The organism is Flavobacterium sp. NRK F7 (genome assembly GCF_024054195.1).
GTDB lineage: Bacteria > Bacteroidota > Bacteroidia > Flavobacteriales > Flavobacteriaceae > Flavobacterium.
The window spans coordinates 2,787,845-2,845,515 of record NZ_JAMXLB010000001.1 but is presented as its reverse complement, the minus strand read 5'-3'; the positions used below and the strand labels follow the sequence as shown (position 1 = coordinate 2,845,515).

Below are 57,671 nucleotides of genomic sequence, written 5' to 3'. Positions count from 1 at the left end.
ACTATCTGTAATGGGAAGAAGAAATGAAACCAATCGGAAAGCACATAAAAAGAAAGCCGACGATAAAAAAAACAGAGAAAAAGAAGCCAAAAATGCTTTAAAAGAAAAAAAGAAAGCTATTTTAATGAAATTCAATCAAGATAAAAATGAGTCAGGATCAACTCCAATTTCTTCATAAAGAAGTACAAAATATTATCGATGCTATGGCTGTAAAAGAATACAAAACAGCCAATAATAAATTAGTTGTCATCACAGAAATAATAGAAGAGTTAATAGATACTACTACCGATGATAGACTATTAATCGAATTTAGTAAATACCAAATCGTGCTACAACATTTGCAAAAGAAACTCAATCAATCGGAATAAGGTTTATAGTTGCAACAGAGTATCAACTTTTAATTACAGCTTCTTTAACTAAAAATTAATAAACGTTATTTCACGAAGTATATCAGATTAAGTATCTTTATACTATGAAAAGTAACGTACATGCTAGTGGGTTTCAGTTTACCAAATATGAAGCTCCTTTCCAATCCCCATTCGATAAACTGTTTCCTATTTTTAAGGAATTGATTACGCATACTTCAGGTGATTTTGACGAAGCCATCGATTGGATGCGTCAACTCGATGCCGAATACCAATTAACTACTCCTGAATATACAATCGACGATTTTATTGAAGATTTAAAGAAGAAAGGCTACATCCGAGAAGAAGTGAAACCAGATGGTTCTGGTGGTATGACTATTACTGCAAAAACGGAAAGAGCCATACGCCAACATGCCTTGGAACAAATCTTCGGAAATTTGAATAAAGCAGGTTCAGGAAATCATAAAACCAAACAATCGGGTAAAGGGGATGAGCATACAGGTGACTTAAGAGCCTTTCAATTTGGTGATGCTGTGGAACAAATTTCTCTAACCGAAAGTCTTAAAAATGCTCAAGTTAATAATGGTATAGGGGAATTTAAATTAACCGAACAAGACTTGGTTGTCGAAGATACGCACCATAAATCACAAATGAGTACGGTGTTAATGATTGATATTTCACATAGTATGATACTTTATGGTGAAGATCGGATTACGCCTGCTAAAAAAGTAGCAATGGCTTTGGCCGAACTTATCACCACGCGTTATCCAAAAGATACCTTAGATATTTTAGTCTTTGGTAATGATGCTTGGACCATACAAATTAAAGATTTGCCTTATTTGCAAGTAGGTCCTTATCATACGAATACAGTAGCGGGCCTGCAATTGGCTATGGATATTTTGCGAAGAAAAAGGAATACCAACAAGCAAATTTTCATGATTACAGATGGTAAACCCAGTTGTGTAAGAGAAAAAAATGGCGAATACTACATGAATAGTAACGGTTTGGATCAATATATAGTGGAGAAGTGTTACAATCAAGCAGCACAGGCTCGAAAATTACACATTCCAATTACTACTTTTATGATTGCGAGAGATCCTTACTTGCAAAAATTTGTCAATTATTTTACAGAAGCCAATCAAGGAAAAGCATTTTACACAGGTTTAAAAGGATTAGGCGAAATGATTTTTGAAGATTATGAAACCAATAGAAAGAAGCGAATTCGTTAGTTAAGTGATTCGTAACTAGTAATTAGCCCATGGTAGTAATTACCAAGTTGTCAGTTCGAGCGGAGTCGAGAACATTTTAATTTGAAACAATTTTAAATGAAACAATCTCTTTTTTTTATTTTATTTCTAATTTCAAACATAACTTTTAGTCAAAAGGATTCTCTTTCTTTTGAAATGGAAATTTACAATCGGCGTTTTGATTTGCCAAAGCCTACACTGCCCAATTATAGAATGTTCGAAGGTGTAGAATTAAATGCCATTTGGGAATGTTTAATAATGTTAGAAATCATGCATCATACAAAAGAAGATATTGATTTTACTGATGTGAGAAGTCAAGTGTTTGATAGGTTGAAACAAATGAGCACAATTTTGGCTTACGAAGGAATTTTTCTGTATTTAACAAGTGGATTTGATTGCTCCTATCATGCTGCTGAAAATAATAAAAATTTTAAAGAAACTAAAGAGTTACAAATATGCGTTGGAGATTGTATTACACCATATGGATATAGTGAAGGAAAAGAGGTGTTTAATAAAATGACCAAAAGTATTCAAAATACTTTACAAAAATAATAGCGATTCAAAACAGTAATATATATGAAAGAAATAAAAACAGTAGGCGCATTAAAAAAAACGGGGTACCAACCCATTACTATAAAAGACGAGTTACGTAAAAACCTTCGTGCTAAAATTAAAGCAGGTGAAACAACTTTCGAAGGGGTTCATGGCTATGAAAATACAGTAATTCCAGAATTGGAACGCGCCATCTTGTCGAAGCATAACATCAACTTATTAGGGCTACGTGGTCAAGCCAAAACCAGATTGGCACGTAAAATGGTAGAATTATTAGACGAATACATTCCTGTAGTCGCGGGTTCTGAGATTAACGATGATCCGTTACAACCTATTTCTCGTTTTGCCAAAGAGTTACTAGCTGAAAAAGGAGATGATACTCCGATTACGTGGCTGCATCGTAGTGAACGTTTCTATGAAAAATTAGCGACACCCGATGTAACGGTAGCCGATTTAATAGGTGATGTAGATCCCATAAAAGCGGCCAATTTAAAATTGAATTATGCAGATGAACGAGTAATCCATTTTGGAATGATTCCAAGAGCACATCGTTGTATTTTTGTGATTAATGAATTGCCTGATTTACAAGCACGCATTCAAGTGGCTTTATTTAATATTTTACAAGAAGGAGATATTCAAATAAGAGGTTTTAAATTGCGATTGCCTGTAGACGTTCAATTTATTTTTACAGCCAATCCAGAAGATTATACGAATAGAGGTAGTATTGTAACGCCTTTAAAAGATAGAATTGGTTCTCAAATTTTAACACATTATCCAGAAACCATTGAAATTGCAAAAAGTATCACTGCGCAAGAAGCAAAATTTGATGCTGAACAAACAAAATTGGTTCATGTACCTGAATTGGCTAAAGAACTTTTAGAACAAATTGTTTTTGAAGCCAGAGATAGTGAATTTGTAGACAGTAAAAGTGGTGTTTCGGCTCGTTTAAGTATTACGGCTTATGAAAATTTAATGGCAACTGCAGAGCGTAGAGCGTTACTTGTAGGAGAAGAAAAAACTAGCGTTCGTCTATCTGATTTTATGGGAATCATTCCTGCGATAACTGGAAAAGTGGAACTTGTTTATGAAGGGGAACAAGAAGGTGCCGCTACAGTGGCACAATATCTTATTGGAGATGCGGTTAAGACGCTGTTTCCAAATTATTTTCCTAAGATTGAAAAACTAGAAAAGCCAAATGAGAAAAATGCGTATTCGGATATTTTAGAATGGTTTTTCAATGAAAGTGGTTTTGAATTATTTGATAATGTAACCAATGCAGCTTACAAAAAAACATTAGATAGTATAACTCCTTTACAAGAATTTATTGTACAATACCAACCCGATTTCCCTAAAGAAGAACTATACTTTTTAAAAGAATTTTTACTTTGGGGATTAGTTGAGCATGAAAAATTAACTAAAAACCGTTTCAGTAAAGGCTATCAGTATAAAGATTTGTACAGCAATTACATTCAAAAGTTTAAAAACTAATTCAAGTTTTAAAACTCAATAGGAAGACGCTATTTCTCTACAAGTTATTTAAGAAATAGCGTCTTCTCTTTATCAATTGTTGGAAGACGTAGTGAAGAATGATTTCATTTTTGTAATAATTCCTTGTAGTATTGTAAAAATACCATCAGAAGAAAATCCACCTATCAATGCGAGTACACTTTTATTAATAAGGTTTATTTTATCTGGATTATCTGTATATAATGACAATACTTCAGACGACATTAATCCTGAAATCAAACCTAAAATGATAAGTGCAATATAATAAATGGTGTCTTCGGGAACGAGTGTACCTTCTTTAACTGAGGTACTCACACTCTTTAAGAGATAAAAAACAACACCTAAACCCGATACGGAAGCTAAAAAGCCCAAATTCACTAATAAAGAGGTGCCGTGATTGCTCAATAGGCCTTCGTCAAGAGAGTCATTATTTACTAAGGGTGATAAACCACTTATAATAAAGGTTAGTAAAAAAAAGAGTGCTAAAAAAATTAAGTTTCTAACTAAGGGTAATTTGTTTAGAAACGATTTGTCTTTTTCTTTTTCATACAATTTTTTAGAATAGGCTATCGATTTTGGAGTAGCAGGAGCAATATTTTTGGCTAATAGATTATGTGCGTTAATTAAATCATCAACACTGCTATTTTGGATTAAACTATTGATGTCGGTATTAATGATGATGCCATTATAACTAGCAAATGAAAGCATGTTATTAATTTCCGTACTTAATTCGTCAATTACTTTTTTAGAAATTCCTGGTTTAGGAGTTGCACTCTCGGGAGTAGGAGCTATAACTGTTGGAGTTGTTGGATTTTCAACAGGTGTTGGAGTTATAACTGGATTGATAGTTTCAGAAGGAGTAGGAGTTATGGGGTTTGTTGTCGTGTCCATAGATGTATTTTTAACCGTTTGATAGTAAAAATACTTTTTTCATTTGTAATAAAAACGAGTAGAAATACCTGTTTTAGTAAATTAAGTTTAAAAATTTATTCTTAAAAGTAATTATTATATATATTTTTCTAAATTTGAGAAACAACAAAAACAAATCATGATTGAAAAAAAAGAGTACCGTCAGAAGATCTTCCAACATCTTGACGGTTTAGTTACTGCACCAGTAGCTATTGCCTTGTATAAAAAAAACATTACTGCCTATATTTTAGAACAGAAAAGAATTGGTCTTACCGAACTTTCTCAAACCTTTCAAGCTAATGAAGGCTATTTAAATATTGCTTTACGCACCTTAGCATCTCAAGGGTTTCTAGAATATGAAGTAAATAATATAGAAAACTCAGTTATTATTCAAACGAATGAAAACTCAGCCTATGCCTTTTCATTATTTCCGTTGTATCAAGATGTGGTCAGTTTACTCAATGAAACCCAACTTTTTACTTCGGTACGAATTGCCACTAATTTTATCACGCAGTTAGAAGTCATCTTTTCCAAATATCGAGAAAATTTTACGATTCAGTTTTCTAATGACTCTCAAGAAAAAGCACTTCAAGAACAAGTTTTAGCACATATTGAAGGCTATTTGGTAGGTCCAATTGTAGTTAGTTTAGGAATGACAGGAATGTTTCATAAGTATTTTATGGAAACTTCGTTTCGAGCGGAAGAGTTTCATAGAGAACCTGAAGTTTTTAAGGTAATTCTCGACTTTTTTGCGCATTTGAATTGGTTTACCGAAAAAAATGGGAATTATCAATTTACGGAAACGGGGTTGTTTTTTGCTAAAAGAGCTACCGCTTATGGAGTAACCGTTTCGTATTTGCCCATGTTTAAAAATATGGAAACCTTATTATTTGGTAATCCAAATGTACTCCGTGATATTGGCGCTCATGAAGATGAAATTCATGTAAATCGAGAAATGAATGTGTGGGGAAGTGGTGGTGCACATGCTACTTATTTTAAAGTGATTGATGATATTATCATTGAAATCTTTAATAAACCGATTAACGAACAACCGAAAGGGATTTTAGATATGGGTTGCGGTAATGGTGCTTTTTTGCAACATATTTTTGAAGTGATTGAAAGACAAACGCTTCGTGGCAAACTTTTGGAAGAACATCCTTTATTTTTAGTAGGTGCTGATTACAATCAAGCGGCTTTAAAAGTCACGAGAGCAAATTTAATCAAAGCCGATATTTGGGCAAAAGTGATTTGGGGTGATATTGGTAGACCCGATTTGTTAGCAAAAGATTTAGAAGAAAATTATGCAATAGACTTAAAAGACTTACTTAATGTGCGTACGTTTTTAGATCATAACCGAATTTGGGAAGAACCAGAAACCATTAAAGAAGGTAGAAACAGTATTTCTACTGGAGCTTTTGCACATCGTGGCAAACGCATTCCAAACAATAGGGTAGAAGATAATTTATTGCAACATTTGAAAAAATGGGCACCATATGTACATAAATACGGTTTATTAATTATCGAGTTGCATACCATTGCTCCTCAATTAACCGCTCAAAATCTAGGAAAAACGGCTGCAACAGCTTACGATGCTACTCACGGTTTTTCAGACCAATTTATTGTAGAAATAGATGTGTTGCACAATGTAGCTGCTGAAGCCAATTTATTCCCTGATTCTGCTTATTTTAAAAAGTTTCCAGATACGGCTTATGCAACGGTAAGCATCAATTTATTAAAAGGAAATTAAAATGAAATCCTGTTATTGCTGTTCGGGGAAAGCTTATGAAACCTGTTGTGAACCTTTTATTAATGGAACCAATATCCCTGCTTTTCCTGAACAGCTCATGCGTTCGAGATATACCGCTTATGTATTGCATCTAGCGGACTATTTAATGGAAACAACAGCAGTTTCTGAAAGAAAGTATTATTCAAAAAATGAAATTTTGGCTTGGGCCAAAATGAATACATGGATAAAATTGGAAATACTAGAAGCTTATGAAACTATCGTAGAGTTCAAAGCCTATTATTTAGATGAAAAATTGCAAGCGCAAATACATCACGAAAAATCGACTTTCAAACAAGTGAATGGGAAATGGTATTACGTGGATGGTAAATTTTATTAAAATTTTAAAATAACATCATAATATTCATGATGTTTTTTAAACTCTTTTACCCCTTCTTTGAACGTTAAATACGGATTGTTGAAGTGTTCGTTGTTTATTTTACTAATTTCATACATATAATGAAAATGACGCGTCAATTCTTTCCATCCATAAAACAAAGAATGTTTGGGGTCATAAATATGTGTGGGTTCACTTAACGCACCATTAATTTCAACAATTTCAAAGTTTTCACCCTTTTCTAATTGGGCGTAACTTTCAAACATAATGTCCATTCGTCCAAAATAAAAACCATCAATTTCAGAACAAATTTGATTAAAAGTTTCTATCAGTTGTGGTGTAATGTAATGACTCGCATCAATAAATTTCGAACCTCTACAATGATTGCCATAAGGAACTAAATTCAACTGTTCTCCAGGAGCCAAAACTTGATTCATTTTTTCTTTCAATTCTTGTTTCAATACTGGAATTTGAAAAGCATATCGCGGATTTTGAAGTAATAATTCTTCAATGGTATGTTGGCCATTTCCTGTTACAATTAAAAACTCTTTTTCAACTATACCAGTAATAGTCCCTTTTTCTTGATTAGGATAACGCACATAAAACAAACCAATTTCCTTTTTATAAGGGATTAGATTTTGGATTAAATAATTGAAATTAGCTCTCTTATGATATGCCTCTAGCGCTTCTGGAGTATCTATTTTTTTTACGGCTGTACCACGCAAACCTACATCAGGTTTGGCAATCATTGGGAAAACAATTGCTGCTTGATGGCATTTATCAGTAACAGAAACAAGTGGTTCTTGTGCGGTTATGAGAACTGTTTTTGGATAGTATTTTTGAGGAATAAGATCATAAATTTCTTTTTTAGATTCCATTAAAAAACCACCATTGCGTATGGTTGGATTGGAAGCATTAAAATAAAAAAACGAACGTGTTCTGGCTACATAATACAAATACTGAAAATAGATAGGTAAATACACCACTTGATACGGCCAGTATTCCCAATGCGTAATTTTATGTAAGGCTAGCTGTATGCGTTTCATGGTGGATTAAATCAATGTAGTTCATTTCTAAATTTTGTCCGTAGGTGTGTACCTGCGTAATACTTACTGTTTTTAATACCTCATTACGGTTAATCTGTAAGCCAAATTCGGTATTTTCAGATTGCGTAAACTGATGAAAAGCCAATAATTTTTCGGCATCTAATGGTTTATTATGAGCTGAAAATTGGGCGAACCAATGTGCTCTTTCGGCTCTAATCTCTTTAGAATACAAAGTAGAAGAGGACCAAATATAGGGTTGATGCACATCTAAAACTTGTGTTTTTTTAGTCATTTCATCCCATTGCAATTCATATAGATTTCCTAGTTCGTATAACACTATGGTAAAAGGTTCGATACCTTCTAAAGAAATCGTTTTCCAGGCTGAAATTACTTTTTCAGTAGCGATTAAATCTAAAACAATTAAGCCTCTACTTTTTCGATAATGGGTTTTCGGGATGTGTTTTTCGGCTGCACCATTGAGTAAGACCAAAGTAGCGGTTGCAGATTGGGCAAACCAAGTTCCACCCGCTTTTTGATCCTTAGGAAAGGTAAGGGGTTTATTATTTATAAAATATTCTTGAGGTGGTAAGGCTTTAGCTCTTGTTGTCTGCTCGTCTCTATTCGATGTAATACAAAAACCAGAAGCTAAAGGAACGTAGGTTACTGTGCACATTGTGATTTATATTCAATAGTCGATTTAGCAATTCCAAAGTTTTCAGGTAAAGAGACTTCTTTGTATTTCAAGACGGCTACTTTAATTAGGGCTTGATGATGAATACTATGTTCTAAATTATACAATAATTCTCTAAAATAATTCGTTTGTACTCTAAAATTAGCTTCTTGTAAACCATCTTCTAAAAACAACTCTTTGTTAGGAAGCGTAATGGTTTCTAATATGATATTAATAGCTAATTTAGCTTCTTCAATAGAATTTTGGATGGCCAAATTGCGTTTCCTTTTATCATAATTTATAGTCCCAAATTCATAATCTGAAATCAAGCATTGGTACATTTCAATAATATGACGAATGTGTTCTCCAATCGTTGCTTCACTTAATTCGGGATTACAAAAGGTATATTTTTGATTGTCTAATTGATCCAGTAAGATACTAATTTCTAAAAAATTTCTCTGAATAGCAGGTACAAGCATATGGTATTAGAATAAATTATTTATTAGGAATAAATTTAATGGAAACAGAATTGGTACAATAACGTTGACCAGTAGTTTCTCTTGGACCATCATCAAATACATGACCTAAATGCCCTCCACATTTGGCACACATAACTTCTGTGCGAATCATTCCAAAGCTGGTGTCTTTTTCATAAATAACAGAACCAGGTACTGCTTGATCAAAAGAAGGCCAACCACAATGTGATTCGTATTTAGTATCGGAAGTAAATAATACATTTTCACAGGCTGCACAAACATAGGTGCCTTTTTCAAAATGATCCCAGTATTCACCAGTGTAAGGACGTTCGGTCCCTTTTTTTCTTAAAACTTCATATTCTTGATCGGAAAGTTGGGCTTTCCATTCGGCATCTGTTTTTTTAATTTGGGGTTCCATAACTTTTTTAGTTTGAGTGAATGAGTACTGCAACGAAAACAAAAATAATAAAATAAAAATCTTTTTCATATTCGTGTAAAATTTGGTGAATACTGCCTAAATTTTGTTAAATATACATTTTAATCCTAAAAAATAAAAATGCGAATCGTTCTATTTTTTGCTTAGGGTTTGCCAATTTTTATCTGCATTAGGTAATAAAGTAGCTTCCTCTTTATTCCATAATTTTAAAGTATTGGTCAAATACTTATTGTAGAAAAGATAAAGTTTATTATTGATAATCTTAAAAGTCTTCGGATCCACTTCCACATATTCACCACTTTTACCAATAGCATAGGCACACCAGCCACCATACTGCGGTTTATATTGCGAACTGTTTTTTTCAAAAGTCTCTTTGTTTTTTTGTGAACTAAAGTAATAGATAGCACCATGATCTGTTGCTTGGTACATTGAGCTACCTTTAACTGCTTTATTTTCTGTAAAATAAGCCACTACATCATAGCCTTCTACGGCTACCTGATCTTTGTTTAGATTTGTCTTTTGTTGTTGGGCTACTAGTTGTAAGCTAGTAAGCAACAAACAAATGAATACGATTCCTTTTTTCATATGAGTTCTCTTTAAATTCTAGACAAATGTAGGCTAGATAAGCAAATAGGAATGTCAGCTAGTTAACACTTTTGAATTTAGGTGTTAATTTCTAAATCTTTTAAATAATCTTCATATTCATAAAAGAAACGTTCAAAGGCATCCATTTTTTCATTGAAGAAATCAAAAGTTTCGTCCCAAGTAGCTTTATTATTGATGCTAACACCCGTTTTTTCAACCCAAATACGACTCACTTCTTTTCCATTTTCTAAATAATAGTGTTGTTCAAAAATGGCATCTTCTAAAAAATCTTCTAGAAGAATGGTTTGTAAAGAATATACCTTTTCATAATAAATCGTTCTTTTGTCATCATCTTTGGGCTCTATTTCTAATAAAACCTGTGCTTTTTTATTATCAATATAAAATTTAAAGCTAAAGTCTTTAATTTTAGTATTATACAAAAGCCATTTTCTAGGATAGGCTTCTGCAAAAGCAGTCCAAAACATTTTTTTTAAGTGTAAGGCTTCTTCTTTACTATACATTCTTTGTGAATTTTGTATTTAAATTAAAAAAAATAAAGTAACTTTATAAGTCGTAATAAAAACAAATATGTTATTTCAGGACTTTATAAAATACATTCCAAAAATAGAAAAAGAAAAGTTGTTAGCCGCAGATGCGCATGCAAAAATGGCTCCATTAGAGCGGATTTCTTTTTTAAAGGAATTGAATTATGAAACTAGAAATCCTAGGGAAGCAGCAGTTTTAATGTTGTTTTATCCTAAAAATGGCATTACGCATTTAGCGTTAATTGTTAGAAATACGTATCCAGGCGTGCATTCTTCACAAATTGGTTTTCCAGGTGGGAAAGTGGAAATAGAAGACAAAGACTTAGCCGATACTGCTTTGAGAGAAACCCATGAGGAAGTAGGGATACCACCTCATAAAATTCAAATAATTAAACCTTTTAGCAAGGTATATATACCTCCAAGTAATTTTTTAGTGTCTCCTTTCATGGGTATTTCACATGAAGAATTAACCTTTATTCCCGATCATGATGAGGTTAAGAATGTATTAGAATTTCCCTTATTTTCCTTTTTAGACGAGAAGTCAATTACCAATGTAAAAATGACAACTTCTTACGCAACAGATATTGAAGTACCTGCTTTTATGGTAGAAAAATATGTAGTTTGGGGAGCTACTGCTATGATGATGAGTGAGTTAAAAGAAGCCGTAAAAAATGCCATCAACAAGGAGTAGCGTTTTTTTAAGTTTTCTTAATTTTTTAATATAAAAAAGATAGGTTTTATTACATTTGTAGCCCTATTTTTATTTTAAATCTACTAACTTATGGGATTATTTAAAAGAAATCCTTTTGGACATATTTTATTTTTAAAAAAATGGTTGATCCGAATTGCGGGTACTTTTACACATAAACGCTACAGGGGATTTAACAGCCTTCAAATTGATGGTTCTGAAATTATCAGAGCTTTACCCGATACCAATGTGCTATTCATATCCAATCACCAAACGTATTTTGCAGATGTGGTTGCCATGTTTCATGTATTTAATGCGGCCTTAAAAGGTAGAGAAGACAACATCAAAAATGTAGGATATTTATGGAATCCAAAACTAAACATGTATTATGTAGCAGCTAAAGAAACCATGCAAGCGGGTTTATTACCTAAAATTTTAGCTTACGCAGGAGCAATTACGGTAGAAAGAACGTGGCGTGCAGAAGGAAAAGACGTAAAAAGAGACGTCAATCCAAACGATACTGAAAATATAAAAATAGCTTTGGCTGATGGTTGGGTAGTAACCTTTCCGCAAGGTACCACTAGATCTTTCAAACCTGTTCGTAAAGGAACCGCACATATTATCTTGCAACACAAACCTATCGTAGTTCCAATTGTAATTGATGGTTTCCGTAGATCATTTGATCGTAAAGGATTGCGTATTAAGAAAAAAGGAATCTTACAGTCTTTTGTAATTAAACCACCGTTAGATATTGATTATGAAAATGATACGGTAGAAAGTGTAGTGGAAAAAATCGAATATGCTATTGAGCAACATCCTTCTTTCCTAAAAGTTATTCCTGCCGAAGAATTAGAAGAACAAGCCAGATTAGATAAAGAAAGAATGTGGCGTTACTAATTTCTAGTTTTTAGAAATCCAACTAAATTGTACGCAAATCAAAAGCTTATCAACTCTCTTTTCAAAGGCTATAAAAAAAGATATGCTAAAAAGAAGAGAGTAATCGGCTCGACTTTCTAGCATATACAAACAAAAAACAAACAAAACTATAAAACAACTAGCGTTACTTATAGTTGTTTTATAACGTAGGTTTTTTCAAATTATTATTTCTTTTTGGAAGTTATTGTTCCACTTTGTTTTTTCCAAGCCAAAATATCACTGTAAACATGACTTATGGAGTTTGGATTATTAGTTGGTGTACTACCTGAGTGACAAGCAAAACAAGAACCATACTGATTATAAGCTGTACCGTTTTGTGCATAGGTTTCCATAGTAGAATTCGCTAATTGACTCGTTCCAATAGCAACACCACTTCCTGTATTAGTCGCAGCATAACTAGTGCCTGTTGGCGGTAAACCACTGTCAGTCCAAGTAGAACCAATTAAATAATAGTTTTTACGAACATCATTTCCTGGTAATTGATTGAATACCGAATTGTTTATCGAAATAACTTGACTATTCGACGCAGCAGCAGTAGCATTCTCTGGATTAGGAACCCCTACATTGGCAACACCCCAAGGTTTTGTTTTCGTTGAATTACTTGGGCTAATAGTATTGTTCGCAGGAGCACCTTTAAAGTTTGAATAGATACTGTCTCCTTTAAATTTCATATGCGAAATATTAATGTTCACCGTATCTTTAGGATTTGAATTTAAAACCCAATTCCCTGAAGTGTCTGCCGCAACTTTTTGTACTTGATTGTTTTTATCTAAATAACTGTAACTTAAAGAAGGAGCATTGTTTTGGTGTTCAAAAGTTGACCAAATCATTTCTGGATGTCCAGCTGCACTACCTACAATGTGTACGCCTAATAATGCTAATTTTGTTTTTACTGATTTATTTAAAATCGTCCATTTAGTTGGTGTCTTATCATATGTTGGGATATACGCATCAATCACTACATAATTTGCTAATTCCGTTTCAGAAATCGTACTGGCTTCTACCCAAGACGTTTTAATTTCCATAGCTAAAGCATTTGCATCGGGTAATTTAATACCTTTTGTAGTCGCATAATTTACAATGCTGTCTAATTCCGCTTGTGTAGTTGGAAATTGCTTTCCACCCATTTTTCCTTCGCTTACAGCCGATAAAAATTCAGCATATACATCGTTAACCATCGTAATATAATACACCATAGCACTATCTTTAGACATTAAAGCATCACCAGTTGCCTGACCTTCTTCACTGTCATTGTGGTTGTTCACACTTTTTTCAATAGTAGGCATAGCACTTAATATCATTCCTGGCGTATGTGGAATTAATTTTCTTTCATTTCTATCAAATGCTGTAGAAACAGTATAAAATACGGGAGATTCAAATACTCTTTTACCAGATGCTTTTGTAGGAGAAGTAATCCATAAAAACATTTGTTGCGACCATTTGTAAAAATCACAATTGTTTTGGTGGGTAAAAGTCACACTGTTTGCAGCATTTACCATGCCGTTTTCAGTGGCTTTACCAGATTCAAACCACGAATTAAAGCTAGTAGAATCAACAACGCAAGAAGGTAACACATCTTGTGGTAATGGAGAAGTCATTACAACTAATTCTTCTTCTCCTTCAATAGGTGTTTCTTGTTCCTCTTTTGGTTTACAAGAAACGCACAGGCTAATCCCTAGTAGGATTATCCAACTCAATTGGGTAACTGTTTTTTTCATTCTGTTTATTTGTTAGATTAGATGGATGGTCAAAAATACGGTTTTTATGTTCCACCCATATAGGTAAAAATACCTGTTTTTTTTCAATTTTTGTAAGATTAAGACGAAAAAAAAGCAAGGTTAACAAAATGGTAACAAACGAAAAAAATAAAAAGTGTTTCTTTCTTTTTGTAAGAAAAGTTAAACACTTCTACCTAATACAAACATCGTATCTTGATTGCTATCAATAATAATTTTACTGATGCCATTTTCTATAGCAATGTCTAACACATCACGCGCAGGAATAGACACAAAAGGCTTCATGTCTTTGGCCCAAACCATTAAGGTTTGCTGCGAAGTAAAAGCACCTAAAACCATTTGGTTCTCCACTTCAAAAACAGAAGTAAACGTCATTTGAGTGCCTTTTTCAACAGTACTCCAACCGTTTTCATCTTTATTCTCACCACGTACTGGTTCTGTGGTAGGAATTACTAAAAAAGCGTTTTCGCCTTGTAGTTCATTAAAAACAGCCATAAAGGTTTCTTCATTTTGGTTTCCTTGAAAGGTTTTAATCTTTTTCAGTAATTGGGTATTATTGGGTGTAAATGTATCCGACATGATGTTGTATTGAATTGAAAGTACAAAAATAGGAATTTAAAAAATAATCTACTCCTGTTTTAATTAAATTCAAGGATTTAGAATAAAGAGGTTTGAATAACTTCTGGTGTAGTTTCACCTAAAAAAGGAAAAGTGGCAATAATTTCAAATTGTTTTTTTACTGGGTCCAACTTTCGTAAAGCAATACTTTCACACTTAAACGTTAAGGTTTCTAGTTCCCAAAGGGAATTCGCAATTGCTATTTGGTTTGCATCCAATTTTCTTCCTATCGATAAATGCGGGTCACTGCTTTTATACATAGCAGGTACTTGCAAACGCTTTTGAAAAGTCTTCATAATCGGTTGTAATGACGCTTTTGATATAGCTGTAGGTGATAGGAAAAAAGCACCATTCGGATAAGTACCAAAGGCATCTAAAGTAACTTCCACTGGTTGAATGGTGGTTGCAATTTGTGTGAGTTGTGTGGTGATGGAATCCATAGCACTTGTAGCTATTTCAAATTCACCAACCGTAATATGTGCCAAAGCATTTTTACTAGGAAACCACCCAATGACTGCTGCCAATTGCATTTTCATCTCTTTTACTTTTTCAACTACAAGAGTATCAGGAATAAAGGCTAGCGAATACTTATCAATCATAACAAACGAATCATTTGAAAACACAAATTTAAAGAAAGTGGAGCGAGTAGCCCATAAAGTTTTTTTATATTTATAGTGGTGAATTTGTATGAAAGAATAATATGAGTGATAAAATAGGTTTAAAAGAAGCTATTTCTATTGGAATAGGAGGAATGGTAGGTGGAGGCATCTTTGCGGTTTTGGGTTTAGCGGTATCTTTAAGTAAAGGAGGTACTCCTTTTTCTTTTTTAATTGCAGGTATCTTGGCGTTACTCACTTCTTACAGTTATGCCAAACTTTCCTTAGTGTATCCCGATCGTGGTGGTACGGTAAAGTTTATCAATCAAGGTTTTGGTCGCACGATTTTTAGTGGCGGTATCAATAACTTATTGTGGGTGAGTTATATTATCATGTTGGCTTTATATGCGTCTGCATTTGGGTCGTATGCTCCCAACTTATTTAAAATCACAAGTACAACTGCTATAGATTTTCATATCGATGCTTCTGCCGTTATTATTTTGGCAACCCTAATTAATTATTATAGCGTAAAAGTGGTCAGTAAAATTGAATCTTTTGCGGTAGTCATAAAGTTGATTATTCTTCTCGGATTTGTGGGAATAGGAGTGTATGGTCTTTGGGGTAACCCCAATGTTAGTCAATTAGCGATATCTCAATGGGAAACACCGCTCCAACTCCTAACAGGCGGTATGGTTATTTTTGTTGCGTATGAAGGTTTTGAATTGATTGCCAATGCCGCACCAGATATTGAAAATCCTGAAAAGAATGTGGCCAAAGCCTATTACTATGCGGTAATCTTTGTCATACTGCTGTATATTGTTATTGCCTTGGTAACGGTGGGTTCGCTCCCTTTTAAGCAAATTGCTGACGCAGAGGATTATGTGTTAGCAGAAGCAGCCAAACCTATGATTGGACAATTAGGCTTTACCATTATTACTATTGCAGCATTAATTTCTACCTTTTCTGCTATTAATGCTTCCTTGTATGGAGGCACACGTGTGAGTTATGAAATTGCGGAAGACGATGAATTACCACATCACTTAACCAGTACCTTATGGAACCAACCCATAGGATTGCTAATAACAGCTATAATTACATTGGTACTAACCAATATGCTCAATTTAGAAAGTATTTCTACCGCAGGTAGTGTAGGTTTTTTAGCTATTTTTGCTATTGTAAATGCGGTTGCCTATCGCAAAGCAACCGACATTAATGCGAATAAATACATTGCTTTAACAGGTTGTATCTTGTGTGCCGTGGCGACAGTAGTACTGTTGGTCCAACAATTTACAAGTAATAAATTGGGCGTCTTAGTGGCTCTTGGATTAATTGCCATTTGCTTCATCGCCGAATACATTTACAAAAAACAAGAAAAACAAAACTAAACTTCTCATTAGAAACAGCTACATGGCCTCAGAAAAATACATCTATTGTTTAGAAGGGGTTCCCGATGTGGACCAATTGCATCCAACGGCAATTTTACCAGCTTTGGAAAACATCGCTTACCAATATGGAATTACCAATATCTACAAAACCTGCGATACCTTAGAAGGTTTAGAAGAAAGTTTGAGTTTATTATTATATGAAGATCGTAATTTTAAAAATTATGGTATCTTATATTTAGTTTTTGAGGGTAATGGCAATCAAATTGTAGTAGACGGTTACTATTATACTTTAGAAGAAATAGCCGAATTCTTCGAAGGCAAACTCACCGGTAAAATCATTCATTTTGCCAACCTCATGCGACTCGATTTAGACGAAGAAGGCGCACAATACTTTCTCGATGTTACAGGAGCCAAAGCCATTTCTGGATACAGTAAGCAAGTCCCTATTTTAAGTACAGTTTTAGACGCTCCGTATTTTGCTTTATGTCAAGAGCATGAGGATGTTGTTGACTTAGTGGAAACACTGTATGAAAAACAATATGCTCTATGTACTACCATGGGCTTTCTATTGTACTACTAATACTAAAAAGGGGAAGAAAAATATTTCTTTCCGTAGAATTCCAAAATACAATAGTTTTTTTATCCTTTAAAAATCAGGGGTTTAGTTCGTTAAAAAGGGCTAATCTCCTCTGTTTTCTTGATACTTCAGCCACTACTTTTGTCTCACAAACAAATAAGGAGTAAGCCCAAAATCCATACTAAAGAGTAGGCATGAAAAAAAAAGAAAATTATGAGTTATCAATTTAAGGGAACACTTCACGGACAAATTTGTGAAGATTGTATCGAATCACTTTCAGGCATTGAAGTACTACTATACTTGCCATGGAAAAGAAACAACGAAATCGAAGTGGAAACCAATGGGAAAGACCATTTCCGAATTGTAAGTAATGAAGAAGCTAGACTAAGAGAAAAACTATTCATCGCTAAAACGACTACCGATGCCAATGGGAATTTTTCTTTTGAAATTGATGAAGAGTACCAGCGTGGGGCTTTTGACATCGATATTATTTGTCATACCGTTCCTTTTGCGGTAAAAAAACCAACAGCAGGACAAACGTTACAACTACATCTTACCACGATCATTCCAATGCAAATTGAATATTGGAATTTTACTATTCCTTACAAAATTTGGTGTAACATCAGAGGAAAATATTTTGATGCTTGGGTAATTTGTGGGCATTTGCGCAATTGTGAAACCAATAAACCGATTGCCAATGCATCCGTTACCGCTTGGGACGCCGATTTTTTAACCGATGATAATTTGGGCACCGCAACTACAGATGCCAACGGACATTTTAGAATCGATTATACGTCAGCGACTTTCAAAAAGACCTTTTTATCACCATGGATTAACGTAGAAACCGATCCAGGTTTGCCTTTGCGTTTCCAAAGTGGCCCAGATGTGTATTTCAAAGCGACATTGGCAGGAGAAACTTTGGTAGACGAAACAAAAGACGACGCCCGTAAAAATGTAGATTATTGCTTGTGTGTGAATTTATGTTCCAAAATTAATGTTATCGATGTAAATGAAACCTTCGACAGTTCATGGACGGGATTCGGTGATAGTTTTAGTGCTTCTTATGGAACAGGTGCTCAAGATTTTGATGCAGATGGTTATGCAGGAGCGGGAAAACATGTGCTGTATAGTGTAGTGGCATTAACGGGTCAAGCTCCATTGAAAGCCGCTTCTGGAAATCGAATCAAATATCGTTTTTTAATTAGTGATGTTACTACTCCAAATAATGCGGCTAGTCCTGCAGCTAGTAATTTTACTAAAATAATTGGAGTTACACCAGGATTATTTGCGGTGAGCCAAGTCTTAAAATTGGATAAAAAAGTGCATACGGGAACTTTAGATGAATTACCCGTAATCAGTAATGCGGCTGATTTTGATGCTGATGGTTGGTTTGATGCTACCAATGCAATCGAACGTACTTTGGTAAACAATGGCTATGCAATAAGCGATTTAAGTTTGTTTAAAATTATCGATACCGATACGTTGCTTTCTTTAAATACAACGGCTTTAACGTCGCAACCCAATGTGCCGGATGCTCCTGCAGGAATCCCTGTTCCAGTGGCCAATCAAATTGGTATTGAAAAAGTAGCCATTCGTTTTCAAATAGGAGAGCAGTTGGCTAATGGAACTATTAGTATACAAGCCGCTAATGGGAAAACCTTGAATTCGGTGATTATGAATAACAATTCGACATTTATGAAATTAGCCATTACCGAATTAGAAAACGACGGACTTTGTACGCCTATAAGCGGTAGCGTACATGCGAAATACACGGTGTACCATCCGCATTTGCAATCGTTTAAAATGACAATACGAAGAAATAGCAGTATGACTCCAGACGACATTACAGATGGAACGTTCATGCCGTTAACTAATAACACTGATCCAACCAAAACGGGTCATGCCAATTCCAATTTGCAAATTGACAATCAAGTAACCTTAGTGCGTTGTACCTACAGTGTAAAGTTATATGCGCATACACGCCTACACAATGGTAGAAATCAACAAGGGCAAATTGGTCCTGTCGAGCAATTATTCTTCTATGATGTATAATCTTTAGAAATAAAAAAGAGACTGGAAACAGTCTCTTTTTTATATACTATTTTGTCAAGTTTACAGTTTACTGTTTCCAGTTCTACGCTCTAACCGTAAACTTACAACTTACAGCTTATTACAGTCACAGTATTCAAACTTTCAATCTTCCTATTCTAAGTACTTTCAACTTTTGACTTTTAACTTTATGACTTTCGACTACTTCATCAACTTTTTTAGTTTTTTATTAGGTTTTGCATGATGTGCTGGATCTTTACAATAGTCTACTAACATTTGTGTTACTTGTTCGTGAATCACTGCATCCGCTAAAGGTGTTTCTTTATTTTCTAGTACCACTTTGGCCATACCAGCCAAATACATTCCAAATAAATCCGTGCTACCCTCTGTCAAATCTGTCATTTTCGAATCTACATTAAACGTATATTCCGTGCCTTCCATCCATTTTAAAATAAATTGGGAAGCAATCAAACGATTTAAATTATCACTTGCAATAGGAGTCGTATACAGATAAGTTGCCGCTTCTAAAACTTGCGGTTCCGCTTTCACATAACTTTCCTTGGAAGAGAAAGAATAGTCTGCTAAATCCAAAAAGTTTTGAGCCTCTGCACCAACAGAAAACAAAGTAAAAAAGACCAATGCGTAAAAGAATTTTGTCATACAAAAAGTTATTTAAAATTAGTATTCGTTCTAACGAATATAAGTAAAAAAAACTCCCCAAAAACAACTTGTATGAGAAATAAGTAAAAGGTAATGCTGTTTACAGTTACAGTTTATAGTCTCAGTTTCCAGTCTTAATATTCAGTCCTAGTTTTTCCTAATTCCTAATTCGTAATTGTTTATTCCTAATTCCTTTCTACTCACGACCTTCGACTTTCGACTTTATGACTTTCGACTTTAAGACTAACGACTTTAAGACTAACGACTAATTCTCATCTCCCGAATAATCTTATTCGTTCTACGATCCGCATACATACGATTCAAAGCGGTTACCGCCCATAAAAAAGCAGGAATCCAACCAATGATAGTCAGTTGTAAGATCAAACAAACGATACCTGAAAGAAGTTTTCCCTGTAGCATCAGACTGAGCCAAGGAAAAAAGAATGCTAAAACATAACGCATGATTACTATTTTTTTGATTGATGATACTCTATAAGACGCAAAAGCACCTCATTTGTTACGAAAATTTAGTCTCAGTTTACAGTTTACATTTTTAAGTTGTAGGTTATAAGTTATTTGTTTTTTTTTTACTTTGTATCTCTATCATAAGCAACTGTTAACTTTCGACTTTATGACTTTATGACTTTCGACCTTCGACTCACGACTCACGACTTTCGACTCACGACTAATTTAACTATCTTTGCACCCGAATACCCAATACCATGAATAAAAACCCCAATCTAAAAGTAATTGTAACCGATTTAGACGGTACGCTACTCAATGCCAATCATCTTATTGCTCCTTATACCCAAGCTATTTTTCAAGAATTACACCAACAAGGCTATATCGTTATTGTCGCTACAGGGCGCCATCATCTCGATGCCATGCAGTTGACCAATGCTTTGGGAATTCCTTTGTATTTAGTAACTTCTAATGGAGCGCGCATTCACGGCCCCAATCAAGAATTACTATTTACTTTTGATATTGCTAGTGAAGCGGTCGCGCAACTACTGGCTCTGGATATTGATCCTTCGATTACGACGGTCTTGTTCAAAGAGGAGTTTTGGTATACCAATAAAGAGAACCAAAAGCTCAACAGTTTTCAAAAGGAAATGCATTATCCGTATGAAATTGTGGATTACTCCACGCTAACCGACCTCAGTGCGATAAAAATCCTTTTTGTAGATGAAGATCACGACAAACTCCTGCAATTGGATTACCAAATCAAAGCGTTGCACAGCTCCATATTTGAGACGAGTTTTAGTTTGCCGATTTGTTTGGAAATCATGGACAAGCGTGTGGATAAGTCTTTTGCAATTGCCAAAATCCTTGAACTGGAAAACAGCAGTTTTGACCAAACCCTTTGCTTTGGTGATGGTTTCAACGACGAACGCATGCTACTACAAGCGCATAAAGGTCTTATCATGCAAAACGCCCAACAAACCTTAAAAGACAAATTACACCACCTAGAAGTCATTGGTGCCAACGAAGAAGAAGCCGTTGCCAAGTACTTAGAAACGGAAGTGTTGTGTAAAGTAGAGAAGGGGTAGTTTAGTTTTCAGTTTTCAGTCTCAGTTTTCAGTCTCAATTGTCTGTTGACTGTTTTACCTTTTCCTTTTTCCTTTTTCCTTTGTCAATGGAGGTTAGTAATTTGTAATAGATAAAAAAATCCATCCAGTTTGTCACCCTGTAAGGGTCCCATAAGTAGCTCCATAAAGAAGTCAATTAAAGTTTGTATTTTACTCATTGTCATGCTGAACTTGTTTCAGCATCTTCAAATCTCATCCACCATCTTGTCATGCAGTCCCGAAACTTCGGGATCCCATAAGTAACTCTACAAAGGAGCGCATCAACACACTATTCCAACACCTTCAAAATGTCCTGTTCTTCAATGCTATGTTCTCCTTGTGGTAAGGCTTGTACGGATGCTATCATAGCTTCTGCTAAATGTTTGGTTTTCATAGGTCTTTGAGAGCGTAAAAGTCCGAGACGATTGAAGAAACGAAGCACTTTCACTCCGATAACTTCCATGGTTCGTTCGCTATTTTCTCTTACTAAAATTGGCGGTCGCATGATAACTATTTTGGGAAAACCAAGTGCTTTTACCGCTTCTTCTAGTTTCCCTTTCATTTTGGAATAAAAGAAAAAAGAATCGGGCGACGCATTAGAAGCCGAAACAAGTACATAATTTGGAATACCCTGTTCCTGCGCTCTTTTGGCAAATTCATATTGGTAATCGTAATCAATTTTCCATTGCGCCTCTTTACTACCAGCCGCTTTTAGCGTAGTCCCCAAACAAGAATACAACACATCACCGGTAACCAAATGGCCCCACGTTTCGGGAGTATCAAAATCGATGACATGCACGTTTAGTTTATCGTGTTGTAACGCAAACGTACGTCTTACAAAGATATCAACTTGATGGTAATTTGCATCTTGTAACAAAAGCTCTAAAACTTCCTTTCCTGTAGCACCCGTAGCGCCTAGTAGTACTGCTTTCATAGTTCTATTTTTTATATTTTATTTCTAATAATTTTTGTTTTCCATTACTTTACATCATATACAAAAGCACGGTATTTTAGTAAGGCTACAAAAACGGCACCTCCTAAAGCATTGCCTACAAGGGATACACTTTCAAAGGCTATATAATCCATCCCTGTTATTTTTGGCGAACTAATAAATCCTGCAAACACTTCCACATTGCCCACAATACTATGGTGTAATCCCGCAAACGCTAATACGGTGGTAATCATAAAAATGATAGCAATGCGGCTTAACGTATCTCTGGAAGCTGCGATTAGCCATGAAAGTAACCCCATTAACCAACCTGCCAAAATAGCACTTACCAGTATAACCGAAGTAGCGTAGTGGCTCACATGCACCGCTATGGCTTCAATACTCTGAACATTGAAAATGCCAAGTTGAGGTCCAATCCAGACCATTATAAAAGCCATAAAACACCCTCCAACAAGATTGCCTAGAATAACCAATGACCAAAGTTTTAACAAACTGCCAACGCTTCTTTTTTTGTTTAATACGGGTAAAGTCAACAACGAAGTTTGCTCAGTAAACAGTATTGATTGTCCTAAGATAACCATAATAAAACCGATGGGATATACAAAAGACATGACCTTAAAAATGGTATCTTCTTGTACTTTGCCTACAAGGAAACTGTAGAGCGTGGAAAGTAATAAATAACTAAATCCTATTTCCAGTCCAGCGGTTAAAGAGCTTAAAAGGATACTGATAGGATTTTTATCATAGGTTTCTTGTCCATCAATGATTTGCTGTTTTAGAATTTCCCCATGCGATTTTGGATTCCCTTCTTCAGAAGGTAAAGCAGCGTCTAATTTTTTATCTATCGCTTGTTGCTCTATTTCTTTTTCTGTGGACTTGGCATTCATGGGTTTACTACTGCTGATTTAAACTAAAAGTATTGTTGTAAAGGAGTGCTTTTGATAGTAAAGTACTTTCTACCAAAAATAAGGAAAAGTTTGTAGTTACTTCTTGCACAATTAAGCGTGACTATTTCATTATTCCCACCAATTGAGTAAACTGGAAGCAAGAAGTTTCAGTATCGCATAAGTAGCTCTGTGAACTAACAACCAACAACTGAACGCATCCATTATCCACAATATTGTCATAAAGCCTGTACTGAGCTTGTCGAAGTATAAGCATCTCATAAGTAGCTCCACAAAGTGGTCAACTAAAGTTTGTATTTATGGTTTGTCATGCTGAACATGGTTCAGCATCTCAATTACAAACTCATGTTGACAATTATAGGTAAAGATTGGTAATTTGTAATAGATAATAAGATTTCACACAATCTTGTCATAAAGCCTATACTGAGCTTGTCGAAGTATAAGCATCCCATGAGTAGCTCCATAGAGCCGTCAATTACAAACATATCTAGTAGGTAATAATTAAACACTCATAATACTACAATTTTGTCATTCCGGCATAGCAGGAATCTTAATCTATAGCGAGATAAACTCAATATTCTGTTATAGTTACCATTTATAATAATCTTATATTGTAGAATTAATGTTGAAATAATTAACTTTAAAGTATATTTATTTATTTTTTACTATTTGTATTTATTAATTTATCTAATAGATATCCAAGCAATAAAATTCCTCCAATAGTAATTGCAGCATTAATATTTTCACTATTATTCTTATCTTTTATATATTTTTCATATTGGCTTTTTGTAATAGACCTATTTTGATATAGAATTAGCATATACTCATCTTTCTCTTGTTGATTTGCAGTATTTGCTTTTACTTTATTACTTAAAAATTGTAATCTTTTGAAATCAATCATTTCCTAATTACTTTTGAGAATTAATATTCTGTGAAAGAGATGGTATTAAATCATAAACCATTTTGTTTATTTGATCAATAATTTGTTGTTGATTTTCATCTCTATTTTTTAATTTTTCAAAATCAACATTTTGTTCGGATAACTTTTCTTTTAATTGACTTATCTTTTCATTTTGCTTATCAATTTTTTCTGAAAATTCCTTTTCTGTTTTTCTTAATTCATCTTTATATAGACTTTTCATATTGTGAAAAGCTACAACAGCTCCAAATGTCAGTGGAATTGCTGTTCCTAAGATGGAGAATAAAACTTTTAAATCTAATTCCATAAATATATATTAATGTAAAACATCTCTTAAAATATTATATTTTTATTTAATTTATCACTAAATCCATTCTTTAAACTAAAATGTGGAATTATTATACTTTATATTTAATTCTAAAATAGTAATTCCCATATATTTATTAACTACTTGCAAACTACAATTTTCCTTAGTTAATAAATGCTTTGCCTTTGCAGGAAAATAAATAAATCCTAATCTCGTCAATACTTCGATAATTTTTCTAATGTATTTCATGCTACAAATTTTTGATTATTATAGAAATATTAGTCATTTGATTATAATATAATAATAATAATGAATTTTTATAAATTATTTAATTAATTTTAATATTTCCAATTTACATACCTAAAAGGAAGATTGTTTAATTCTTCTCTATAGAATCTCCATTTAGGCATAAATTCATTCATATAACTAACGAATCTATCATTATGACTTCTCTCTAATAAATGAACTAGTTCATGAGCAATAATAAATTCAATACATTCTATTGGTTTTTTTGCAAGCTCTAAATTTAACCATATTCTTTTTGCAGTAGTGTTGCAAGTACCCCATTTTGTGCGCATTTTTTTTATACCGTAAGCATTAGACTGCACACCAATCACTTTTTCCCATTTCTCAATTAATTTAGGGACTAAAGCTTTCAATTGATTGCGATACCATTCTTCAATAATGGCTTCTCTTTTTTCAGAAGAAGTATCAGGTCTTACATATAATTCTAAGGTTTTATGTTTTAAAACAACTTTCGGCACTTCATTGTGTTCTATAACTTTTAATAAATAGCGTTTGCCTAAGAGATAATAGCTTTCTCCAGATATAAATTCACGAGGAGTTTCTCTAGGTTGCGTTTCAAAATTTTTAATATGTTTCTTAATCCAACTAATTTTTGAAATAGCAAACAATCGCATCATTTCATTATCCGTATTTTTAGGAGCAGATAAGCGGATTCTACCATTTGGGGGGTAAACGGCCAAGTGCATATTTTTAATATCCTTTCGAATGATATCTATAGTTAGGTTAGATAAGTTTAACGTTTCCATCTTAATATTCATTTTGAGCTTTTGCAATTTCCATAATTAGAGCTGTTGTTTCATCATCTTTAATAATTTCATTTATTGCTATTCTCAGCTTTTTTTCTTTAATTCCACCATCTCTCCATCCATCTAATTTTTTTGTCTTTATTACATTATCTATCGCTAATGCAAGTATTTCATTGTTACCTAGATTATCAAATAAAGCTCTTTTAGCATTAGAATTCAAAGAATTAGGGTAATCAATCGTAGACATTGGATTGGAAACATCTCCCGCTAATACCTTTATTTTTTCCAAATAGTCTTTATATTCAATTACTTCTTGTTTTCTTTGTTTAATTAATTCATCCAGTAATTTTGACATTTTTTCATAATACTTTGGATTGGTCTGACTCTCTTCAATAATTACCTTTCGTACATTATTTTCAATGGTCTCAGCTACAGCTTCAGGACTTTTTTTGCTACCATAATCATCAGAAGGTTCACTAACATGTAAGATTAAATCAACTAAAGATTTATTTTCAAAATCAGATATTTTTTGACTGCTTTTAGCATCAATGTACATATCCATTAATTGACGCATTCCTGGTTCAAATTGTTTTAAATCGACATAATCTCCACTAGCTTGTTTTATTGTTTCTCTTACATCTGAGTAGAACTGAACTTGTTGCTTTATTTTTTTGGATTCTTCCTCTGAATAACCTATTTTATCCATTTCGTTTGCTACATTAGCATAGGCTCGTATTAATGCAACGACCGCTTTGTACAAAGTTACACGTCTTTCTTCTGTATTTTTTAATTCTTCAGAATTTTCTGTATTGCCACAAAAATAGTGTATAAAGCCAGGTTCATTTTTTGGATAGACTGGTTCACATAATGCAATGACTGTTTCTAATGCATTATCCAATCGTTCGCGACTAACTTCATATCTATCAGATAATAATCCTTTAACGTCATCAATATCATAATCATCAAAAGCACCTGAAGTATAATCTCTAATGGATTTTTTTAAACTTTTAAATAAATCTTTATAATCTACAATATACCCATAATCTTTACCTTCATCATCCACACGGTTTACTCTACAAATAGCTTGAAATAAACCATGATCTTGCATCGATTTATCAATGTATAAATATGTAGCTGAAGGAGCATCAAAACCCGTCAAAAGTTTATCTACCACAATCAACAATTTCATTTTATTAGGTTCTTTGATGAATTGGTTTTTAGCATTTTGTTCAAACTCTTCAGTTGATTTACCATTCAACATTTTTTGATATACTTCATATTTTAAAAGCTTTTCTGTAGGAGTGCCTTCACCTGTTTCCTCACCTTTAATGTCGCCATGATGTGGATTATAAGAAGTGATAATTGCACATTCTTTAAATCCTGCATTTTGAAATAATTCATAATATTTACAAGCATTGTAAACGCTACTAGAAACCAACATAGCATTTCCATCACCAGTTGAAATTCTGGGTTTAATTTTAAAGTCTTTTAGAATATCAAAAACTATTTTTTCTAAACGCGATTTAGAACCCAATACTTTTTGCATGGTTCCCCATTTTCTTTTTAAATCTACCTTAGCAGTATCAGTTAATGCTTTTGTTTCAGCATCAAACCATTGGTCAATACTTTGTTGATCAGTTACAAATTGTTCCACATCACGTGCTTCGTACAATAAGTCCAAAACGACTCCATCGGCTACAGCTTCATCAAATTTATAAGGATCTCCAATATATGGACCAAATACTTCTATACTCTTTTGTTTGTCTTTCTTTAAAAGGGGAGTACCAGTAAAACCAATAAATAAAGCTTCAGGCAATAATAATTTCATAGCGTCATGCAATTTACCTGATTGTGTTCTATGGCATTCATCTACAAAAACAAAAATATTTCCTTTGGCTTTAAAGTCTAAACTCAAATGCTTATGAAGGTCTTTTATATATCCTTCAAAATCACCTTCTTCTGAGTTCCTGCCAAATTTATGAACTAAACTAGCCACTAACCAAGGGCTATTTTGATTCAAGGTGTTAATTAAATCTTTACCGCTTTTAGTTCTATAAATATTTTCATCTACTCCTAAAAACAGTTTTTCGATTTGGTCGTCTAACTCTTCTCTATCTGTAATTATTAACACACGACTGTTATCAACATTTTCTCTAATCCATTTGGTTAGCCATACCATTGTTAAACTTTTACCACTACCTTGAGTGTGCCAAATGATACCTCCTTGTTTTGTTCGTACATTAGTATGTGCTGCTTTAATACCAAAAAATTGATTAGGACGGCATAATTTTTTTGTGCCTTTGTCAAAAACTATAAAATCATGTATGAGTTCTAAAAAACGTTCTTTTTGACACATTAGAAACAAATGTTTATCTAAGGTATAATCAAAAGCTTTATCGGAATCTTCTTTCCATTGCAAATAGTATTTTTCTGAAGTTTCTATCGTTCCATAACGCAATCCTTGGGTATCATTTCCTGCAAATACATATTGCATGGTAGTAAAAAACTTTTCTATAAAAATTGGCTTTTGATTATCTAAATTTTGACGGATACCTTGACTTACTCCAACTTTACTACGCTTTAATTCTAGTATTCCCAAGGCAATACCATTAACATAAATAACAATATCAGGACGCTTGGAATGTTTACCTAAAACAGTAACTTCTTCTGCAATGGCAAAATGATTTTTTAAAGGGTCATTCCAATTGATAAACCAAGCTCTTTCTTTTAGTTCTCCCAATACTTCACGAACTGAAACCCCATAACGTAATAGTTTATAAACTTCTTTATTCGCTTCATATAAACCACTGGTTAGATTAGTAGCCGCTTTTACAAGTTCTTGCACCGCTTTTTTAGCAACAAGTTCAGAATAACCTTGCGTATATATTAAAAATTCCAACAACAAGTCTTCTTCAATAGGTTGCGTTCTTTGTTGGTCTTCCAAATTGCCTAAATAAGTATAGTTTAACTCTTGTTTAAACAATGCTACTATTCGGTTTTGTGTTTCGCGTTCTGATTTACCTATGTTATTCATGGATTAATATTTTCAATATTAATAAAGCATTTTACAATTGAATTAAATTCATTTTCTTGGTTCTCTAAAAAATCAATTACATCAAATTCTAAAACATAATTTATATCGTTATTTTTTATAAAGTAATTAGATAAAGTTTTACTAATACTATCTAAATATTTTGTCTTATTATATCCTTCAATTTTCAAACTAAATCTAACAAAATCATGATCTGGATTATAATATAATTTTAAAATTGTTTTATTATCAAGTAGTGTAATGATAATTTCAGAATAATTATATTTTGATTTGTGTCCGTTTATTTCTTTTCCTTCAATGGTTAACTTTTTGCACGATTTTTTTAATTTCTTTAAAACAAAGTACAAATAAGCATCAAAACTTTTTCCAGTAAAGGTTGTACCTCTTATCAATTGAATGTCATGTTGTTCTTCAAAATGGAAATGATTATTATTACAATATTCAATTAATGCTTTATTTTTTGTAAAAATATATCTCCAATCAGTTAAAACTGCTGAAGATTTTATTTCTTCTAAAGATTTATTATCTCTAATTATTTTTTTTAGTCCTTCAAAAGGAATTATTTCACCTGATGATTTGAAATTTTTATTGAAAATTTTTCTCCAGTTGTCAAAACGAGAACGTAAATCATTATGTCGTTTATCCAAAAATGTCCATTTACTAGATTTTTTTATTGTGTAATCAACTTGAGACAATAAGACAGCTTGTAAAGTTGAATATTTATGATTTAGTATTTCACCAAATAAATTGCATAATTTATTACCATATAATATGAATTTTTTTAAATCAGCTTGCTCTTCTTTTTCTAAAACATCAAAAAAGAATCCAATTTGTCCATTGAAATAATCGTGCTTTTCAAAATTATTTATAGCAATTCGCCAATCATATGAAATTTGGAATTTCTCAATTTTCAATCTTTCTTCTTTTTGTTGTTCTCCATTAAAGAAGTCTATTGAAAAATCTGTTTCCAATAATTTACTTTCAATTTCAAAACAATAATTAGAAAGATTTTTTAAAGATTTCAATGCATCGGTATAATTATCATAACCTTGAATAAATGTGTTAGCTGCTAAATTTCTAATTATGCGCAACCATTGTTCAAAATTATTTTTTTCAAACTCGATATTTTTTTCTATTGAATTAATACCATAATAGATAATTCCTTGAACAATTATTTCATCATTTTGAGAAAGGTTTTCAAACTCATTTCCATTAAGCAAAACTTTTTTTAATGAGTATTTATCATAATTTAAAACAATCGCAATTGACTTATCATAATTATTGATGTTTTCTTTATCTAGAAAATTTAAAACTTTAAAAATATGGTTTAAAGTATCAGAAACAAATAATTCAGAATTGTCAACTAAAGATAAAAATCTATACTCAAACTTTTTAGATTTTATTTCATTATATAAGGAATTTGTGAATAGTGTTTCCATGTTAGACGCATATCTTGAAAACCCAATATTTTGAAAAAACATTAAATAAGAATCATCTGTTTTTTTAACATTGTTTTCACTCCAAAATAAATCTATCCATTCTACATCTAATTTATCTTCCCAATTTTCAAATGCAATAATTATTTTATTGTCTTCTTCTTTTATATGACCTTGAAGCCATGCCTTGAAGTGTTCGAAATCAGATAATTGTTTTCCACGAGCATTCATTTTTACATAAATTTCATCTGTTTGCTCCAATTCCTCAACATCAAAATAATCAAATCGTATTGTCCCTTTTTCAATGTTGTTCCATATTTCAAAAGTATCTAAGTCTTTAAATGTGGCATGAATTGAATCTAAAGTATTTAGCATAGCTTTTACGCTTGGGTCTTGCAACCATTGATGAAAAAACCAAGTTTGCTTTTTGAGCTGGGTGCTTATATTTGAATTGTAATCTAATTCAATATCTTTTTCAATTATTGAACTTATAAATTCTTGTGTTTTTTTTCTCGTATCATACTTAAATCTATTTAGTAAAGTTATGAATTCACTTTTTTGATTTGACTGATTAATAATATACCAATGAAATAAAAATAAAGTAGTTAATCTTTGTTGCCCATCTAATGGGATGAATTTTGAAAAACCATAAGAGTCTTCAATTGTGGTTTTGGTATTCCAATCAACATTAAACGTTATTTCTTCATCCAGATGTTTTGCATAATCTTTCAACGAATTTAATACTCCTTCTATAGCAGATTTGTTCTTCTTTTTAATAATTTGAAAATCTTTATCTAACACTTTACCATAAACAAATCCTAGTCTTAAAAAAGGAATTTTATTAGTAACTACATTTTTTATTTCTTGTAAAAAGTCTTTTCTTATTTCATCAACATCATTATTAATTCTTCCTTGTACATAATCTCTTTGAATGATAGGAATTAAAATTTGATGTTCATTTATCAAATCTAAAAAGGACATTTCTTCAATAGATATATTTTTATTCATTTGTACTTTCTAACATGGTTTTAATTGATTCCTCTATGGCTTCAATATAATTTTTTCTGTCCTTATTTCCCCAATAAGTCATTTCAATATCTAAATCTTGGTAATTATAAAATTTAGAAAAAACTCTTTGTGTTCCGGTTGGAACATAAACTTTTTCACCTTTTTTATTAATGCCATTTTTTGCTATTTCTAAAACTTCTTTTCGCTTTTCATTAAATGGTTTATTTCCTATTGCAATATTAGTTGGCCCATCTAATAAACAAAGATTTGAAATATTATCAGTATCAAAATATGCTCTTAATACTTCATTAATTTCTTCAATTAATTTTTTTTGGAGGGTAGTTAATCCTTCATCTTCTTTTAATAAAGTCTTTTTAAGATCATTTATTTTTTGAGATGGAAAATTTATAGAGGAATCTAAATTTTCAATATCATAGAAACTTTTTTCAAGATGTTCCATATCTTGTAGCCATCCATTAACATTTTTCACCGACTTAAATTCTCTAGGATTTTGAGCATGAATATGTTCAATGTTCCATTTTTGTTGCTTAAGTTTATGAAATGGGAATCGATATGACGAATCGCTTTTTTCCTCAATAGCAATATTGAATAAATTTAATACTTGAAAACAAAACTTATGTCCGTAAAAAATATTATCAAAACCATTGAAATCTTTATCTTTATAATAATGATTTTTAATTTTTGTTTTTAAATAATTCAAAAAAGCATATTTATCAATTGATGCATTGTATTCTTTTCTAAGTTTTTGTAAATCGACAATGTTATAAGTTAATGAAAAGCCAACTAAGTGAAATGTTTTTCTATTGTCAAACCATTCTTTTATAATTTCGAATAATTCAATAATTTCTTTCCACGATGATTCATTATACTTTGTTTTGGAATAGGAGTATAGTTTGTCATTATTGTTTTTTGGTTTTTCATTTATTAAATCGAATAGTAAATCAATGCGATTATATGATTTTTTATTTGATATATCATTACTAATAAAAAACCAAAATTCATCATTTTGTAATGTATTTTCAATTTGAATCCACTCGTTTGCAAATTCTTGTATTTTCAATTTTTGTATTTCTTTATTGAAAAATACCTTTTTGAAAGCTAAAATAAATTCTGCTTTTATTAAGTCTGCTTGGTCAAGTGGAATTTTACCTTTATTAAAATTGATAAATACCTTTTCAGCATTTAAATCATTTTTTTCTATGATGTGCCAAATTACTTTTACACTATTTAAAAGAGTAGTTTTAAATAATTCACTATCAGTCTTTTCATCATTTAACCAATTCTTAGCATAATAATATGCTTTAAAAAAATGATAGTTATCAATGTTATTATTTTCAGGTTGATTTTCAATGTAAATATTCCAAGCTATATTTAAATCTTTATCTACAATTTGATCATCTTGTAAATTAACATCAACTTCGTCAATCAATATTTTATCAATAGAATTTAAAAACAATTCACTTCGTTCTCTTGTGTTGTAACTTAATTTATAAGTTGATAGGTTTAGACATTTTAAAATGATATAAATTGTTGTTAATCTTTGCTGTCCATCTATAACTTCCCATACTTTAGAGTTGTTACTTTCTGTAACAATTATTGGTTGTAAACAATAAAACGATGTGTTGGATGTAGTATAAAAATCTTCAATATCTTCTAATAACTGTCTTACTTGCTCGATACTCCATTTATAACCTCGTTGATATTTAGCTACAACAAAATCTTTATCAAGTAGGTTTGATATTGCTAAAAGAGATTCTGGATTGCTTTCTTTTAACATATATTATTCTTTAAAAGTGCTTAAAAAATCAATCGTATTCTTAATTTTTAATTGCACGTTTGGATGAGTAGTTGATTTATGATCTTGACTAAAAACTCTTTCAATATTTTCTTTAGTATTTGTGTAAGCAATTTCATTTAGTTTAGATTTTGTTAATCTTAATGCAAACTCTTCTTTTTCTTGTATTATTCCATTCTTATAAGGAACCATATATTTAACAGCAAATTTTTCTAAAAAACTAAAAGCTTCATCTTCATTAGTAAACTCATTAATCATTGAATTGTCAATTACAGTTCCTGCCCATTCTTGACTTTCTGTCTTTATATGAGCATTAACAATACCTTTACCATATAAGCAGCTTACTCCGTAAGTAACTCCTAAATCATTTATATTAATTCCATTTACAATTCTAATACTTCCTTTACTTATTGAACCTCTTACAGGAAAATTATATAAGTTTTCTCTCCAATTAAATTCATAGGCAACTTTAACTAATTCTTTTAAACTTTCAATAGTAGTATCATTTGTCCAGAACACAACAGTATCAGAAATATTCAAACAATTAATTTTAGAATTAGATAAATCTGCTAGAATAACTCCATTTCTAGGCTCTTGCATTTCTCCTTGACCTAAAGAAAATTCAATGTCTCTAAAAATGTGTCCCATTCTTCTCATTAATTCATTTTCATCGATATTGTTAAGGATAAATTCTTTAAATCCTAAAAAATCAAAATAAGCTATAAATACTTCTTTCATGGGTTTAAGGTTTATTTTCTTTATTAAACCACTTAATAATTGTGTTCATCTTTTTTGAAAAATTTTCATTATTTAATTCAATAAAATTAAAATCAAACCTTACTAATAGTTTATCTTCATTAAAAGAAGGTAGAACAAGAAAATCAAATTCGCCTATTTCTTTCTCTTGATCAATTTTAAAAATAAAAACTGGAATATTAATCATTCCACTATCTCTATATATTTTAATGCTCTCCAATTGCTTTTTAATCTTTGGGTTGAATGAATTTTGGGTTTTAACTTCAACAGCAAATCTTACCTCTGGTTTGTCCTTTAACGTAACAAAAAAATCAAACAGAGGAGTTGGATAATCTTCTATATTAAATTTATAATCTGTCTTTAGAAGAAATAACTTAGAAATCTCTTCTGCTCTCCATTCTCTTATATTTTTTGAGTTTTCCATTATAATTTGTGTTTAAATTTTGATTTATAAGCTTTTACATTTGTTCCTGTCCAAAATGATTTGACATCATCAAATAATTTTTTCCTTTTTGAAGAATCAAGTTCATAACTTATAGGAATTCCTGAAACTCCTTTATGTCTTTTGGTATTTATTGGAAATAAATAAACTATTTCAGTTTTTATATCTACACCAGCTATATAAGTTGGACAATAATATTCATTTAATTTATGAAGTTTATCTTTTGGTATATTTATCCTTAATTTATTTGCGCCATTTATGCCTTCATTAGTTGATTTAACTTGAACTATAAAATAGAAATGTTCTTTTGGACCAACTAATTCAACATAAAAATCAGATGTTGGCCATTTTTCTCCTAAAGGGCTTGCTCTAAAGATTAAATCTCTTGATATTGCTAAATTGAATACTTTTTCACCAATTTCACCAATTTCATTCTTTTTTTTTGCCATAACTCCATAATTATTTTTTTAAAACAACCTAATCCTACCCGTCAACAACTCCTGCATCATCCCTTGTTTGATTTGCTTGGCTTTTTCCAGTTTGTTTTCTAATTGTGCTATTTCTTCATCCATATCGCTTAAAATCGTTGCAATGCGGGTTTGTTCTTCTTTTGTTTTGGGTAAATTAATTTGAAAATTTAAAATATCATCCTTTCCTAAATTTTGTTGAGATGAACCTTTTCCAGCCATTTTGAAATATTTTTGGTTTTTATTTATATAATAAGATAAATATTCAGAAGTTACACCTTTTAAGTTTTTTAATGCTCCCATCCTTTGATTTAAAACATACTTATTATCTTTTGGAATAATATCTGTAAGTCCTAAAAAATTTCCATGTGCAACATCACTCAAAACCATAATTAAATCACCTTTTTCTAAAGAATTATCAAATGTGTTTATTTTTAAATGTTCAGATTTTAATTTTCCTTTAATATTTATGCTATTAAGAGTAATTAATAGATAATTTCCGTTTTCAACAATTTCACTTTCAAATGATTTTCCGTTTTTATAAGTAATTAAATCCCCCAACTTCTTCACTTCCCAACCTTCTTTAGACTGCAACAACTCTTGCATAGCCCCTTGTTTGATTTGGCGTTTTTTAGCAAGCAGTTGTTCTAAACTGTTTATCCAAGCATCGGTATCGGATAAAGCTGTGGCTATGGCTGTCTGTTCTTTTAGGGTTGGGGTTGCTACTAAAATTGATTTTACATCATCTTTATATAAAGCACCCAGAGTTGAACTTGCATTTTTACTTTTTAATTGTAGTTGACCTATGTTAGTATTGAAAAAATAAAATAGAAACTTTGAATTAATTGTTTTATTTAATTTTAATAAATAAAGATTTGGAGCTACTGTCGCATATTTTGTTTTTGCTTCAAATAAATATATTCTTCCAATATCACCTCTTTTTAAAAATAACAATTCACCACCATACAAAGCAGTTTTCTTCAAAAAATTATAGGAAGGTTCATCTACATATCTAACATTTGTTATGTTAGTATTGTTTTCTAAATCCGTAGATCTAACATACCATGCAAAATGTTGATAGTCAAAAACATTTACATTTTCTGCAACAGATGAAAAACTTCCATTAGCATCGAAATCGGTTAATAAATCTATTAATTCATTAACCGTTTTGACTTCCCAATCACTAGGAATAATACCAATTTCCGTCTGTTTATAACCTTCTTTTAGTTCCATACAAATCCCATTTTTTGTAAATGTTGCAATACTTTTTCTTCTTGGGTTTGGGTGCTTTGGTTCAAAGCAACTAGGGTAGTAGCATAGCGTTCGGCTAGCTCTTTTACTCTTCCCGTTAAGCGTTGGCTTATGGCATCAATCTCGGTTTGTATGTTGGCTTGTATAGTTGCTAACCATTTGCCCTCTACTACCAAGGTTTTTACTTCGGCTTCAGTTAGTTTCCCAAATTGTTGTAATGTCAGTTGGTCTAGATGTAGTTCTAAGGTTTTCAATTCTTTTTTGGCTATGGCTTCTTTTTCAAACAAATACAAAAGTCGTTCTAATAAAGCAACGGCTTCTTTTTCTGCTTTGTCCTTTTTAATTTCTTTCAAACGCTTCGTAGCAGTCGCTTTGGTAATTTTATTGTTGTCGTTAGTGGCGTCGGCTAGCAAACCTTCTTCACCTGTGTGTTCTTCTTCTATTTCAATAAATGTTGCTTGTAGGGTTTCTATTTCGGCTTGTTTGTCTTGTAGGGCTTGTTGTTCTTTGGCTAAATAGGTAGCAATAACCAATTCTTTGGGTATCAAATCACACGTCCAACCTTTGTCTATTTCTTTGCCTTTGTTGTTTTTTTCAATCACGCGTTTCACTTTGGCTTGCCAACCGTCTTCAACTACTAAATACACATCGTCTTTCATGGTATTTTCCCAATACTGCATCAAATGTTGGTAAATGGTATAATTATCTACCAAATCCTTACCTTCATATTGGTGCAACAACGCTTCCGAAAGTGTGTGTATGAATTTTTTTGGAGCGGTTTCCACCGAAATATCCGTGAGTAAGTTATAGATTTTAGCTTTCCAACTTTCAAAGGTTTTGGCTAATAACGTACTATAGGCTTTAAATTCAGGATGTGAAAAAATAGTTTCTTTAATTGCGCTAGGAGCAACCGTTAATTGCAAATAGTTTTCGGTAAACGGTTTAAATAAATCTTTTTGTAACGTAGGATATACCTCCCAGAAAGCCTGTAAATCATCTACATCGCGTTTCGGAATACCACCGTTTAAATGGGCAAATAAATCTTGTATATCTTCACTTTCTTGAGTGTCAATATAACGAGGAATGTTCAGGTTGTATTCGTTTTTTTCTATTTCTTCAAATGATACAAAACGAGCAAACTTCTCCACGTTTTTTTCGTTGTTAAAAACATCTACAATTTTATGGATGTCCTGTTCGCGTAAACGGTTTTTATTCCCATCTTTTGCAAAACCTTTAGACGCATCAATCATAAAAACCCCCTTGCGATTTTCAGTAGCTTCTTTATCAATCACAATGATACAAGCAGGAATACCAGTACCATAAAACAAATTGGCAGGCAAACCAATAATCCCTTTAATCAGCTTACGCTTAATAATGTTTTTACGAATTTCTGCTTCGGCATTCCCTCTAAACAAAACACCGTGAGGCAAAATTATCGCTCCTTTTCCTGTACTGTTTAAAGAGGCAATAATGTGCAACAAAAAAGCATAATCTCCATTTTTTTCCGGAGGAATGCCATAACCTCTAAAACGATTGTATGCATCATTCATAGGAGAAATACCGTTACTCCAGTTTTTTACCGAAAAAGGGGGATTGGCTACTACATAATCAAAACGCTTCAGTTTTCCATCAGTTTTATGTTGTGGGTCGGCAATCGTGTTTTTACCTGCTATTTCTGCTTCAGGATGCCCATGTAACCACATATTCATAATAGCCAAACCTTTGGTAGCAATATCTTTTTCTTGTCCGTAGATAGTCAAACCTTTTTTGGATTCATCCACTACTTTTAATAAAAGAGAACCTGAACCACATGTAGGGTCATATACAGTAAACGAAGGTTTATCGGCTTTGTCTACACTAATTACTTTCGCTAATATTCTAGAAACCTCTGAAGGCGTATAAAATTGGCCTTTACTTTTTCCACTATCTTGTGCAAAGTGACGCATCAAGAATTCATAGGCATCTCCTAAAATATCATCGTCTTCTGCACGGTTATTTTTAAAGTTAAGTGCTGGGTTTTCAAAAATAGCAATCAATTTAGTGAGTAAATCAACTTTCTCTTTACCGCTTCCTAGTTTGTCATCATCATCAAAATCAGCCAGTTCCATAGAACCTTCTAGTCCATTGGCAGCAAAAAGTGGTCTTAATATTTTTTTATTAATTTGTTCCCCAATGTCAGATTTTCCTTTCAAAGCAATCATGTCTTCAAAAGTAGCACCTTCAGGAACTTCAATTAAACTGTCTTTTCTATTGCTATATTTATCGGAAACATATTTTACGAAAAGTAGGGTAAGTACATAATCTTTGTATTGTGAAGCATCCATTCCTCCACGTAATTCATCACAACTTGCCCATAGTGAGCGATATAACTCTGATTTTTTTATTGCCATTTTTAAATTTTAGAAAATAAAATTTTAATTATTTTAATTCTCCCAAACCTACCAAAAATAAACCATTTCGGCAAGAGGTGTATAGGTATTTCTACCTGTTTTTTGATTGAAGTCATAAAGTCGAAAGTGATAAAGTTGAATGGCTTTAGTTGTTCACAGGCAACTTACAACCTAAAACAGCTAAAACAACAAAAAACCATCATTTTTGGTGGTTTTTTACGCATTTTCTTCGGGCTTTGTTCGGAGAAAGTAGCGGTTTCATAGTACTTTACCGAAGGTTTTCCGAACAATCTCCGAACAAAGGCCTTATTTAAGGGGTTTAAACACATCAAAACACATCAAAACCAGTCATAATACGTCAATACCCGTCAAAACCAGTCAGATTGTGGTTTTTAAGAGGTTTTTAAAGTATTTGGTAAGGTAATTGTGGGGGTGTAATTAGGAGTTAGTCTAAAGTCATAAAGTTGAAAGTCATAAAGTCTAAAGTCTTAAAGTTGAAAGTCATAAAGTCTAAAGTAAAAAGTTGGTTATAATATAAATAAAAAAAACACAAACTTATTTGTTTTATACAAACATGTTTGTGTTTTTTGAATTACGAATTAGGAGTTAGTCTAAAGTCTTAAAGTCTAAAGTCTTAAAGTCTAAAATCTTAAAGTTAAAAGTTACTTATGATAGAGATATAAAGTGAAAAACAACAAATAACCTACAACCAACAACTTTAAACCATAAACTTTTAAACCATAAACTTTTAAACTATGAAATATAAATTTCCTTACGGATTCGGCTGCGAAGTTTGTTTCTTCACCTTACCAAAGTTATAGGTAATTCCAAAGAAATGTCCGAAAGAGAACTTATTGCTCGTTGGTACGGTTCCATTGGTTCCCAAATCATAAGATGTAGAACCATCAGTGGCATACCCATCGGCAATAGTTGTTACTGCACCCATGGTTAAACCACCGTGTAAAACAATGCGTTCTTCTTTTCCTAAAATCAAACCACCCCCAGCAAGGATTTGGAACTTCTGATTGGCTGTAAACAACGCACCCACACTCAAAGCAGGGCGCACCCAAGACCCTCCACGCAACGATAAGTTGATACTGGAACCAAAACCAAAGTCATAGTCACCTTGGTTCTTTTTATAAATGGCTTTTTGGGTTTCGGTAGTACCGTTAGTGGTTACTGCTACGTCTCGAGTTTCATATTCTTGATCCAATAAGGACGTAATAAAAAGACCACCGCTCACATCTATTTTAAGACCGTCTTTTACCCAAACGGTATAGGTGTAAGAATCTGTAACAGTAGGAGTAGTCCCTTTATGGCTACGTTCTACAGTAATTTCCACGGCATCAATGTTCTTTCCATTACTGTCTAATGGCAATAAATAATTGTACAATTTCAATTGGTACATCTTTTTAATTTCGTCATTAATGCCTTTAGAAAGATCGGTAATAGGTTGGGTGTTTTTCTTAAAGTCTTTCATGATATCAGGAAAGTTAATCGCATCACTAGTAATGCCTTGTAGGTCTTTTAAGAGCTGAATATAGGTAGCATTAAAACTTTCTCTTTTGGCTTTAAAGGCTACAGGGTCTAAAAAGTCTTCAGCAGATATAGCCGCTACATAATTGTTCAAATCAATGGATAAATCGGTAAACGATTGTTCTAATACCAAAATAGCGTTTTGGATGTTCATAGCATCTTCAGCATCCGATTGGGCAGGAATGGCTTTCACCGTTTTTAAACTGTATTTTAATTTTGCATTGGTAATAAAATTAGCCGAATATTGAGATTTTGTGATATGCGCTTTTGGTGTTTGGCTTTCCAATTGTTTCTTCTGAATTTGCAGTTTACCAATGGCAGTGTAGTTGGCAGTCACCTGCTTTTCTAATTGGTCTTTATCACTTTTAGCGGTTTTAGTATCACCAATTTTCTCTAACAAATCTTGGTTCTTCGCATGCAGTTGATTGATGGAATCGTCTAACTTTTGTGCTTCTTCAGAAACAACTGGCACCACAGCAGCTATATTTTTAGGAGTGGCACTAATGCGTTTGCCTACACTGTCTAACGGATTGTAAACCTGTCCTTCAAAGAAGTTGACCAATTTATGATTGATGTTATAGCTGTATTTATACGGATTTCCGTTGATGAGGTTGAAGGCTAATAATTCTCTGGATTTGATGACCAACTTCTTATTGGTATGGATTGTAGCATCATCGTCATCATCATCATCGTCGTCATCCGCTTGCTTGCTTTTGCTTTGTTTTGTACTATCTGAAGCTTCTTCTTCTGTTTGTACACGCAACGAACCTTTATGGGGTTTGCCTAAATCGAGGGTAAAGACTTTAGTGTCAATCTGAGCTTGTAAATAAAAGGTTCCTAAAAAGAGCAGGAGGAAAGTAATTGTTTTTTTCATGTGTTTGGTTTTAGTTTTTGTATTGCCGACCTAAAATTAGGAATTAATACGCAAAAAGCCATAGGTACTTTTACCTGATTTTAAATTAAAGTCGAAAGTCATAAAGTCGAAAGTCATAAAGTCGCAAGTCATAAAGTCGAAAGTCGAAAGTCATAAAGTGGAATGTCATAAAGTGGAATGTCATAAAGTGGAATGTCATAAAGTGTAAAGTTTGAAGGATTAAAAACTGACAACTGAAAACGGACAACCGAAAACCGAAAACATAAAAAAACTGCCTGATAGGACTACCAGACAGCTTTATAAAAAAATACACAACAAAATGCTACTATTTCTTTTGGATACTATTTAAAATGGCTTGTTCTAGTTTCCCAAAATCATAGACATAAAAGTTTTTAGCATCGTTCATCGCTACAAAAATACCCTTAGGAAAAGCACTGCCTAAAGGAGTGGTTACGACATCACAACCATCGGTTTCTAGAGTAGTTAGATTAACTGCTGTTATAAACGCATTGGTTTTACGGTCATACACATTAAAAAGGCCGCGTTGCTGATCGGAGATAATCAGGTAACCCGATGCAGCTCCTGTTTTCGCAATGGCAATGCCTTCAATATCACTTTCAAAATCGGTTGTTCCAAACAAACTAATTTCCGCATTGCCTTTTTCAGGATCTGCATGGTATTTGCGTACTCCGTGTTGCTCATCCGAATAATAAATAAAGCCCATTTCATTGTCTACTGCAATGGCTTCAATTTCTTTTTTACCACTAAATTTCCCAAACTTACGCACCAGATGCAATTGTACTCCTGAGGCGTTGGCAACCAATTCATATTGGTACAAATAATTCTCTTTTGGCCCTGTTTTACGACCTACAATCAGATACACTTTATCGCTCACGGGTGCATGATAAATCGCAATGCCCATAGGTGCTTGAAAGTCAGGTTGGGTCGCATCGGTAAATACCTTAAAACCACCACCGTCTAAAGGTTGCATATCGGGTACTGAAAACACACGTACTTGGTTTTTTTCTCTTTCGGTAAAAGCAATAATATCCGTTTTGGTAGAGTCGGTAAGCGTAAAGTTATAGGTGAGGTCCACATTGTTTGGACGTTCAATATTACGAATGGTTTTGGCTTCTATAATTTTCCCTTGCAAGTCAAAGGCATAAATACCACCATTGGTTTCTTTATCGGTACCAAAAATAATACTCTGAGAAGCATCTTTTGGGTTGACCCAAATCGCAGGATCATCGGTATCATTAAGGGTCGTTTCCGTAATAACATCGGGTGGTAAGGTTACTATATTTGTGTTTTGTTGGCAACTGCATACGGCCAGTAATAGGATGCTATAAAAAATAGATTTCATGTTTTTAAATGATATTTTAATACTAGGTGTTTTTTATATTGATGGTATAGGTTTGTTAGCTATCAATTTTTCTTGTTCTCGATACATCCCGATTGTCATCGGGACACTCGAACTGACGAAAAATTAGTAGCTACACACCAGATTCGTTTTCTAATTTCTGACTTCTAAATTCTAAATTCAACTAATACAAGTCATACTTAAGACCAAACGTTAGGCGTTGCCCATAGAATTCGGCTTGTTGGGTTCTACTGCGCACCGATTGAAAATAGCGTAACGGTTGGTTGGTGATGTTCTTCAGTTCCCCATACAAACTTAGTTTTTTTGATAGGCTTATACCAATATTAAAATCAAAAAAGAGTTGTTGGTCATAATACCGATCTTCAAAGCTATTCCCTCCAATTTCATCGATATAGGCATCTGAGAAATTAGCAGAGAAACGCGCATTAAAATACTTATTGGCATACCCTAAGGAAGCATTTAGCAAATTAGGAGCGGTATTGGGTAAATCCAAATCATCGCGTTCTTCACCATCTTCATTGCGTATTCCAGTGGCTTTCGAAGTTAAGAAGGTGTAGTTGAGATAGAAACTAAAGTTTTTCGCAAAACCGGGTAAGAAATCCAATTGTCTTTGGAACGCGAATTCCGCACCAAAAATAGTAGCAGCATCCCCATTTAGAGGTTGGTACACCCGATAGCCTGTTGTTCCAATACCCAATGCATCTGAAGAGGCTTCTTCTTGGTATTGGTAAACAAAATCATTGATTTTTTTAAAGAACAAACCACCAGAAAGTAAACCAACACTTTTAAAATAATATTCTCCAATAACATCAAAGTTCATCGAAGTAGTTGCTTTTAAATCGGGGTTACCAATAAAGATTTCTTCATCACCAGAAACAATATCAATAGTAGGAATTAAATCCACATAATTGGGTCTTGCTAACGTATTGGTCCATGCCAAACGGAAGACCGTATTATTATTAGGAGCATATTTAAAATGTACCCCTGGTAACACATTAGTATACGCATTTTCCTTAGTAACCGTTCCTACTAAATCGTCTTCATCTTCAATTTGATTACCCGTTGCTTTTAATTGAGTCGCTTCTACACGCACACCAATCAAGGTTTGTAATTTATCGGTTAGGTTTTGAGTGGTCATCACATAACCTGCCCATACATTTTCACTTACGTTATAATTGGCTCTTAAAAATTCAGAAGGCACCGATTCACCGTTTACTAAAGCCAACGCACCTAGCCAATTGGCATCGATATACCCTCCTAAATTGTATTTGTCACCCGCTAAGAAAGCATCATTCGAAAGGTCTTTTAAACCTGTTAGATTCATAGTAGAATAAGCACTTTCTAAATCGTATTCAAAGAAGTTATTGTCTCTACTTTTGTTTTTAAAGCGACCTCTTGCTCCAAACTTAAGTGTTCCATTGGCTGTACCAAAAAGAGAAGCCGGTAGTTCAAAGTGCGTAAAGAAATTCACGTCTTCTTCTTCCGTATATTGATATTCTTCTGTTATTTCATCAAATTCAAAAGCATCAAATGCACTAGCATCAGCTGTGTTTTCCGCAGACAACATGGGGAACTCACTATCTGAAAAGTCATTTACTACCGTATATTCCGTTTCATATTTAGCATAGCGTTCGTTTTTTCTTTCTTCCGAAGCTTTGGCATACGAAACCATCCAATCCGCTTTTACTTTACCTAAGAAATGTTTTCCACCTAGAGAATAATTTTGCATTTTTTGGTCTTCCAAACGACGGTTTTTGTTTCTATTGTTATCTATACCTCCTTTGGTTTCTTTGGCTACTTCAGCAGGAAAGCGTGACGGAAAACCATTGGTAATGGTAAAATCACCCGCTTCTATATCTTCAGCATCAAGCATTTCATAAGACGTACGGTATCTATTTTCACGATCGTCGCGCCAGTTGTACATCGATTTCAAATACAAGTTATGATTCGGATTAATTTGGTAATCCAAATTGGCCGAAAAACTTCTACGCACACGTTGTACCAAGTATTTTCGAGTTTCAAAAGCATTGGTATATGGGTTCACGTCAACTTCCTCTAAAATAGGATCGCCATCTACATCGTCTACACCGGTGTAATATTCAAATTCATCGGTCCATTCGGCTTCAATATTATCCGAACCAAAATCGGTATCGTTAATAGAAGCGGCTACCATCCAACCTAATTTTTTGTCTTTGGTACGGTCGCCAATAAGTAGCGCACCATTTAAAATACGTTTGTTAGTAATAAAGCTAATTCCAGAACCCAAAGTACTTGATAATCGGAATTGTTGCGGTGCTGTTGCTGTAACTAAGTTAACCGAACCTCCTAAAGCATCCCCATCCATATCTGGTGTTACGGCTTTGGTTAACTCAATAGTTTGGATCATATCGGAAGGAATTAAGTCCATTTGTACGTTTCTATTATCGCCTTCCGCGGAAGGGATTCTACTGCCATTTAACGTAACCGAATTCAATTGAGGAGACAAACCACGAACAATAATATTTCGTGCTTCCCCTTGATCTACTTGCATGGTCACACCCGAAATACGTTTTACCGCATCACCAATGTTGGCATCTGGGAATTTCCCAATTTGGTCTGTGGAAACCACATTGGTAATATTGATGTTGTTTTTCTGCGTATTTAAAGCCTTAGCCTGTCCGCTTAAGCCATAGGATACCACTTCTACTTCATTAAGCGTTACGCTTTTAGGTTGTAGGGCAATGGCAAGTGTAGTTGTTTGATTTTCTAACACAGTTACTTCTTGTTCTAAATCTTCATAACCTAAAAAAGAAATTTGGAGTTGGTACGTTCCTGCCGGAATAGCCAGCATCGAAAATTTACCATCGAAGTCGGTTGTAGCTCCTTTATTTAAAGAAGTAATAAGAACAGTTGCACCAGGTAAGTAGAAATTGTTTTCATCTACGATAGTACCTGTAATACTTCCTTTTTGAGCCATAGCAGTACACGTTATTAGGGTAATACATAACGTTACAAATAGCCTTTTTACAAAGCACAGTTTTCTCATTTTTTTTAGTTTTACATTTCCGACAAATGTAGGACCCATAAGGGATTATTCATTTTTAGCCTAGGCAACAAAGAGGCAACAAACTCTTTTTTTTAAGTTACAAGAAGGCAACAATAACACTTTATTTACATTAAACTAACCCTAAGAAAAAAACAGTATTTTTTTCTTACAATTCGAGTAAAAAAGTGATCAATTCTGCTTTAGCATCGATAGGTAGTTTTTTCCTAAAACGATGTCTGGCTACGCGCACACTATCAGGTGTAACCCGAAGAATGGCTGCAATCTCTTTAGAAGACAAATTCAGTCGTAATAAAATACCCAGTTTTAATTCGGCAGGAGAGAGGCTTTCGGTGGCAATTTGAGAGAGTTTTTTAATAAAATCGGGATGTATTTCTTCAAAGAATACGGTAAATTCTTCCCATTCATTTTCTTGTTGTAGTACAAAGTCAATTTCGTTAGAAATCTCTTTAATTTTAACTTCTAAGAGTTCGTTTTTGCGTCCCATACTATTTTTTAGTTTGGTCGAAAGTTCGGATAGCATTTTATTCTTTTGTGCTATGTGTAAGCTATAACGAGAAAGTGCAGCTGTTTTTAATTCTAAATCCCGTTGTAAATTCTTTTCTTCAATTTCTTTTTTTTCCAATTCCGCTTTTAAGGTTTGTTGTTTGTAATTTTGAATTTTAAGTGTTGCTTTTCTCTTTTTTTGGTAATACACATACACTACAGCCATTACAAATAGGAGTGCTATTGCTAAAATGAGTAGGGTTTTCTGATTGGCTTGGCTTACTTTATTTTGTTCTTGCAGAATTTTTATTTGATTTTCTTTCTGATTGATTTTATAATCCGCTTGCAAGAGATTGACTAGGTTTTTATTTTCATTGGCAATCGCCTTTTGATTGTACTCGTCGGCTAAGAGTTTGTGTTCGTAGGCTTTTTGATAATTGGAAAGTAGGGCATAGGCTTTTGCTAAATCTTTGTGACCGCTTTCTAAGAGATGATTGTCATTTAATTTTTGGGCTAAGGTTAGCGATAAATTGGTAAACGGAATTCCTCTTTTTAGCTCTCTTTTTTTTCGGTAGACATCACCTAGATTATTCAAAACATTGGCTTCTTGTTTCGATTGAGAACCTTTAAGGAGTTGGTACGCTTTAGTAAAATACCCATACGCTTTATCAAACTCTTCTAGATCTTCATAGATACTACCAATATTTTCATGAACCACTGCTATTTCAATCGCATCGGTTTTGGTATTCAAAAAAGCCAGACTCTTATTTTCAAAGTCCAATGCAGTTTTATATTCACCTCTTTTTTCTGCATTTTCACCCAGTAAACTAAAAGCTAAGGCTTGTCCTTTGGTGTATTTTAATTGTTTCGCTGCTGTTGATGCTTCCTGTAAAAAAGGTAAGGCCTGTTCGTATTTATGCATGGCATGATAGACTTTACCAATGGCATTATTAATTTGAACCAATAGTGTGTCTTTTTTATTCGTTTGTATTTGTTTTAATGCGTCTTGATAATAGGATAAGGCATTGGCATACAGCCCATACTGGTTGTAAATAGTACCTAATTCAAGCATTTTTAACGCGATGTCTGGACTGTTTTTATTTTGTAAAGCAAGGTCTAATCCCTTTTTTTTAGTTTTCAGTTGTGTTTCGACCCAATCCTTTTGGGCAAATAGTGTAGTGGTGGTTAACAGAAACAGTAAGATAAAACGAACCAGCATTAGTTAAGATTAAATGAACTTACAAATAAGCGAGAATTACATTAAGTTACAATGATTTTAAGGTTAAGTAATGATTACTATTTCAGGAATTACGAATTGGGAATTAGGAATTAGTGATAACTGAGACTGAACACTGCGACTGTAAACTGCGACTGTAGACTTACAACTTAGAACTTACAACCTAAAACTAAGAACTTAAAAACAAACCCTAAAATTAAGCTAAAATTGAGAATGGGAAAGCGATTAATTTCTATCTTAGTTGCTACTTAGAACAGACTATAAATCATCACGCATGCGCAAACAATTTGGTGCTAAACCTACCAAAGCTGATATACAACAGTACGAGCAATCTCCACAATGGGATGGTGAACATTTTGTAAATAGCATACCCACTTCTATGGCTATTTCCATACGAACGTTACCCAAGTTATTGTACAAACAATTTTGTGACAAGAAAGATAGAGAACCTTTACAACCGTTGCCGATTTTACCTTTTGATAAAGAGGCATTTGTAACCGACGACCATGAGGTGCGTTACATTTGGTACGGACATTCGGTAGTGCTCTTGCGAATACAAGGGAAAAACATCTTAATTGATCCGATGTTTGGCAGTAATGCAGCACCTATTGCACCTTTTCCCATCAAGCGTTTTTCTGAAAATACATTGGCTATTATAGATGAATTACCTGAAATAGATGTCGTACTCTTGTCTCACGATCATTACGATCATTTGGATTACGATAGCATTCAAAAGTTGCAACCGAAAGTGAAACAGTTTTATGTGGCTTTAGGAGTGAAAAGACATTTAGTGAAGTGGAATATAAAACCCGAAAGCATCACGGAATTCGACTGGTGGCAACAAATACTATTTCAAGATATACAAATAACTTTTACACCCACACGACATTTTTCAGGAAGAGGTTTAACCGATAGAGCTAAATCTTTATGGGGAGGTTGGGCATTGAAAACCCCTACTGAAAACATTTGGTTTAGTGGGGATAGCGGTTACGGACCACATTTTAATGAAATTGGGAAGCGCTTAGGGCCTTTTGACTTTGCTTTTATGGAATGCGGTCAGTATAACGAAAACTGGAGTCAGATACATATGTTTCCAGAAGAAACGGTGCAAGCTGCTATTGATGCTGGGGTGTGTAACATGATGCCCGTCCATTGGGCAGGTTTTGCTTTAGCACAACACACCTGGACCGATCCTGTAGTGCGTTTTGTAGCCGCTGCAGAAAAACACGAGTGTTTGTACCATGTACCACAATTAGGAGCAATACATAAAATAACGAATCAAAATCACACCGCTTGGTGGCAATAAACAATACCATGGATTTATACAATCAAATATTTCAGAACAATCAAGAATGGATTAGTAGTAAAAAAGCGACCAACGATTCTTTCTTCAAGTACTTAGCAGAAGGACAATCTCCAGAAATCTTATATATAGGGTGTAGCGATAGTCGCGTTACCGCAGAAGAAATGACAGGAGTAGAACCCGGACAAATGTTTGTACACCGTAACATTGCGAATTTGGTTCCCAATAACGATAACAATTCGGCATCGGTAATTGAATATGCTATTGAATATTTAAAAGTGAAACATGTTGTCGTTTGCGGCCATTATTTTTGTGGCGGTGTAAAAGCAGCTATGGAAGCCAAAGACTTAGGTGTTTTAAACCCTTGGTTACGTAATATTAGAGATGTATATCGCTTGCATGAAGAAGAATTAGATGCCATTTCTGATGAAACCGAGCGTTACAAAAGATTGGTAGAAATTAATGTAGAAGAACAATGTTTGAATGTGATTAAAACTGCAGTGCTTCAAAGACATTATTTGAACAGTGGTTTTCCCATTGTTCACGGTTGGGTTTTCGATATTAAATCGGGAAAGCTGATTGACTTACAAATTAATTTCGAGCAAAAGTTAAAGCAGATTCAGAAGATTTATAATTTAGGTGGGAAGTAACGCATTATCAATTTTCTTTATAGCACCATTAGAAAAAAATGAGATAAATTTTCTTATTCTGAAACACTCGTTTCAAAAAAAGATTTATCTTTGTAACCATAATTAGAAAGATATATGGCGCGCTGTGTAGAATTTAATGAAGTTGAAAAGATTGAAAAAGCAATGAATGTCTTTTGGGAGAAAGGCTACAATGCTACTTCTATGCAAGACCTTGTAGATGCGATGCAAATTAATAGAAGTAGTTTGTACAATACCATTGGAGACAAGCATCAGCTGTTCATGAAATGTATTACTACTTATTTTGAAGCTAGTTTGTGTGAATTACAGCAAAAAGTAGCGCAAGAGAAGTCTGCCATGCAAGCGTTAACCAATATTATTAACGATAAGGTCGCTTCTATAGTAGATACTGAAAAGAGTTGTTTAGGCGTAAAGTCGATTTTCGAGATGGCTTCAGAAGATGTAGATGTTAGAAATTTATTGACTAAAAAGAATGCGGTTTTCATTGGCTTTATTACTGAAATTGTACAAAAAGCCATGCAAGAAGGCTCTTTAGACGATACAGAAGATCCAGGTTTATTAGCAGAATATATCATGACCTCTTTTACAGGATGGAAGCAAGCGTATATTTTGCATAGAGACCCAATTAAGATTAAGAAAATGGCCAATTTTTTAATAAAGAACATTAGTAAATAATGTTTTTTTAAGATGTTTTTTGAAACGAGTGTTTCAGATTAAAGAAGGGAATTTCTCTTTTTTTTAATTGTTATTCTGGAACGATTATTTCAAATTATAGTTGGATAAATAAATTAATAATGAGTCAATTAGATTTAATTCTGAAACGAATAGTTCAAAATAAAAACATATAAACGTAGCAATCATGAAAAAAAACATACTTCTCTTCTTTATAGGATTTGCCTTCTTGGGGCAAGCGATAGGACAAGATCAATTTGTAGGCGATTGGCAAACCAATCAAGGGAAATTAAAGGTTGAAATTTACAAACAGGAACCCTATTATTATGCGAAGATAAAAGCCAGCGAGAATAAAGAAACTTTAGGAAAAGTCATCTTAATTCAAATGGTTAAAAAGACCCCCACGAAGTTATATGGCGGTACTTTTTTTGACGAAAGCGAGGGATCAGAATTTGAAGCTTTACTAAAATTAATAGACGATAACACTATGAAATTAAAAGTCTTAACAGGATGGTTTAGCAAAATAATGATTTGGAACCGAGTCGGAACAATTCCGTAGCGACTTTCTAAAAAAAGACAAACCAAACAACAATGAAAAAAACACTATATATCATCAAGAAAGGATATCAAGCAGTGGCATTCCTTTCTCTAAAACCGAATTTTATGAAAAACAGAAATATCACCCTTAACGAAATTGGCCTATTTTTATCATGTATTTTAATGGTTGCGGCCTTAATTTATATACGAACTAATTCCTAATTTGAATTGCAAATAGGAAATAGTAAAAAACCACTCTGTTATGGAGTGGTTTTTTTGTTTATTTTTGGGAAAAGATAATTTCTTTATGAAGGCTATTCACGCGAATTGTAAATATGGGCTATCAGGGTTACAAATGATTAATTTTATGAAAAAAATATTTAATATAGTAATTCTTTTTTCTCTTATTTCATGTAGCGTTTCTTCAAAAAAAATTCAAGAAAACTATGTGTTAAATAAAGAAGAAAATAATTCATATAATCTAATTCTGTCTTTAGATGAAAATAACAGATACTCCTTAAACGCAATTTCATCTGGTAGTTCAGGAGAAACATTGGGTACATGGACTATAGATAAAAAAACTTTAATTCTTAATCCTGATATTGAAAAAAGTAATGAGGTAGAATTTGATGGAGAAAAAGTGAGGGTTACTGAGTTTAGACCATTTTTAGACACAATTAAATTTGAAATTAAACGTAAAAAATTAATCAGAATAGATAATAGAAGATTTATTTTATATGCTCAGGCTAGAATGCGCTATCGGGGTTAATAGACAAACATATTATGGAAAAAGAAAAAAAAATAATTAATACAATTCTTTTTTGTATACTAACTTTTTTACTAATCAGCTGTAAAACAAGTCTACAGAATTCTTACAAGTCAAATTACATGTTGTATGGTAAACCCTCTACAATATTGAATTTAAATGACGATAATTCATTTCAATATTTTTTTCGTTATAACCAGAATGAAATAAAAGGGAATTGGAAAAGAATAAAAGATACCTTAATTTTAAAATCTGATTTGTTCAATATAAAAAAGGATACTTTATTAAGACCAAAAGTAAAAGAATCTGATTTTGATTATGTCGATAATTATTTGATAAAAAGAAAAAATTATATTTAATTAATAAAAACGGAGTTAATAAAAATCATTTCTTATCCTTAAACTTAGATGATAATTTAGAAATATGGTGATACACGATAGCGCGGAAATGATTTCCGTGCCTATAAAGTAGCTAAAAATAAAACCCGATAGCGCGGATTTACAATCCGTACCCACAAAGTAAATCAAAATAAAACCTGATAGCGCGGATTTACAATCCGTGCCCACAAAGTTGCTAAAAATAGAATCGCTCTTTAGAGGAATGGTTTTTTATTTATTTTTGAGAAAAGATTATAATCCACGCTATAAATAATATATGTCAAGATGAATTTTAGTATTTATTTTAACACCGATGAAAAAGATTTATTAGTAACATCAAATTTTGAAGAATTTCAAAAAAGAATGGATTTAGGCATTTTTCCTAAATCAACATACATACAAACTGAAATTGATGGTTTATCTAAATTTGATTTTCAAATAATTCGATAGCGCGGAAATGTTTTCCGTGCCCACAAAGTAGATCAAAATAAAACCAATTTTGAGAGGGTAGTTTCATTCATAGCAAATAAAAATTTGTATTTAAATGGTAATAGGATTCGCATTGGTAAACATTTAAAAGTAAGTTTTTACATAAAAAAGTAAAAGTAATGATGAAATCAATCAAGAAATTAGTAACTCTAAAAGGGTATTTATTTTTCTTTTTTATAATTTTTATAAATTGTAAAAATCAAGAGCAAGAACGAATAAATAGAGAAAAAATTATTCTTAAAAAATGTATTGGAAACGTAGCTAAAAATTCAGTTACTACTGAATATGATTCCTATATCATAAACCCTTATTATGGTCCTTTTACTTTTAATAATTATGTAGTTTCAAATTATGATATTGCAGCGTCTACTTTTAAAAATAGAGATAGAGTTTTAAAAAAAATGCATATAACAAAGACAGCATTTGAATCCCTGAAAAAGGATATAAATCGGCGTTTTTTTAATAAAAGAAGTGCATATTTAGAATCGTTTTCAAAAGGAAGGAAAAGTAAAAGGATACTAACGTTTTCTGGTGTAAGTGAAAAGCTAGTCTTTTTAGAAATTATGACCTACTTAGACGAAATTAATCTCGATGATTATAAAGATAAGCCACTATATCTGGATAAGAGTAGAATTAAAGATGTAACTTCTTTGGCTTTTATTTTAGACAAAAATGAAATTTCTGAAGTTACAGTTGACGATGGAGTGGTTTATGAAAGATGGTAGTTTTTTTAATAAAAACTATTCTTTTTCTATTCCAAAATCGTTCATTAAATCCAAACCATAATTTCGTAAGGCATCAATAATAGCTATTGATTTGATACCTCTTTCTGTAATTGCATATTCTACTCTTGGAGGTACTTCTGGGAATATTTCTTTGGTAATAAAACCATCTTCTACTAATTCTTTCAATGATTTGGATAACATTCTATCCGAAGCATGTGAAAGGCTTTTTTGCAATTCATTAAAGCGCCATTTTTTATCTTTTAATCGCCATAATATTGGCATTTTATAAGTGCCACCAATCTTATTCATGGCAAATTCAACCGGATTGTGAAACAAACGCTTGTCTTTAATGAAATCTGGCATACTTACATTTTTGTTAGTTACTTACAAAGATACGTAGTTATTGCTTTTAGATTGTTACTACAATAATTTTGTTGAACAAATTTAAAATAAATAGTGATGAAAAAGACATTTTTTTTAGGCTTACTCTTACTGATCAATTCAGTAAGCTATGGCCAACACAATGCAGGTAATAACGGAAAAATATTAATGATAGCGAGTAACCCATCTGTTAGCAAACAAACGGGATGGCCTATCGGGGTTTGGTATTCTGAACTTACGCATCCTTACTGGGTATTTACCGAAGCAGGTTATACTGTTGATATTGCCAGTTTAGAAGGTGGAAAATTAGAATTTGACCAGTTTAGTGATCCAGAAGATGAAAGTAAATATGCCGCTTTTGATTATATTTCTTTGGGTTTTAAAAAAGATGCCTCTAAAATGGCTCAAGTAAATAATACAAAAAAATTAGCTACTGTTAATCCTGATGATTACAAAGCTATTTTTATATGTGGAGGCCAAGGTCCAATGTATACCATGTATAAGAATCCTGGCATTTTGAAATTTGTTTCTGATTTTTATCAAACAGGTAAGCCTACAGCAGCAATTTGCCATGGAACTTGTGTCTTACTAGATGCTAAATTGGATAATGGAAAATATATAGTTGAAGGAAAGAGATGGACTGGATTTGCCAATAGTGAAGAAAATTATGCAGATGCCTATGTTGCCATGAAAATTCAACCTTTCCGAATTGAAGATGAAGCCCGTAAAATGCCTAATTCAAGATTTGAAGTGGCACATATGTTTGACTCATTTGCCCTAAAAGATGGAAATTTAATTACGGGACAACAACAAAATTCTGGAGCAAAAGCAGCAGAATTAGTTTTACAAGCATTGGAAGAAGATAAAAAGCGATATCCCACTTATGTATTTGTACATGGTGCTTGGTCAGATGAAAGTGCTTGGGGTTTTGTACGTAATGATTTAGCTAAAAACGCCAATGTAATTGTGGTCAATTTGCCAGCACACGGAGCAGATAGTACGTATGGAGTTGCCGTAGGATTAAAGGACTACGTGAAAACAGTTTCAGATGTTATTAATAGCCAATCAGGGAAAGTTATTTTGGTAGGACATTCTATGGCTGGTGTTATCATTAGTCAGGTTGCTGAAAACCTACCCCATAAAATTGAAAAATTAATTTATGTAGCGGCCTATTTGCCTAAAAACGGTGAGAGTATTCAAGCAATCAATACTGGTTTTTATGGGGATAAACCAATTGAAATTTTTGAATTTAATAAAGACTATACTTTAGTTTCAATTAAAAAAGAAGCTTTACCTACTATGGTTTGTGCAGATTGTCCAGAGTATATGAAAGAGATTCTAAAAAAATACCACAGGCCTGAACCTGTAAAAGGTTTCAACGATAGCGTTAAACTAAGTTCAAAATTTGAGAAACTTCCGAAATATTATATCAGTACTAAAAATGATAATGCTGTACCCTATGATTTGCAACAAAAAATGATTCAAAATAACGGTGGTGTAAAAAAAGTATATGAAATGGAAACCTCTCACTTGCCCTTTGTTGTGAAACCGCAAGAGTTCCTAAATATAGTTAGGAATAGTAAATAATGGGGTTCAGATTGAAAGAATTAGTTATCAAATTAAAAAATAAATTCATTTTAGACAATGAAAAAGTTAATAACAATACTAGGAGCAGGACCAGGAATTAGTCAAGCAGTAGCAGAAAAATTCGGACATGAAAATTTTAAAGTAGCTTTAATTGCTAGAACCGAACAAAAGTTACAGCATCAAGTAATGCAATTGGCTAAAAAAGGTATTGAAGCTTCATATGCAGTTGCTGATGTAGGAAATGAAGCTGATTTAAAAAAAGCGTTGCTACAAATTAAAGACAATGAAGGACATGCAGCTGTTATTTTATATAACGCGGCAGCCGTTTCGGTAATGGACATATTGGATCAAACTTGGGAAACTATTTCCAATGAAATGAACACCACTGTTGGTGGTTATTTTAATTTGATGAAAACGGTACTTCCCTTTTGTTTAAATGAAAATAAAGGGAAATTATTTGTAACCAATGGTGGCTTCGCTTTGGCTGGAGATGACCAATGGACTTCATTAAGCGTTGGTAAAGCAGCATTACGCAATGTAGTACAAGCCTTTCAGAAAAAAGCAATAGGCACAAACGTTCATATAGCACAACTTACGATTACAGGTTTTGTAAATGAAAAAGATGTTGTTTATAGCCCTAAAGCGATTGCCGAGCAATATTGGAAATTATACCAACAACAACCAGAAAATTTTGACGCTGAGATTATCTATTAATTTAAAGTAAAAAGTATGAAACTAGCATTTATAGGTATTGGGAATGTAGGTTTTGCCATTGCCAACCAATTACAACAAAAGGGACATCAAATTTGCATAGCCAGTAATGATGAAAATTCAGAAACAGTACAATTGGCACTGCAAAAGAATTCCGCTTTTTCGATACAAAGCATTCAAGAAGCTATTGCTACTTCAGACATTGTATTTTTAGCAACGCCTTTTCAAGCGAATGAAACAATTTTAAAAGAACTCCAATTCAAGGGTAAAATTTTAGTCGATTGTACCAATCCGGTAGGACCAGATATTTCTCACGGATTGAATAGTGAGATTTCAGGTAGTGAAAAAGTGCAAGAATGGGCACCAGATGCGAAAGTGGTAAAAGCGTTTACTATTTATGGGTTTGAAAATTTGATAGACAGTTCTTATTCTAATTACACTGTAAAACCCGTTATGATGATAGCAGGTAATGACCTACAATCAAAAGAAGTTATTTCTAAAATAAATACCGATATGGGTTTTGAAACATTGGATACCGGGAAATTAGATCAAGCGTTGCATTTAGAACACATGACCTTATTGTGGGTAAAAATGGTGCGTAGAGACGGTCATCATCCTAATTTTGTATGGGCTTATTTAGAAAAATAATTAAGATTGAAGGAAATATGTAATTTTTTGGAAAGTAGTTAAAGATAAAACCGCTCTAAAAAGAGTGGTTTTTTTGTTTATTTTTGAGAATGAGATTTTTACTAGGATAATTAGCACTAAATGTAAATCCACGCTATAGGCTTACTGCCGAATTAACGATGTAAATCTAAGCTAATTGGGTTTAAGGATTAAAATACTTTTGTAATGTTTAAACACTATAAAAAACAAAATGAAAAATAGCATTGAAAAGAAAGATATAAAATCATTAGTTTTGCAACTATTATGTTTTAACAATAAACTTCTTTTAAAATGAAAAAAATAATCTGTTTATTCTTTGTAGTAATTTTTTTTAATTCTTGTAGTGTTATTGACAGTGAGAATACTAATGGGAATGAAGCTACTGAAGTGCCACCAGTAAGATCGTATGTCACATATATTTCACAAAACTCAGTTACTCTTAATGGAGTTATTGATAATACTAATAATTACTATCAAGGTCCTGGTACCTATAAAGTTGGATTTGTTTTTAGAACGGGAAGCATAAATGATTCTAGTAACGATCAATTTATTTTGGTTGATCAAAATGTAGCATATGAACCTTATAAAAAGTATTTTAATACTACGATTAATTCATTACAACCTAATACAACATATTATTATACTTGTTTTGCTGAAAATGGGAGTTTTAAAACTGATAATTGGAAAGAATTTACTACATCTGAAATTCCTTGCTCACAATCACAGAATAATTATGTAAGTATTTCAGGTGTTTGGAGAAATGTTTATCCTGAAATTAATGACCCTTCGTGTTGTGATGAAGGTAATTTTGGTATCAAATTTGGGACTTGGCCAAATATTTATGAAATAAATTTTAACGAATTGAATAATGGTTATCCAAAGACAGGTCAATATTTTGGTGTTGATTATTATTTTGATATTACAGAATACAATAAAGAAGTTGTAAAATCGTCAAATCAAGTATTAATTGGTAATAGTTCTACAACAGAGACTGATTTATTTGTTGTAAATGATGGAATAACCTTGACACTAATTTTTTGTAATATGACTTTAAGAGATGGATCCGTTTTAAATGGGAAAGTTTCGGTTGCATTGCCTTAATTTAGTTAAAATAAATTATAAAAAAGCCAATAGCGCGGAAATGATTTCCGTGCCCGGTAAGTAAATCAAAATAAAACCACTCTGTTAAGGAGTGGTTTTTTAATTTAAACCTAAAAGATATTAATTACAATCTAATAGCTTTGATTAATAACCCCAAAGGTTATAATTATAAGCAAAAAGCTATTATTTATAACCTAAAAGGTATTAATTATAAGCAAAAAGCCTTTATCAATAAGCTAAAAGATTATCATTACAACCTCAAAGCTTCTATTAATAAGCTAAAAGGTATTCATTTGAAGCAAAAAGCGATTCATTAGAACCTCAAAGCTATTTTATATACTCTAAAAACGTATAATTATAAGCACTGAGCTATTCTTTAAAATAGAAATAGGTATCCTCTAGATATCATAAAACCACTCTGTAAGGGAGTGGTTTTTGATTTATTATTCTAAAGCGCATTTTAGTTCCCAATACAGAAATTAAAAGCTTATGTATATTTAGTTTTTTTGATTACAAAAAAGACACAAAAGGTTTACAAATTTACGTCTATTTACCTAGACCCATATTCCAATAAACGGTGTAACTAATATATTTAAATTTTAACACAAATTACAGTTTTTATATAATCATAGTTAAATGTAAAATATTCCTGTTTTTTAAAAAATGGGCGGACTATTTTTGTTGCAGAAAAATAAAAGTCTTTTAACCAACCTTTTAGCTTTTTTACTACTCTATAGAATAGAGATAATTCAAAAAGTACGTATTTATACGTAGCAGAAAGTATGAAAAATACGTATAAATACGTATTGATTGCTATAGGTAAGAAGACCTAGTTTTGCACACGAGTAAAAATTACATGTTATACTTATGATAAAAAAATCCTCATTCTATGGGTTTGCCTTTCTTTTAGCGAGCTCATTTACTTATGCCCAAGACATCCTTTGGGAAAAAACCTACGGAGGCAAACATGCCGAATTTTTGTACGATGCGATTCCTACACCAGATTATGGATTTATTCTGGCAGGAAGCTCTATTTCTGGTAAAAACGGAAATAAAGAAGATAACAACAAAGGCGATTTAGATTATTGGCTTTGGAAAATGGACGAAAAAG

General features: G+C 32.7%; 57 protein-coding genes and 1 pseudogene (1 of these 58 cut by a window edge). 27 read left to right on the top strand and 31 right to left on the bottom strand.

Annotated elements, in window-relative coordinates; genetic code table 11:
- The 6 genes from NHF47_RS12910 to NHF47_RS12885 all read left to right on the top strand — a co-directional run.
- Positions 1 to 11, top strand: the end of a protein-coding gene (locus tag NHF47_RS12910; protein ID WP_252765318.1) for a hypothetical protein. Its footprint begins 535 nt before the window's first position; only the last 11 of its 546 coding nucleotides appear in the window; its start codon lies off the left edge, out of view; the stop codon is at positions 9 to 11.
- Positions 11 to 178 carry a hypothetical protein gene (locus NHF47_RS12905; RefSeq protein ID WP_252765317.1) on the top strand — a complete coding sequence of 56 codons (168 nt, stop codon included), beginning with the start codon at positions 11 to 13 and terminating at the stop codon, positions 176 to 178. Before NHF47_RS12910 ends, NHF47_RS12905 begins: the two co-directional genes overlap by 1 nt.
- Positions 147 to 368 (top strand): hypothetical protein, encoded by a 222-nt coding sequence (locus NHF47_RS12900; protein ID WP_252765316.1) that lies wholly within the window; start codon positions 147 to 149, stop codon positions 366 to 368. Before NHF47_RS12905 ends, NHF47_RS12900 begins: the two co-directional genes overlap by 32 nt.
- Before the next feature lie 104 nt (positions 369 to 472).
- The gene (locus tag NHF47_RS12895) at positions 473 to 1,594 is read left to right on the top strand and encodes a VWA domain-containing protein (protein ID WP_252765315.1); all 1,122 of its coding nucleotides are present in this window, start codon (positions 473 to 475) and stop codon (positions 1,592 to 1,594) included.
- Between the two features lie 96 nt (positions 1,595 to 1,690).
- Positions 1,691 to 2,164: a hypothetical protein gene (locus tag NHF47_RS12890; protein ID WP_252765314.1), complete on the top strand. Its 474-nt coding sequence runs from the start codon at positions 1,691 to 1,693 to the stop codon at positions 2,162 to 2,164.
- Positions 2,165 to 2,188: 24 nt separating this feature from the next.
- Positions 2,189 to 3,652, top strand: a complete 1,464-nt coding sequence (locus tag NHF47_RS12885) for a sigma 54-interacting transcriptional regulator (protein ID WP_254005718.1) — start codon at positions 2,189 to 2,191, stop codon at positions 3,650 to 3,652.
- Positions 3,653 to 3,724: 72 nt separating this feature from the next.
- Here the strand turns inward: NHF47_RS12885 and NHF47_RS12880 are convergent, their stop codons facing one another.
- On the bottom strand, positions 3,725 to 4,561 hold the full coding sequence (locus NHF47_RS12880) for a hypothetical protein (RefSeq protein ID WP_252765313.1): 837 nt from the start codon (positions 4,559 to 4,561) through the stop codon (positions 3,725 to 3,727).
- Between the two features lie 157 nt (positions 4,562 to 4,718).
- On the opposite strand from NHF47_RS12880, the gene NHF47_RS12875 reads away from it, so the two are divergent.
- Both NHF47_RS12875 and NHF47_RS12870 read left to right on the top strand, forming a co-directional pair.
- Complete coding sequence (locus tag NHF47_RS12875; protein ID WP_252765312.1) at positions 4,719 to 6,326, top strand: class I SAM-dependent methyltransferase; 1,608 nt, start codon at positions 4,719 to 4,721, stop codon at positions 6,324 to 6,326.
- 1 nt (position 6,327) lies between these two features.
- Positions 6,328 to 6,702: a YchJ family protein gene (locus tag NHF47_RS12870; protein WP_252765311.1), complete on the top strand. Its 375-nt coding sequence runs from the start codon at positions 6,328 to 6,330 to the stop codon at positions 6,700 to 6,702.
- On the opposite strand, the gene NHF47_RS12865 is transcribed toward NHF47_RS12870, so the two are convergent.
- The 6 genes from NHF47_RS12865 to NHF47_RS12840 all read right to left on the bottom strand — a co-directional run bounded on the left by NHF47_RS12865 (position 6,699) and on the right by NHF47_RS12840 (position 10,433).
- Positions 6,699 to 7,745 (bottom strand): D-alanine--D-alanine ligase, encoded by a 1,047-nt coding sequence (locus NHF47_RS12865; protein ID WP_252765310.1) that lies wholly within the window; start codon positions 7,743 to 7,745, stop codon positions 6,699 to 6,701. The genes NHF47_RS12870 and NHF47_RS12865 overlap by 4 nt on opposite strands.
- Positions 7,717 to 8,418, bottom strand: a complete 702-nt coding sequence (locus NHF47_RS12860) for an NRDE family protein (protein WP_252765309.1) — start codon at positions 8,416 to 8,418, stop codon at positions 7,717 to 7,719. The genes NHF47_RS12865 and NHF47_RS12860 overlap by 29 nt, the downstream gene beginning before the upstream one ends.
- Complete coding sequence (locus tag NHF47_RS12855) at positions 8,406 to 8,894, bottom strand: DinB family protein (RefSeq protein WP_252765308.1); 489 nt, start codon at positions 8,892 to 8,894, stop codon at positions 8,406 to 8,408. Before NHF47_RS12855 ends, NHF47_RS12860 begins: the two co-directional genes overlap by 13 nt.
- Positions 8,895 to 8,910: 16 nt before the next feature.
- Entirely contained in the window at positions 8,911 to 9,309 is a 399-nt protein-coding gene (gene msrB / locus NHF47_RS12850; RefSeq protein WP_252765307.1) for a peptide-methionine (R)-S-oxide reductase MsrB, read from the bottom strand.
- A gap of 150 nt (positions 9,310 to 9,459) precedes the next feature.
- On the bottom strand, positions 9,460 to 9,912 hold the full coding sequence (locus NHF47_RS12845; protein ID WP_252765306.1) for a YHS domain-containing (seleno)protein: 453 nt from the start codon (positions 9,910 to 9,912) through the stop codon (positions 9,460 to 9,462).
- 77 nt (positions 9,913 to 9,989) lie between these two features.
- A complete protein-coding gene (locus tag NHF47_RS12840; protein WP_252765305.1) occupies positions 9,990 to 10,433 on the bottom strand; it encodes a DUF4268 domain-containing protein in 444 nt (147 codons plus the stop codon).
- 67 nt (positions 10,434 to 10,500) lie between these two features.
- On the opposite strand from NHF47_RS12840, the gene NHF47_RS12835 reads away from it, so the two are divergent.
- Together NHF47_RS12835 and NHF47_RS12830 are read left to right on the top strand one after the other, a co-directional pair.
- Positions 10,501 to 11,148, top strand: a complete 648-nt coding sequence (locus tag NHF47_RS12835; RefSeq protein ID WP_252765304.1) for a CoA pyrophosphatase — start codon at positions 10,501 to 10,503, stop codon at positions 11,146 to 11,148.
- 90 nt (positions 11,149 to 11,238) lie between these two features.
- The gene (locus tag NHF47_RS12830; protein ID WP_252765303.1) at positions 11,239 to 12,042 is read left to right on the top strand and encodes a 1-acyl-sn-glycerol-3-phosphate acyltransferase; all 804 of its coding nucleotides are present in this window, start codon (positions 11,239 to 11,241) and stop codon (positions 12,040 to 12,042) included.
- A gap of 203 nt (positions 12,043 to 12,245) precedes the next feature.
- Here the strand turns inward: NHF47_RS12830 and NHF47_RS12825 are convergent, their stop codons facing one another.
- The 3 genes from NHF47_RS12825 to NHF47_RS12815 form a co-directional block, all read right to left on the bottom strand.
- Positions 12,246 to 13,799: a hypothetical protein gene (locus NHF47_RS12825; protein ID WP_252765302.1), complete on the bottom strand. Its 1,554-nt coding sequence runs from the start codon at positions 13,797 to 13,799 to the stop codon at positions 12,246 to 12,248.
- 180 nt (positions 13,800 to 13,979) lie between these two features.
- The gene (locus NHF47_RS12820; RefSeq protein WP_252765301.1) at positions 13,980 to 14,396 is read right to left on the bottom strand and encodes an SseB family protein; all 417 of its coding nucleotides are present in this window, start codon (positions 14,394 to 14,396) and stop codon (positions 13,980 to 13,982) included.
- Positions 14,397 to 14,473: 77 nt separating this feature from the next.
- Positions 14,474 to 15,034, bottom strand: coding sequence for a 2'-5' RNA ligase family protein (locus NHF47_RS12815; protein ID WP_252765300.1), 561 nt, complete (start codon positions 15,032 to 15,034; stop codon positions 14,474 to 14,476).
- 101 nt (positions 15,035 to 15,135) lie between these two features.
- On the opposite strand from NHF47_RS12815, the gene NHF47_RS12810 reads away from it, so the two are divergent.
- The 3 genes from NHF47_RS12810 to NHF47_RS12800 all read left to right on the top strand — a co-directional run bounded on the left by NHF47_RS12810 (position 15,136) and on the right by NHF47_RS12800 (position 19,045).
- A complete protein-coding gene (locus NHF47_RS12810; RefSeq protein WP_252765299.1) occupies positions 15,136 to 16,416 on the top strand; it encodes an APC family permease in 1,281 nt (426 codons plus the stop codon).
- Positions 16,417 to 16,438: 22 nt separating this feature from the next.
- Positions 16,439 to 16,996, top strand: coding sequence for a DUF6642 family protein (locus NHF47_RS12805; RefSeq protein WP_252765298.1), 558 nt, complete (start codon positions 16,439 to 16,441; stop codon positions 16,994 to 16,996).
- Between the two features lie 210 nt (positions 16,997 to 17,206).
- A complete protein-coding gene (locus tag NHF47_RS12800) occupies positions 17,207 to 19,045 on the top strand; it encodes a transthyretin-like family protein (RefSeq protein ID WP_252765297.1) in 1,839 nt (612 codons plus the stop codon).
- 198 nt (positions 19,046 to 19,243) lie between these two features.
- Here the strand turns inward: NHF47_RS12800 and NHF47_RS12795 are convergent, their stop codons facing one another.
- Positions 19,244 to 19,702 carry a hypothetical protein gene (locus NHF47_RS12795; protein ID WP_252765296.1) on the bottom strand — a complete coding sequence of 153 codons (459 nt, stop codon included), beginning with the start codon at positions 19,700 to 19,702 and terminating at the stop codon, positions 19,244 to 19,246.
- A 258-nt stretch (positions 19,703 to 19,960) separates the two neighbouring features.
- A complete protein-coding gene (locus NHF47_RS12790) occupies positions 19,961 to 20,164 on the bottom strand; it encodes a YqaE/Pmp3 family membrane protein (protein ID WP_140997831.1) in 204 nt (67 codons plus the stop codon).
- A gap of 260 nt (positions 20,165 to 20,424) precedes the next feature.
- On the opposite strand from NHF47_RS12790, the gene NHF47_RS12785 reads away from it, so the two are divergent.
- Positions 20,425 to 21,252 (top strand): Cof-type HAD-IIB family hydrolase, encoded by an 828-nt coding sequence (locus tag NHF47_RS12785; protein ID WP_252765295.1) that lies wholly within the window; start codon positions 20,425 to 20,427, stop codon positions 21,250 to 21,252.
- Positions 21,253 to 21,559: 307 nt separating this feature from the next.
- On the opposite strand, the gene NHF47_RS12780 is transcribed toward NHF47_RS12785, so the two are convergent.
- From NHF47_RS12780 to NHF47_RS12695, 18 genes are all read right to left on the bottom strand, one after another.
- Positions 21,560 to 22,204, bottom strand: a complete 645-nt coding sequence (locus NHF47_RS12780) for an NAD(P)H-binding protein (protein ID WP_252765294.1) — start codon at positions 22,202 to 22,204, stop codon at positions 21,560 to 21,562.
- 44 nt (positions 22,205 to 22,248) lie between these two features.
- The gene (locus NHF47_RS12775; RefSeq protein WP_252765293.1) at positions 22,249 to 23,106 is read right to left on the bottom strand and encodes a formate/nitrite transporter family protein; all 858 of its coding nucleotides are present in this window, start codon (positions 23,104 to 23,106) and stop codon (positions 22,249 to 22,251) included.
- A 673-nt stretch (positions 23,107 to 23,779) separates the two neighbouring features.
- Entirely contained in the window at positions 23,780 to 24,025 is a 246-nt protein-coding gene (locus tag NHF47_RS12770) for a hypothetical protein (protein ID WP_252765292.1), read from the bottom strand.
- A 7-nt stretch (positions 24,026 to 24,032) separates the two neighbouring features.
- Positions 24,033 to 24,350: a hypothetical protein gene (locus NHF47_RS12765; RefSeq protein ID WP_252765291.1), complete on the bottom strand. Its 318-nt coding sequence runs from the start codon at positions 24,348 to 24,350 to the stop codon at positions 24,033 to 24,035.
- A gap of 75 nt (positions 24,351 to 24,425) precedes the next feature.
- Positions 24,426 to 24,599 (bottom strand): hypothetical protein, encoded by a 174-nt coding sequence (locus NHF47_RS12760; protein WP_252765290.1) that lies wholly within the window; start codon positions 24,597 to 24,599, stop codon positions 24,426 to 24,428.
- 89 nt (positions 24,600 to 24,688) lie between these two features.
- The gene (locus NHF47_RS12755; RefSeq protein WP_252765289.1) at positions 24,689 to 25,402 is read right to left on the bottom strand and encodes a M48 family metallopeptidase; all 714 of its coding nucleotides are present in this window, start codon (positions 25,400 to 25,402) and stop codon (positions 24,689 to 24,691) included.
- Position 25,403: 1 nt separating this feature from the next.
- Entirely contained in the window at positions 25,404 to 28,436 is a 3,033-nt protein-coding gene (locus tag NHF47_RS12750) for a type I restriction endonuclease subunit R (RefSeq protein ID WP_252765288.1), read from the bottom strand.
- Entirely contained in the window at positions 28,433 to 30,898 is a 2,466-nt protein-coding gene (locus NHF47_RS12745; RefSeq protein ID WP_252765287.1) for a DUF262 domain-containing protein, read from the bottom strand. The genes NHF47_RS12750 and NHF47_RS12745 overlap by 4 nt, the downstream gene beginning before the upstream one ends.
- Positions 30,891 to 32,696: a DUF262 domain-containing protein gene (locus tag NHF47_RS12740; RefSeq protein WP_252765286.1), complete on the bottom strand. Its 1,806-nt coding sequence runs from the start codon at positions 32,694 to 32,696 to the stop codon at positions 30,891 to 30,893. Before NHF47_RS12740 ends, NHF47_RS12745 begins: the two co-directional genes overlap by 8 nt.
- A 3-nt stretch (positions 32,697 to 32,699) precedes the next feature.
- The gene (locus tag NHF47_RS12735; protein WP_252765285.1) at positions 32,700 to 33,452 is read right to left on the bottom strand and encodes a hypothetical protein; all 753 of its coding nucleotides are present in this window, start codon (positions 33,450 to 33,452) and stop codon (positions 32,700 to 32,702) included.
- A 4-nt stretch (positions 33,453 to 33,456) separates the two neighbouring features.
- On the bottom strand, positions 33,457 to 33,894 hold the full coding sequence (locus NHF47_RS12730) for a hypothetical protein (protein ID WP_252765284.1): 438 nt from the start codon (positions 33,892 to 33,894) through the stop codon (positions 33,457 to 33,459).
- The gene (locus NHF47_RS12725; RefSeq protein WP_252765283.1) at positions 33,894 to 34,361 is read right to left on the bottom strand and encodes a DUF4365 domain-containing protein; all 468 of its coding nucleotides are present in this window, start codon (positions 34,359 to 34,361) and stop codon (positions 33,894 to 33,896) included. Before NHF47_RS12725 ends, NHF47_RS12730 begins: the two co-directional genes overlap by 1 nt.
- 18 nt (positions 34,362 to 34,379) lie before the next feature.
- A complete protein-coding gene (locus tag NHF47_RS12720) occupies positions 34,380 to 35,612 on the bottom strand; it encodes a restriction endonuclease subunit S (RefSeq protein ID WP_252765282.1) in 1,233 nt (410 codons plus the stop codon).
- A complete protein-coding gene (locus tag NHF47_RS12715) occupies positions 35,603 to 38,020 on the bottom strand; it encodes a type I restriction-modification system subunit M (protein ID WP_252765281.1) in 2,418 nt (805 codons plus the stop codon). The genes NHF47_RS12720 and NHF47_RS12715 overlap by 10 nt, the downstream gene beginning before the upstream one ends.
- A gap of 772 nt (positions 38,021 to 38,792) precedes the next feature.
- Positions 38,793 to 40,430, bottom strand: coding sequence for a hypothetical protein (locus NHF47_RS12710; RefSeq protein WP_252765280.1), 1,638 nt, complete (start codon positions 40,428 to 40,430; stop codon positions 38,793 to 38,795).
- A gap of 325 nt (positions 40,431 to 40,755) precedes the next feature.
- The gene (locus NHF47_RS12705) at positions 40,756 to 41,793 is read right to left on the bottom strand and encodes a phytase (RefSeq protein WP_252765279.1); all 1,038 of its coding nucleotides are present in this window, start codon (positions 41,791 to 41,793) and stop codon (positions 40,756 to 40,758) included.
- Between the two features lie 181 nt (positions 41,794 to 41,974).
- Positions 41,975 to 44,836 carry a TonB-dependent receptor gene (locus NHF47_RS12700; RefSeq protein WP_252765278.1) on the bottom strand — a complete coding sequence of 954 codons (2,862 nt, stop codon included), beginning with the start codon at positions 44,834 to 44,836 and terminating at the stop codon, positions 41,975 to 41,977.
- Positions 44,837 to 45,002: 166 nt separating this feature from the next.
- The gene (locus tag NHF47_RS12695) at positions 45,003 to 46,559 is read right to left on the bottom strand and encodes a tetratricopeptide repeat protein (protein WP_252765277.1); all 1,557 of its coding nucleotides are present in this window, start codon (positions 46,557 to 46,559) and stop codon (positions 45,003 to 45,005) included.
- 292 nt (positions 46,560 to 46,851) lie between these two features.
- Here NHF47_RS12695 and NHF47_RS12690 point away from each other — a divergent pair, with 292 nt between their 5' ends.
- The 8 genes from NHF47_RS12690 (at position 46,852) to NHF47_RS12655 (ending at position 52,114) form a co-directional block, all read left to right on the top strand.
- A complete protein-coding gene (locus NHF47_RS12690) occupies positions 46,852 to 47,883 on the top strand; it encodes an MBL fold metallo-hydrolase (protein WP_252765276.1) in 1,032 nt (343 codons plus the stop codon).
- Between the two features lie 8 nt (positions 47,884 to 47,891).
- A complete protein-coding gene (locus tag NHF47_RS12685) occupies positions 47,892 to 48,530 on the top strand; it encodes a carbonic anhydrase (RefSeq protein ID WP_252766100.1) in 639 nt (212 codons plus the stop codon).
- A gap of 114 nt (positions 48,531 to 48,644) precedes the next feature.
- A complete protein-coding gene (locus tag NHF47_RS12680; RefSeq protein WP_252765275.1) occupies positions 48,645 to 49,223 on the top strand; it encodes a TetR/AcrR family transcriptional regulator in 579 nt (192 codons plus the stop codon).
- A gap of 184 nt (positions 49,224 to 49,407) precedes the next feature.
- Positions 49,408 to 49,779, top strand: a complete 372-nt coding sequence (locus tag NHF47_RS12675; protein ID WP_252765274.1) for a DUF2147 domain-containing protein — start codon at positions 49,408 to 49,410, stop codon at positions 49,777 to 49,779.
- Positions 49,780 to 49,811: 32 nt separating this feature from the next.
- Positions 49,812 to 49,979 (top strand): hypothetical protein, encoded by a 168-nt coding sequence (locus NHF47_RS12670; protein WP_252765273.1) that lies wholly within the window; start codon positions 49,812 to 49,814, stop codon positions 49,977 to 49,979.
- Positions 49,980 to 50,019: 40 nt separating this feature from the next.
- Positions 50,020 to 50,526, top strand: a complete 507-nt coding sequence (locus tag NHF47_RS12665) for a hypothetical protein (RefSeq protein WP_252765272.1) — start codon at positions 50,020 to 50,022, stop codon at positions 50,524 to 50,526.
- Positions 50,527 to 51,185: 659 nt separating this feature from the next.
- Positions 51,186 to 51,350 (top strand): hypothetical protein, encoded by a 165-nt coding sequence (locus tag NHF47_RS12660; protein ID WP_252765271.1) that lies wholly within the window; start codon positions 51,186 to 51,188, stop codon positions 51,348 to 51,350.
- Positions 51,351 to 51,508: 158 nt separating this feature from the next.
- Positions 51,509 to 52,114: a hypothetical protein gene (locus NHF47_RS12655; protein WP_252765270.1), complete on the top strand. Its 606-nt coding sequence runs from the start codon at positions 51,509 to 51,511 to the stop codon at positions 52,112 to 52,114.
- A 15-nt stretch (positions 52,115 to 52,129) separates the two neighbouring features.
- On the opposite strand, the gene NHF47_RS12650 is transcribed toward NHF47_RS12655, so the two are convergent.
- Positions 52,130 to 52,477: a helix-turn-helix domain-containing protein gene (locus NHF47_RS12650; RefSeq protein WP_252765269.1), complete on the bottom strand. Its 348-nt coding sequence runs from the start codon at positions 52,475 to 52,477 to the stop codon at positions 52,130 to 52,132.
- Positions 52,478 to 52,573: 96 nt separating this feature from the next.
- Here NHF47_RS12650 and NHF47_RS12645 point away from each other — a divergent pair, with 96 nt between their 5' ends.
- The 5 genes and pseudogenes from NHF47_RS12645 to NHF47_RS12625 all read left to right on the top strand — a co-directional run.
- Positions 52,574 to 54,082 carry an alpha/beta fold hydrolase gene (locus NHF47_RS12645; RefSeq protein ID WP_252765268.1) on the top strand — a complete coding sequence of 503 codons (1,509 nt, stop codon included), beginning with the start codon at positions 52,574 to 52,576 and terminating at the stop codon, positions 54,080 to 54,082.
- 57 nt (positions 54,083 to 54,139) lie between these two features.
- Complete coding sequence (locus tag NHF47_RS12640) at positions 54,140 to 54,796, top strand: SDR family NAD(P)-dependent oxidoreductase (protein WP_252765267.1); 657 nt, start codon at positions 54,140 to 54,142, stop codon at positions 54,794 to 54,796.
- A gap of 15 nt (positions 54,797 to 54,811) precedes the next feature.
- Positions 54,812 to 55,441, top strand: coding sequence for an NADPH-dependent F420 reductase (locus tag NHF47_RS12635; RefSeq protein ID WP_252765266.1), 630 nt, complete (start codon positions 54,812 to 54,814; stop codon positions 55,439 to 55,441).
- Positions 55,442 to 55,750: 309 nt separating this feature from the next.
- Positions 55,751 to 56,560 (top strand): hypothetical protein, encoded by an 810-nt coding sequence (locus NHF47_RS12630; RefSeq protein ID WP_252765265.1) that lies wholly within the window; start codon positions 55,751 to 55,753, stop codon positions 56,558 to 56,560.
- Positions 56,561 to 57,427: 867 nt separating this feature from the next.
- Positions 57,428 to 57,671, top strand: a pseudogene (locus tag NHF47_RS12625) (T9SS C-terminal target domain-containing protein); the annotation flags it as partial.

Bases quoted from the DNA above. Each gene is read 5' to 3' on its own strand.
- NHF47_RS12905 (WP_252765317.1), top strand. From the start codon at position 11: ATGGGAAGAAGAAATGAAACCAATCGGAAAGCACATAAAAAGAAAGCC.
- NHF47_RS12900 (WP_252765316.1), top strand. From the start codon at position 147: ATGAGTCAGGATCAACTCCAATTTCTTCATAAAGAAGTACAAAATATT.
- NHF47_RS12895 (WP_252765315.1), top strand. From the start codon at position 473: ATGAAAAGTAACGTACATGCTAGTGGGTTTCAGTTTACCAAATATGAA.
- NHF47_RS12890 (WP_252765314.1), top strand. From the start codon at position 1,691: ATGAAACAATCTCTTTTTTTTATTTTATTTCTAATTTCAAACATAACT.
- NHF47_RS12885 (WP_254005718.1), top strand. From the start codon at position 2,189: ATGAAAGAAATAAAAACAGTAGGCGCATTAAAAAAAACGGGGTACCAA.
- NHF47_RS12880 (WP_252765313.1), bottom strand. From the start codon at position 4,561: ATGGACACGACAACAAACCCCATAACTCCTACTCCTTCTGAAACTATC.
- NHF47_RS12875 (WP_252765312.1), top strand. From the start codon at position 4,719: ATGATTGAAAAAAAAGAGTACCGTCAGAAGATCTTCCAACATCTTGAC.
- NHF47_RS12870 (WP_252765311.1), top strand. From the start codon at position 6,328: ATGAAATCCTGTTATTGCTGTTCGGGGAAAGCTTATGAAACCTGTTGT.
- NHF47_RS12865 (WP_252765310.1), bottom strand. From the start codon at position 7,745: ATGAAACGCATACAGCTAGCCTTACATAAAATTACGCATTGGGAATAC.
- NHF47_RS12860 (WP_252765309.1), bottom strand. From the start codon at position 8,418: ATGTGCACAGTAACCTACGTTCCTTTAGCTTCTGGTTTTTGTATTACA.
- NHF47_RS12855 (WP_252765308.1), bottom strand. From the start codon at position 8,894: ATGCTTGTACCTGCTATTCAGAGAAATTTTTTAGAAATTAGTATCTTA.
- msrB (WP_252765307.1), bottom strand. From the start codon at position 9,309: ATGGAACCCCAAATTAAAAAAACAGATGCCGAATGGAAAGCCCAACTT.
- NHF47_RS12845 (WP_252765306.1), bottom strand. From the start codon at position 9,912: ATGAAAAAAGGAATCGTATTCATTTGTTTGTTGCTTACTAGCTTACAA.
- NHF47_RS12840 (WP_252765305.1), bottom strand. From the start codon at position 10,433: ATGTATAGTAAAGAAGAAGCCTTACACTTAAAAAAAATGTTTTGGACT.
- NHF47_RS12835 (WP_252765304.1), top strand. From the start codon at position 10,501: ATGTTATTTCAGGACTTTATAAAATACATTCCAAAAATAGAAAAAGAA.
- NHF47_RS12830 (WP_252765303.1), top strand. From the start codon at position 11,239: ATGGGATTATTTAAAAGAAATCCTTTTGGACATATTTTATTTTTAAAA.
- NHF47_RS12825 (WP_252765302.1), bottom strand. From the start codon at position 13,799: ATGAAAAAAACAGTTACCCAATTGAGTTGGATAATCCTACTAGGGATT.
- NHF47_RS12820 (WP_252765301.1), bottom strand. From the start codon at position 14,396: ATGTCGGATACATTTACACCCAATAATACCCAATTACTGAAAAAGATT.
- NHF47_RS12815 (WP_252765300.1), bottom strand. From the start codon at position 15,034: ATGATTGATAAGTATTCGCTAGCCTTTATTCCTGATACTCTTGTAGTT.
- NHF47_RS12810 (WP_252765299.1), top strand. From the start codon at position 15,136: ATGAGTGATAAAATAGGTTTAAAAGAAGCTATTTCTATTGGAATAGGA.
- NHF47_RS12805 (WP_252765298.1), top strand. From the start codon at position 16,439: ATGGCCTCAGAAAAATACATCTATTGTTTAGAAGGGGTTCCCGATGTG.
- NHF47_RS12800 (WP_252765297.1), top strand. From the start codon at position 17,207: ATGAGTTATCAATTTAAGGGAACACTTCACGGACAAATTTGTGAAGAT.
- NHF47_RS12795 (WP_252765296.1), bottom strand. From the start codon at position 19,702: ATGACAAAATTCTTTTACGCATTGGTCTTTTTTACTTTGTTTTCTGTT.
- NHF47_RS12790 (WP_140997831.1), bottom strand. From the start codon at position 20,164: ATGCGTTATGTTTTAGCATTCTTTTTTCCTTGGCTCAGTCTGATGCTA.
- NHF47_RS12785 (WP_252765295.1), top strand. From the start codon at position 20,425: ATGAATAAAAACCCCAATCTAAAAGTAATTGTAACCGATTTAGACGGT.
- NHF47_RS12780 (WP_252765294.1), bottom strand. From the start codon at position 22,204: ATGAAAGCAGTACTACTAGGCGCTACGGGTGCTACAGGAAAGGAAGTT.
- NHF47_RS12775 (WP_252765293.1), bottom strand. From the start codon at position 23,106: ATGAATGCCAAGTCCACAGAAAAAGAAATAGAGCAACAAGCGATAGAT.
- NHF47_RS12770 (WP_252765292.1), bottom strand. From the start codon at position 24,025: ATGATTGATTTCAAAAGATTACAATTTTTAAGTAATAAAGTAAAAGCA.
- NHF47_RS12765 (WP_252765291.1), bottom strand. From the start codon at position 24,350: ATGGAATTAGATTTAAAAGTTTTATTCTCCATCTTAGGAACAGCAATT.
- NHF47_RS12760 (WP_252765290.1), bottom strand. From the start codon at position 24,599: ATGAAATACATTAGAAAAATTATCGAAGTATTGACGAGATTAGGATTT.
- NHF47_RS12755 (WP_252765289.1), bottom strand. From the start codon at position 25,402: ATGGAAACGTTAAACTTATCTAACCTAACTATAGATATCATTCGAAAG.
- NHF47_RS12750 (WP_252765288.1), bottom strand. From the start codon at position 28,436: ATGAATAACATAGGTAAATCAGAACGCGAAACACAAAACCGAATAGTA.
- NHF47_RS12745 (WP_252765287.1), bottom strand. From the start codon at position 30,898: ATGAATAAAAATATATCTATTGAAGAAATGTCCTTTTTAGATTTGATA.
- NHF47_RS12740 (WP_252765286.1), bottom strand. From the start codon at position 32,696: ATGTTAAAAGAAAGCAATCCAGAATCTCTTTTAGCAATATCAAACCTA.
- NHF47_RS12735 (WP_252765285.1), bottom strand. From the start codon at position 33,452: ATGAAAGAAGTATTTATAGCTTATTTTGATTTTTTAGGATTTAAAGAA.
- NHF47_RS12730 (WP_252765284.1), bottom strand. From the start codon at position 33,894: ATGGAAAACTCAAAAAATATAAGAGAATGGAGAGCAGAAGAGATTTCT.
- NHF47_RS12725 (WP_252765283.1), bottom strand. From the start codon at position 34,361: ATGGCAAAAAAAAAGAATGAAATTGGTGAAATTGGTGAAAAAGTATTC.
- NHF47_RS12720 (WP_252765282.1), bottom strand. From the start codon at position 35,612: ATGGAACTAAAAGAAGGTTATAAACAGACGGAAATTGGTATTATTCCT.
- NHF47_RS12715 (WP_252765281.1), bottom strand. From the start codon at position 38,020: ATGGCAATAAAAAAATCAGAGTTATATCGCTCACTATGGGCAAGTTGT.
- NHF47_RS12710 (WP_252765280.1), bottom strand. From the start codon at position 40,430: ATGAAAAAAACAATTACTTTCCTCCTGCTCTTTTTAGGAACCTTTTAT.
- NHF47_RS12705 (WP_252765279.1), bottom strand. From the start codon at position 41,793: ATGAAATCTATTTTTTATAGCATCCTATTACTGGCCGTATGCAGTTGC.
- NHF47_RS12700 (WP_252765278.1), bottom strand. From the start codon at position 44,836: ATGAGAAAACTGTGCTTTGTAAAAAGGCTATTTGTAACGTTATGTATT.
- NHF47_RS12695 (WP_252765277.1), bottom strand. From the start codon at position 46,559: ATGCTGGTTCGTTTTATCTTACTGTTTCTGTTAACCACCACTACACTA.
- NHF47_RS12690 (WP_252765276.1), top strand. From the start codon at position 46,852: ATGCGCAAACAATTTGGTGCTAAACCTACCAAAGCTGATATACAACAG.
- NHF47_RS12685 (WP_252766100.1), top strand. From the start codon at position 47,892: ATGGATTTATACAATCAAATATTTCAGAACAATCAAGAATGGATTAGT.
- NHF47_RS12680 (WP_252765275.1), top strand. From the start codon at position 48,645: ATGGCGCGCTGTGTAGAATTTAATGAAGTTGAAAAGATTGAAAAAGCA.
- NHF47_RS12675 (WP_252765274.1), top strand. From the start codon at position 49,408: ATGAAAAAAAACATACTTCTCTTCTTTATAGGATTTGCCTTCTTGGGG.
- NHF47_RS12670 (WP_252765273.1), top strand. From the start codon at position 49,812: ATGAAAAAAACACTATATATCATCAAGAAAGGATATCAAGCAGTGGCA.
- NHF47_RS12665 (WP_252765272.1), top strand. From the start codon at position 50,020: ATGGAGTGGTTTTTTTGTTTATTTTTGGGAAAAGATAATTTCTTTATG.
- NHF47_RS12660 (WP_252765271.1), top strand. From the start codon at position 51,186: ATGAATTTTAGTATTTATTTTAACACCGATGAAAAAGATTTATTAGTA.
- NHF47_RS12655 (WP_252765270.1), top strand. From the start codon at position 51,509: ATGATGAAATCAATCAAGAAATTAGTAACTCTAAAAGGGTATTTATTT.
- NHF47_RS12650 (WP_252765269.1), bottom strand. From the start codon at position 52,477: ATGCCAGATTTCATTAAAGACAAGCGTTTGTTTCACAATCCGGTTGAA.
- NHF47_RS12645 (WP_252765268.1), top strand. From the start codon at position 52,574: ATGAAAAAGACATTTTTTTTAGGCTTACTCTTACTGATCAATTCAGTA.
- NHF47_RS12640 (WP_252765267.1), top strand. From the start codon at position 54,140: ATGAAAAAGTTAATAACAATACTAGGAGCAGGACCAGGAATTAGTCAA.
- NHF47_RS12635 (WP_252765266.1), top strand. From the start codon at position 54,812: ATGAAACTAGCATTTATAGGTATTGGGAATGTAGGTTTTGCCATTGCC.
- NHF47_RS12630 (WP_252765265.1), top strand. From the start codon at position 55,751: ATGAAAAAAATAATCTGTTTATTCTTTGTAGTAATTTTTTTTAATTCT.